Source organism: Pseudomonas sp. GW821-FHT07E12, assembly GCF_058986605.1.
In genome coordinates this window covers 55732-110633 of the sequence record NZ_JBYSVX010000006.1, presented here as the reverse complement: position 1 = coordinate 110633, position 54902 = coordinate 55732, and the positions used below count along the sequence as shown (strand labels likewise).

60 protein-coding genes, 1 pseudogene and 1 riboswitch (2 of these 62 only partly in view) are annotated in these 54902 nt (G+C 64.1%); of the genes and pseudogenes, 27 read left to right on the top strand and 34 right to left on the bottom strand.

The features are described from left to right. Together AC3WJE_RS06120 and AC3WJE_RS06115 are read left to right on the top strand one after the other, a co-directional pair. Positions 1–1655, top strand: the 3' portion of a protein-coding gene (locus tag AC3WJE_RS06120) for a bifunctional acetate--CoA ligase family protein/GNAT family N-acetyltransferase (protein WP_493729892.1). The gene continues 1036 nt to the left of window position 1, outside the view; only the last 1655 of its 2691 coding nucleotides appear in the window; its start codon lies beyond the left edge, outside the window; the stop codon is at positions 1653–1655. Between the two features lie 74 nt (positions 1656–1729). Further along, positions 1730–2098: a hypothetical protein gene (locus AC3WJE_RS06115; RefSeq protein ID WP_493729891.1), complete on the top strand. Its 369-nt coding sequence runs from the start codon at positions 1730–1732 to the stop codon at positions 2096–2098. 48 nt (positions 2099–2146) lie between these two features. Here AC3WJE_RS06115 and AC3WJE_RS06110 read toward each other — a convergent pair whose 3' ends face one another. After that, entirely contained in the window at positions 2147–2896 is a 750-nt protein-coding gene (locus AC3WJE_RS06110) for a DOPA 4,5-dioxygenase family protein (RefSeq protein ID WP_493729890.1), read from the bottom strand. 190 nt (positions 2897–3086) lie between these two features. On the opposite strand from AC3WJE_RS06110, the gene AC3WJE_RS06105 reads away from it, so the two are divergent. The 6 genes from AC3WJE_RS06105 to AC3WJE_RS06080 all read left to right on the top strand — a co-directional run bounded on the left by AC3WJE_RS06105 (position 3087) and on the right by AC3WJE_RS06080 (position 9412). Continuing rightward, positions 3087–3731 carry a hypothetical protein gene (locus tag AC3WJE_RS06105; RefSeq protein WP_493729889.1) on the top strand — a complete coding sequence of 215 codons (645 nt, stop codon included), beginning with the start codon at positions 3087–3089 and terminating at the stop codon, positions 3729–3731. Between the two features lie 183 nt (positions 3732–3914). Next, a riboswitch (cobalamin riboswitch) is annotated at positions 3915–4139 on the top strand. 322 nt (positions 4140–4461) lie between these two features. Then, the gene (locus tag AC3WJE_RS06100; protein WP_493729888.1) at positions 4462–6810 is read left to right on the top strand and encodes a ribonucleoside-diphosphate reductase subunit alpha; all 2349 of its coding nucleotides are present in this window, start codon (positions 4462–4464) and stop codon (positions 6808–6810) included. 153 nt (positions 6811–6963) lie between these two features. Then, positions 6964–8004, top strand: a complete 1041-nt coding sequence (locus tag AC3WJE_RS06095) for a ribonucleotide-diphosphate reductase subunit beta (RefSeq protein ID WP_493729887.1) — start codon at positions 6964–6966, stop codon at positions 8002–8004. Between the two features lie 115 nt (positions 8005–8119). Further along, positions 8120–8614, top strand: coding sequence for a flavodoxin (locus AC3WJE_RS06090; RefSeq protein WP_493729886.1), 495 nt, complete (start codon positions 8120–8122; stop codon positions 8612–8614). Continuing rightward, on the top strand, positions 8586–8912 hold the full coding sequence (locus AC3WJE_RS06085; RefSeq protein ID WP_493729885.1) for a thioredoxin family protein: 327 nt from the start codon (positions 8586–8588) through the stop codon (positions 8910–8912). Before AC3WJE_RS06090 ends, AC3WJE_RS06085 begins: the two co-directional genes overlap by 29 nt. 101 nt (positions 8913–9013) lie before the next feature. Then, positions 9014–9412, top strand: a complete 399-nt coding sequence (locus AC3WJE_RS06080; protein ID WP_493729884.1) for an acyl-CoA thioesterase — start codon at positions 9014–9016, stop codon at positions 9410–9412. Between the two features lie 94 nt (positions 9413–9506). On the opposite strand, the gene panE is transcribed toward AC3WJE_RS06080, so the two are convergent. Genes panE through AC3WJE_RS06065 form a run of 3 tightly spaced genes read right to left on the bottom strand, consistent with a single transcriptional unit; the run spans position 9507 to position 12206 of the window. Beyond that, positions 9507–10439 (bottom strand): 2-dehydropantoate 2-reductase, encoded by a 933-nt coding sequence (panE, locus tag AC3WJE_RS06075; protein ID WP_493729883.1) that lies wholly within the window; start codon positions 10437–10439, stop codon positions 9507–9509. Positions 10440–10458: 19 nt separating this feature from the next. Next, positions 10459–11259, bottom strand: coding sequence for an ABC transporter permease (locus tag AC3WJE_RS06070; RefSeq protein ID WP_493729882.1), 801 nt, complete (start codon positions 11257–11259; stop codon positions 10459–10461). After that, entirely contained in the window at positions 11256–12206 is a 951-nt protein-coding gene (locus tag AC3WJE_RS06065; RefSeq protein WP_493729881.1) for an ABC transporter ATP-binding protein, read from the bottom strand. The genes AC3WJE_RS06070 and AC3WJE_RS06065 overlap by 4 nt, the downstream gene beginning before the upstream one ends. A 103-nt stretch (positions 12207–12309) precedes the next feature. Between AC3WJE_RS06065 and AC3WJE_RS06060 the strand changes: the two genes are divergently transcribed. The 7 genes from AC3WJE_RS06060 to AC3WJE_RS06030 all read left to right on the top strand — a co-directional run bounded on the left by AC3WJE_RS06060 (position 12310) and on the right by AC3WJE_RS06030 (position 17781). Then, positions 12310–13059: a ferredoxin--NADP reductase gene (locus AC3WJE_RS06060; RefSeq protein ID WP_493729880.1), complete on the top strand. Its 750-nt coding sequence runs from the start codon at positions 12310–12312 to the stop codon at positions 13057–13059. 176 nt (positions 13060–13235) lie between these two features. Beyond that, complete coding sequence (locus AC3WJE_RS06055; RefSeq protein WP_493729879.1) at positions 13236–13397, top strand: hypothetical protein; 162 nt, start codon at positions 13236–13238, stop codon at positions 13395–13397. Further along, positions 13394–13975: a hypothetical protein gene (locus tag AC3WJE_RS06050; RefSeq protein ID WP_493729878.1), complete on the top strand. Its 582-nt coding sequence runs from the start codon at positions 13394–13396 to the stop codon at positions 13973–13975. The genes AC3WJE_RS06055 and AC3WJE_RS06050 overlap by 4 nt, the downstream gene beginning before the upstream one ends. Continuing rightward, a complete protein-coding gene (locus AC3WJE_RS06045; protein ID WP_493729877.1) occupies positions 13972–14172 on the top strand; it encodes a helix-turn-helix transcriptional regulator in 201 nt (66 codons plus the stop codon). The genes AC3WJE_RS06050 and AC3WJE_RS06045 overlap by 4 nt, the downstream gene beginning before the upstream one ends. A gap of 84 nt (positions 14173–14256) precedes the next feature. Further along, positions 14257–15816, top strand: coding sequence for an alpha/beta hydrolase (locus tag AC3WJE_RS06040; RefSeq protein WP_493729876.1), 1560 nt, complete (start codon positions 14257–14259; stop codon positions 15814–15816). 40 nt (positions 15817–15856) lie between these two features. Continuing rightward, positions 15857–16603, top strand: coding sequence for an ABC transporter ATP-binding protein (locus AC3WJE_RS06035; protein WP_493729875.1), 747 nt, complete (start codon positions 15857–15859; stop codon positions 16601–16603). Further along, positions 16600–17781: an ABC transporter permease gene (locus tag AC3WJE_RS06030; protein WP_493729874.1), complete on the top strand. Its 1182-nt coding sequence runs from the start codon at positions 16600–16602 to the stop codon at positions 17779–17781. Before AC3WJE_RS06035 ends, AC3WJE_RS06030 begins: the two co-directional genes overlap by 4 nt. Positions 17782–18013: 232 nt before the next feature. Here AC3WJE_RS06030 and AC3WJE_RS06025 read toward each other — a convergent pair whose 3' ends face one another. The 3 genes from AC3WJE_RS06025 to AC3WJE_RS06015 form a co-directional block, all read right to left on the bottom strand. Beyond that, a complete protein-coding gene (locus tag AC3WJE_RS06025; protein WP_493729873.1) occupies positions 18014–18418 on the bottom strand; it encodes a GFA family protein in 405 nt (134 codons plus the stop codon). 120 nt (positions 18419–18538) lie between these two features. Further along, positions 18539–18871, bottom strand: a complete 333-nt coding sequence (locus AC3WJE_RS06020; RefSeq protein WP_493729872.1) for a hypothetical protein — start codon at positions 18869–18871, stop codon at positions 18539–18541. A 56-nt stretch (positions 18872–18927) separates the two neighbouring features. Continuing rightward, complete coding sequence (locus AC3WJE_RS06015) at positions 18928–19428, bottom strand: hypothetical protein (RefSeq protein ID WP_493729871.1); 501 nt, start codon at positions 19426–19428, stop codon at positions 18928–18930. An 88-nt stretch (positions 19429–19516) separates the two neighbouring features. Between AC3WJE_RS06015 and AC3WJE_RS06010 the strand changes: the two genes are divergently transcribed. Further along, positions 19517–20083, top strand: a complete 567-nt coding sequence (locus AC3WJE_RS06010) for a DUF2058 domain-containing protein (RefSeq protein ID WP_493729870.1) — start codon at positions 19517–19519, stop codon at positions 20081–20083. 33 nt (positions 20084–20116) lie between these two features. On the opposite strand, the gene AC3WJE_RS06005 is transcribed toward AC3WJE_RS06010, so the two are convergent. The 16 genes from AC3WJE_RS06005 to AC3WJE_RS05930 form a co-directional block, all read right to left on the bottom strand. After that, complete coding sequence (locus tag AC3WJE_RS06005) at positions 20117–20809, bottom strand: serine aminopeptidase domain-containing protein (protein WP_493729869.1); 693 nt, start codon at positions 20807–20809, stop codon at positions 20117–20119. Next, positions 20806–21420, bottom strand: a complete 615-nt coding sequence (locus AC3WJE_RS06000; RefSeq protein WP_493729868.1) for a DUF7010 family protein — start codon at positions 21418–21420, stop codon at positions 20806–20808. Before AC3WJE_RS06000 ends, AC3WJE_RS06005 begins: the two co-directional genes overlap by 4 nt. A gap of 155 nt (positions 21421–21575) precedes the next feature. Next, positions 21576–21965 (bottom strand): hypothetical protein, encoded by a 390-nt coding sequence (locus AC3WJE_RS05995; RefSeq protein ID WP_493729867.1) that lies wholly within the window; start codon positions 21963–21965, stop codon positions 21576–21578. An 83-nt stretch (positions 21966–22048) separates the two neighbouring features. Beyond that, positions 22049–22366, bottom strand: coding sequence for a hypothetical protein (locus AC3WJE_RS05990; protein ID WP_493729866.1), 318 nt, complete (start codon positions 22364–22366; stop codon positions 22049–22051). 97 nt (positions 22367–22463) lie between these two features. Continuing rightward, positions 22464–22838 (bottom strand): VOC family protein, encoded by a 375-nt coding sequence (locus tag AC3WJE_RS05985; RefSeq protein ID WP_493729865.1) that lies wholly within the window; start codon positions 22836–22838, stop codon positions 22464–22466. Between the two features lie 72 nt (positions 22839–22910). After that, positions 22911–23258 carry a glyoxalase superfamily protein gene (locus tag AC3WJE_RS05980; protein ID WP_493729943.1) on the bottom strand — a complete coding sequence of 116 codons (348 nt, stop codon included), beginning with the start codon at positions 23256–23258 and terminating at the stop codon, positions 22911–22913. A gap of 498 nt (positions 23259–23756) precedes the next feature. Further along, entirely contained in the window at positions 23757–24167 is a 411-nt protein-coding gene (locus AC3WJE_RS05975; protein ID WP_493729864.1) for a DUF4259 domain-containing protein, read from the bottom strand. Positions 24168–24408: 241 nt separating this feature from the next. Further along, the gene (locus AC3WJE_RS05970) at positions 24409–24753 is read right to left on the bottom strand and encodes a YybH family protein (protein WP_493729863.1); all 345 of its coding nucleotides are present in this window, start codon (positions 24751–24753) and stop codon (positions 24409–24411) included. An 82-nt stretch (positions 24754–24835) separates the two neighbouring features. Beyond that, the gene (locus AC3WJE_RS05965; protein ID WP_493729862.1) at positions 24836–25255 is read right to left on the bottom strand and encodes a hypothetical protein; all 420 of its coding nucleotides are present in this window, start codon (positions 25253–25255) and stop codon (positions 24836–24838) included. A 68-nt stretch (positions 25256–25323) separates the two neighbouring features. Continuing rightward, complete coding sequence (locus AC3WJE_RS05960) at positions 25324–25671, bottom strand: hypothetical protein (protein ID WP_493729861.1); 348 nt, start codon at positions 25669–25671, stop codon at positions 25324–25326. A gap of 405 nt (positions 25672–26076) precedes the next feature. Continuing rightward, entirely contained in the window at positions 26077–26388 is a 312-nt protein-coding gene (locus AC3WJE_RS05955) for a hypothetical protein (RefSeq protein ID WP_493729860.1), read from the bottom strand. Positions 26389–26469: 81 nt separating this feature from the next. Beyond that, complete coding sequence (locus AC3WJE_RS05950) at positions 26470–26694, bottom strand: hypothetical protein (protein WP_493729859.1); 225 nt, start codon at positions 26692–26694, stop codon at positions 26470–26472. 64 nt (positions 26695–26758) lie between these two features. Beyond that, positions 26759–27220: a hypothetical protein gene (locus AC3WJE_RS05945; protein WP_493729858.1), complete on the bottom strand. Its 462-nt coding sequence runs from the start codon at positions 27218–27220 to the stop codon at positions 26759–26761. Between the two features lie 497 nt (positions 27221–27717). Further along, complete coding sequence (locus AC3WJE_RS05940; RefSeq protein ID WP_493729857.1) at positions 27718–28266, bottom strand: hypothetical protein; 549 nt, start codon at positions 28264–28266, stop codon at positions 27718–27720. A 78-nt stretch (positions 28267–28344) separates the two neighbouring features. Next, a complete protein-coding gene (locus AC3WJE_RS05935; RefSeq protein WP_493729856.1) occupies positions 28345–28638 on the bottom strand; it encodes a hypothetical protein in 294 nt (97 codons plus the stop codon). A gap of 474 nt (positions 28639–29112) precedes the next feature. Beyond that, on the bottom strand, positions 29113–29580 hold the full coding sequence (locus tag AC3WJE_RS05930; protein ID WP_493729855.1) for a YybH family protein: 468 nt from the start codon (positions 29578–29580) through the stop codon (positions 29113–29115). 334 nt (positions 29581–29914) lie between these two features. On the opposite strand from AC3WJE_RS05930, the pseudogene AC3WJE_RS05925 reads away from it, so the two are divergent. Then, positions 29915–30834: pseudogene (locus AC3WJE_RS05925) on the top strand (integron integrase). A 24-nt stretch (positions 30835–30858) separates the two neighbouring features. On the opposite strand, the gene ilvD reads toward AC3WJE_RS05925, so the two are convergent. After that, the gene (gene ilvD / locus AC3WJE_RS05920; RefSeq protein ID WP_493729854.1) at positions 30859–32697 is read right to left on the bottom strand and encodes a dihydroxy-acid dehydratase; all 1839 of its coding nucleotides are present in this window, start codon (positions 32695–32697) and stop codon (positions 30859–30861) included. A 178-nt stretch (positions 32698–32875) separates the two neighbouring features. On the opposite strand from ilvD, the gene AC3WJE_RS05915 reads away from it, so the two are divergent. From AC3WJE_RS05915 to AC3WJE_RS05905, 3 genes are all read left to right on the top strand, one after another. Next, a complete protein-coding gene (locus AC3WJE_RS05915) occupies positions 32876–33436 on the top strand; it encodes a DUF1190 domain-containing protein (protein ID WP_493729853.1) in 561 nt (186 codons plus the stop codon). Between the two features lie 35 nt (positions 33437–33471). After that, complete coding sequence (locus tag AC3WJE_RS05910) at positions 33472–34653, top strand: glutathionylspermidine synthase family protein (protein ID WP_493729852.1); 1182 nt, start codon at positions 33472–33474, stop codon at positions 34651–34653. A gap of 104 nt (positions 34654–34757) precedes the next feature. Then, complete coding sequence (locus tag AC3WJE_RS05905) at positions 34758–35015, top strand: YkgJ family cysteine cluster protein (RefSeq protein WP_493729942.1); 258 nt, start codon at positions 34758–34760, stop codon at positions 35013–35015. 158 nt (positions 35016–35173) lie between these two features. Here AC3WJE_RS05905 and AC3WJE_RS05900 read toward each other — a convergent pair whose 3' ends face one another. The 5 genes from AC3WJE_RS05900 to AC3WJE_RS05880 all read right to left on the bottom strand — a co-directional run bounded on the left by AC3WJE_RS05900 (position 35174) and on the right by AC3WJE_RS05880 (position 40307). After that, complete coding sequence (locus AC3WJE_RS05900) at positions 35174–36424, bottom strand: serine hydrolase domain-containing protein (RefSeq protein ID WP_493729851.1); 1251 nt, start codon at positions 36422–36424, stop codon at positions 35174–35176. 313 nt (positions 36425–36737) lie between these two features. Further along, entirely contained in the window at positions 36738–37649 is a 912-nt protein-coding gene (locus AC3WJE_RS05895; protein WP_493729850.1) for a DUF2167 domain-containing protein, read from the bottom strand. 75 nt (positions 37650–37724) lie between these two features. After that, a complete protein-coding gene (locus AC3WJE_RS05890; RefSeq protein WP_493729849.1) occupies positions 37725–38903 on the bottom strand; it encodes a vWA domain-containing protein in 1179 nt (392 codons plus the stop codon). A 10-nt stretch (positions 38904–38913) separates the two neighbouring features. Continuing rightward, positions 38914–39759: an AAA family ATPase gene (locus AC3WJE_RS05885; protein ID WP_493729848.1), complete on the bottom strand. Its 846-nt coding sequence runs from the start codon at positions 39757–39759 to the stop codon at positions 38914–38916. After that, positions 39756–40307, bottom strand: coding sequence for a gamma carbonic anhydrase family protein (locus tag AC3WJE_RS05880; protein ID WP_493729847.1), 552 nt, complete (start codon positions 40305–40307; stop codon positions 39756–39758). The genes AC3WJE_RS05885 and AC3WJE_RS05880 overlap by 4 nt, the downstream gene beginning before the upstream one ends. Positions 40308–40622: 315 nt before the next feature. Between AC3WJE_RS05880 and AC3WJE_RS05875 the strand changes: the two genes are divergently transcribed. The 4 genes from AC3WJE_RS05875 (at position 40623) to AC3WJE_RS05860 (ending at position 45762) form a co-directional block, all read left to right on the top strand. Beyond that, the gene (locus tag AC3WJE_RS05875) at positions 40623–42128 is read left to right on the top strand and encodes a right-handed parallel beta-helix repeat-containing protein (protein ID WP_493729846.1); all 1506 of its coding nucleotides are present in this window, start codon (positions 40623–40625) and stop codon (positions 42126–42128) included. A gap of 91 nt (positions 42129–42219) precedes the next feature. Next, positions 42220–43464: a carbohydrate porin gene (locus AC3WJE_RS05870; protein WP_493729845.1), complete on the top strand. Its 1245-nt coding sequence runs from the start codon at positions 42220–42222 to the stop codon at positions 43462–43464. Between the two features lie 62 nt (positions 43465–43526). Continuing rightward, positions 43527–44417, top strand: coding sequence for a type I 3-dehydroquinate dehydratase (gene aroD / locus AC3WJE_RS05865; protein ID WP_493729844.1), 891 nt, complete (start codon positions 43527–43529; stop codon positions 44415–44417). A 31-nt stretch (positions 44418–44448) separates the two neighbouring features. Beyond that, complete coding sequence (locus AC3WJE_RS05860; RefSeq protein WP_493729843.1) at positions 44449–45762, top strand: MFS transporter; 1314 nt, start codon at positions 44449–44451, stop codon at positions 45760–45762. 54 nt (positions 45763–45816) lie between these two features. On the opposite strand, the gene AC3WJE_RS05855 is transcribed toward AC3WJE_RS05860, so the two are convergent. After that, entirely contained in the window at positions 45817–46743 is a 927-nt protein-coding gene (locus AC3WJE_RS05855) for a helix-turn-helix domain-containing protein (protein WP_493729842.1), read from the bottom strand. A gap of 99 nt (positions 46744–46842) precedes the next feature. On the opposite strand from AC3WJE_RS05855, the gene pobA reads away from it, so the two are divergent. Then, positions 46843–48036 (top strand): 4-hydroxybenzoate 3-monooxygenase, encoded by a 1194-nt coding sequence (gene pobA, locus AC3WJE_RS05850; RefSeq protein WP_493729841.1) that lies wholly within the window; start codon positions 46843–46845, stop codon positions 48034–48036. A gap of 238 nt (positions 48037–48274) precedes the next feature. Here the strand turns inward: pobA and glpK are convergent, their stop codons facing one another. The 4 genes from glpK to AC3WJE_RS05830 form a co-directional block, all read right to left on the bottom strand. Continuing rightward, complete coding sequence (gene glpK / locus AC3WJE_RS05845) at positions 48275–49774, bottom strand: glycerol kinase GlpK (protein ID WP_493729840.1); 1500 nt, start codon at positions 49772–49774, stop codon at positions 48275–48277. 83 nt (positions 49775–49857) lie between these two features. Next, positions 49858–50679 (bottom strand): MIP/aquaporin family protein, encoded by an 822-nt coding sequence (locus AC3WJE_RS05840; protein WP_493729839.1) that lies wholly within the window; start codon positions 50677–50679, stop codon positions 49858–49860. Positions 50680–50845: 166 nt separating this feature from the next. After that, complete coding sequence (gene glpD, locus AC3WJE_RS05835; protein WP_493729838.1) at positions 50846–52363, bottom strand: glycerol-3-phosphate dehydrogenase; 1518 nt, start codon at positions 52361–52363, stop codon at positions 50846–50848. 417 nt (positions 52364–52780) lie between these two features. After that, positions 52781–53584, bottom strand: coding sequence for a DeoR family transcriptional regulator (locus tag AC3WJE_RS05830; RefSeq protein ID WP_493729837.1), 804 nt, complete (start codon positions 53582–53584; stop codon positions 52781–52783). Between the two features lie 430 nt (positions 53585–54014). Between AC3WJE_RS05830 and AC3WJE_RS05825 the strand changes: the two genes are divergently transcribed. Further along, positions 54015–54686, top strand: coding sequence for a 3-oxoacid CoA-transferase subunit A (locus AC3WJE_RS05825; RefSeq protein WP_493729836.1), 672 nt, complete (start codon positions 54015–54017; stop codon positions 54684–54686). Continuing rightward, positions 54683–54902, top strand: partial view of a 3-oxoacid CoA-transferase subunit B gene (locus AC3WJE_RS05820; RefSeq protein WP_493729835.1) — the 5' end (the start) only. It continues 422 nt past the right edge of the window; 220 of the gene's 642 nt are visible here — the first part of the coding sequence; its start codon is at positions 54683–54685; the stop codon falls past the right edge of the window. The genes AC3WJE_RS05825 and AC3WJE_RS05820 overlap by 4 nt, the downstream gene beginning before the upstream one ends.

Here is a 54902-nt window from a genome sequence, read left to right as displayed (position 1 = left end):
AGAACCCGGTCGACATCGTGGTCGATGCCGACGGCGAACGTTATGCCGCCGCGATCGAAGCGCTGCTGGCCGATCCCGACAATGACGCATTGCTGGTGGTCAACGTGCCGACCGCGTTCACCTCCTCGGCCGACGCCGCCAAGGCGTTGACCCGCTCGCTCGGCCAGCGCGGTCGCCACCCACGCGACAAGCCGGTGTTCGCGGTATGGCTGGGCCAGGACGATGCCGCGATCGCCACGCTCAACGCCGCGCGGGTGCCAACCTATGCGACCGAGTCGGATGCGGTGCGCGGTTTCACCCACATGGTCCGCTACCGCGAGGCGCAGGCGGCGCTGATGGAAACCCCACCCAGCCTGCCGGAGGATTTCGTGGTCGATGCCGTCGCCGCGCGCGCACTGGTCGAGCAGGCATTGGCGGCCGGGCAGCGCTGGCTGGATCCGCTGGCGACTTATCGCCTGCTGGAGGCCTACGGCATCCCGTGCGTGCCGCTGCAGGTGGCCGCCACCGCCAACGAGGCCGCGCTGCTGGCCGATCCGGTGCTGGCGGCCGGCGGTCTGGTGACGGTCAAGATCGTCTCGCCCGACATCGACTTCAAGTCCGACGTCGACGGCGTGCGCCTGAACCTGCCGAGCGTGGCGGCAGTACGCCTGGCCGCCGAAGGCATCCTCGAACGCGCACGCAAGGCCCGCCCCGACGCGCGCATCGACGGCGTGCTGGTGCAGGCGACGGTGTTGCGGCCGAAGGCACGCGAGCTGATCGCCGGTATCGCCGACGATCCGACCTTCGGCCCGGTGATCGTGTTCGGCCGCGGCGGCACCGCGGTGGAAGTCATCAACGACCGCGAACTGGCGCTGCCGCCGCTGGACCTGCGCCTGGCCCACGAACTGATCGGCCGCACCCGCGTCTCGCGCATCCTCAAGGGCTACCGCGACGTGCCGGCGGCCGACGAGCGTGCGGTCGCGCTGGTGCTGGTCAAGCTCGCGCAACTGGCCGCCGACATTCCCGAGATCCGCGCGCTGGACATCAACCCGTTGCTGGCCGACCGCGATGGCGTGCTGGCATTGGACGCGCGCGTGGCGGTGGCGCGCTCGCGGATGTTGCACAAGGGCCGCGGCCATCCGCGCTTTGCGATCTTTCCGTATCCGAAGGAATGGGAACGCACGTTCGCACTCGGCGATGGCTCCAAGGCGCTGGTGCGCCCGGTACGGCCCGAGGACGACGCGCTGTTCCGCGCGTTCTTCGCCCGTGTCAGCGACGAGGATCTGCGGCTGCGCTTCTTCCAGTCGGTCAAGCATTTCAGCCACGAGTTCATCGCGCGCCTGACCCAGCTCGACTACGCTCGCTCGATCGCGCTGGTGGCGATCGATCCCAGAAGCGGCGACATGCTCGGCGCAGTACGCCTGCACGCCGACGCCGATTACGAGCGCGGCGAGTACGGCATCCTGATCCGCTCGGACCTCAAGGGCCACGGCATCGGCTGGCAGCTGATGCGGATCATGATCGAGTACGCCCGCTGGCTCGGCCTGAAGGCGGTGGAAGGCCAGGTGCTACGCGAGAACCGCACGATGCTGGCGATGTGCGAGAGCCTGGGCTTCGAGCTCAAACCGGATCCGGAGGACGCCTCGCTGATGAACGTGCTGCTGCCGGTGAATTAGGGGTGATAGGCACGTTCTGAGAGCCATGCAGAGGTGCGCTAGCAGTGCCTGAGAAGAACAGAGGAGTGCGGCAAATGAAGGTTGTGCTGTTGCCCCTTTTCCTGGGGACATGGTTGGCTGCCGGATGCACTACTTTCGGCGGCGACATGATCGTTCGGGTATCCGGATCGGTGCCTGTGTCGAAATTGGCAGAGAAACCCGATCAACAATGCAGGCTCGGCCTGGTCTCTGTAGAGACTGGCGTGCAGTCGTCGATGCGGGATGTCCCTGCTGAGTTTTCTACAGCGATGATGGTGGTTGCAGGCCCGGGACCAACGCCTTACTACTTCGTTGCCAGATGCGGCAGCGAGCGCGAGTTTCGATCGCATGAAGTCATCATCAGTAGCCGTAGTTCGCACAGTAGGAACTTCGATGTGGGAACGCTTGTCGAGAGCGTCCCCTGACTCACACGAGCAATGAGGTCAGTCGGAGAGGGGCGACCTTGGCCATACTCAGGTCTCCAGCGGCACCGTCGGCACCACGTTCGGATTGATCTGCTCCACATCACCGCCGCCGCCGTCCACGAAACGGCGCCACGCGTAGGCATTGACCGGCTGCGAGCGATTCACCCACAGCGCGTAATACAGATGATCCGAGCGCGGGTCACCGGTATTGGGATGCAGCAGGATGGTCAGGCCGAGGCTGTTGAGTTGCAGCCACGGCACCAGGATCGGCAGCAGTTCGTTGGTGAAGCCGAAATAGAACGAGGGCGTGACGTGCGGGCCGCGCGGCTCCAGGTTCCAGTCGCCCAGTTCGACCGGGAAGCGTTCGGCCGCCCAGCGCCGGATCTGCGCGGCCTTCTCGTAGTTGTCGTCGTCGAAATAGATATGCGCGTGGTAACTCTTGACGTCGGTGTAGGCGCGTGGCCTCGTCGGCAGCGTGTTCTCGTCCGGGCGCACGCTGGGTGGACGGGTGGTCGGTTGCGACGCGGTCTGTAGACCCCACGGGCTCTGTCCGGGGCCTTTGATCGGTAGCAGCAGTCCACTCCGATCGGTCGCCAATCCGGCAGGCAATGCGTGTTGCGTGGCAGGCGTCGCGACGGTGGCCAAGGCTGGCGTGGCCACCGTTGCCAAGCCGGCTCCGACCAGTCCGGCGTCGAGCAGCAGCCTGCGCCGGGAGGGCGAAAGCAGATCGGCCCAGTGCCGGTCTTCCTGATCGGCGTCGAGAGGCGGATGTCCGGGGGGATCGGGCAGCTGGGTCATGCGTGGCGGTCTATATGAAGAGGGGGAAGGGAGACAGTCCTCCATTCATCCTCGTTGCCGCGCCCAGACCGTCGCCAATGGCGCACGGGCATGAGCATATGCCCACACTTTCTGTTGCCGCATTTTCGTGGAGCGGCGTTCACCTTGGCGGGAGCAGCATGAGCGGCGCCGAACGACCGAGCCCGCCAGCATGCCGAACCGCCTGATACTGCCTGCCTTCTGTGTTCTTGTCGGGCTGATGTTGGGTGGCTGCGAGCAGACGGCTGCGCCGGTCACCAGCAGCGCCGCCGTCGCGTCGGTACCGCCGCCGCGTCAGCCTGCCGGGCCGACCCCGGTGTTCGCCGACGAGGCGATCGGCCTGCAGCTGATGCCGGTGCCCGACACCGAGCTCAAACACGACTTCGACCGCAAATACCTCGACACCGACGGCTGGAAGGCCTTCGCCCCCGGTGACAGCGAGGGCAAGGCGCTGGCGGCGCTGGTGCTGGACGGCTCCAACGATCTCACCGCCGCCGAGTTGCGGATCGGCAGCAGCGGCAGCATGCGCGAGGTCGAGCGCTGCCTGGAAGCACCGCCGCAAGCGCAGGGCCTGCCCGATCAGGTCGAAATCGGCGGCGTGGCCTTCGCCCACTTCCGGGCCGGCGATGCGGCGATGAGCCATTTCCTGCAGGTCGAGGGCTACCGCAGCGTGCGCAACGGCCGCTGCGTGGCGATGGACCTGATGGTCAGCGGCACCCGCCCGGAGGTCTACGACCCGCCGCGCAAGCCGCCGTTCGGCGCGGGCGCGGCGATGACGCGCTTGCACCAGGCGCTGACCGCGGTGCATTGGGAGTAGCGATCGCGCGGGCACGCCAACGGACTGTGAATTTCCGGTCCGCGCCACGTCATTTCCAACTTGACTGCGCAACCGTTTTGGACGTCCCTCGAAGCGTGTGAAGAAGGCGTCGAGACTTTTTCATTGCCCAGCAAGGCTTTCCGAAATTGCCCATCATTTTGTGTTGACCACCGTCTATGACCCCACTATCTTGGGTCCGTCGGTCGCCCTACCCCCAACCAGGGGTGGAGGCGAAGAGGGAAGCCGGTGACGCCTGTTCGGGCCACTCCGGTACTGCCCCGCAGCGGTGATTGGGAACGACGTCGTCAATGCACTGGGACAGGGTCCTGGGAAGCGACGGCCAAGGTGGTCGGCCCCGTGCCGACCGTACCCATCAGTCCGAAGACCTGCCGACAGCCGCGCGCATGCACCTCGCGCGGTGCCGGCCGTGGCGTCCCCGGAGGGGGATGGCCGGTGAAGCGGGAGCTGCCCGTGGGCCTGTGGCCTGCGCGCGCTGCGGCCCTCGCGACACCGCCGTCGTACTCCGGCGTCATGGCCCGCCTCGCCTGCGAAGAGCGAGGTTGGTGCACCCACAGGAGGACGCATGAGCACGAATGACACCCTTGCCGCCGCGGCGGCTACCCCTTCGCAGTCCGCCCCCGTTACCCCGGCCAGCGTCGTCATCCCCGCCGTTGCCGATACCACCCCCGATCCCGCGGACGTAGTTCCTCCGCCTCCTCAAGCTGCCGTAATGCCCGTTCAGACTCTCGACGAATCCAGCGTCTCCACCTGGATCACCAAGGAAGCCGGCAACCGCCGTATTCCGTTTGACCTCGCGCGCCTGGAGCGCGCGATCGATTCCATCCACGCCGAGTTCCCGCATCTGGATGCGGCCGATTACAAGCGCGTGGTGTTCGGCTTCATCGACCGCAAGGACAGCGTCAACGCCGACGACCTGGTCGACATGCTGATCCGCGAGGCCGAAGCGCGCGTGGACCTGACCGCGCCGGACTGGGAATTCTTCGCCGCGCGTCTGTACCTGCGCCGCCTGTACAAGCGCGCCAGCCGCAACCGCTTCTACGACGCCAGCCAGAAGTACGGCTCGTTCGTCGGCCTGCAGGAAAGCCTGGCCGACCGCAACGTCTATTCCAACGACATCCTGCGCAGCTATTCCAAGGAAGAGCTGCAGGAAGCCGGCCGCATGATCGAGCCGGAGCGCGACAAGCTGTTCGCCTACAACGGCCTGTACCTGCTGGCCACGCGTTACCTGGCCACCGACACCTCGCGCGGCGTGTTCGAGCTGCCGCAGGAGCGTTGGCTGACCATCGCGCTGTACCTGATGCAGAACGAGGGCGGCACCGGCAAGGGTGGGCGCGAGCGCCGCATGCAGCTGGTCGGCGAGGCCTACTGGGCGCTGTCCAACCTGTACATGACCGTGGCCACGCCGACGCTGCAGAACGCCGGCAAGGTCGGCGGCCAGCTGTCGAGCTGCTTCATCGACACCGTCGATGACAGCCTGCAGGGCATCTACGACTCCAACACCGACATCGCCCGCGTCTCCAAGGGTGGCGGCGGCGTCGGCGCGTACATGGGTTACGTGCGTTCGTCCGGTTCGGCGATCCGCGGCGTGGCCAATTCGTCCGGCGGCGTGGTGCCGTGGATCAAGCAGCTCAACAACACCGCCGTGTCGGTGGACCAGCTCGGCCAGCGCAAGGGCGCGGTCGCGGTCTACCTGGACGTCTGGCACCGCGACATCGAAGCGTTCCTGGACCTGCGCCTGAACAACGGCGACCAGCGCCTGCGCGCGCACGACGTGTTCACCTCGGTGTGCATCCCCGACCTGTTCATGGAAGCGGTCGAGCGTCGCGGCGACTGGTACCTGTTCGACCCGCACGAAGTGAAGCGCGTGAAGGGCTGGTACCTGCAGGACTTCTTCGACGAGAAGAAGGGCGACCCGAACGGCAGCTTCCGCAAGCACTACGAGGAAGTGGTCGCCGACGAGCGCATCGGCCGCAAGACGATCAAGGCGATCGACATCTTCAAGCGGCTGATGGTCAGCCAGCTGGAGACCGGCAACCCGTTCATGTTCTACCGCGACGAAGTCAACCGGAAGAACCCGAACAAGCACGCCGGCATGGTGTATTCGTCGAACCTGTGCACCGAGATCCTGCAGAACATGAGCCCCACGCGCATGATGCAGGAGATCATTTCGGGCAATCAGATCGTCACCACCAAGCAGGCCGGCGACTTTGTGGTCTGCAACCTGTCCTCGATCAACCTCGGCCGCGCGGTGCTGCCGCAGGAGGACCAGGGCGACCTGATCACCGACGTGCTCGAGCGCCTGATCCCGATCCAGGTGCGCATGCTCGACAACGTGATCGATCTCAACGATCTGCCGGTGCCGCAGGCCACGATCACCAACCGCAAGTACCGCGCCATCGGCCTGGGTACCTTCGGCTGGCACCACCTGCTGGCGCAGAAGGCGATCCACTGGGGTTCGAAGGACGCCGAGGACTACAGCGACTCGCTGTATGAGCGGATCAACTACCTGACCATCCAGGCCAGCATGGAGCTGGCGCGGGAGAAGGGCACCTACAGCGCCTTCCCGGGCAGCGACTGGCACAACGGCGCCTACTTCCGCGATCGCGAGTACAACAGCCCGCAGTGGTTGAACCTCGCCGCGCAGGTCAGCGTGAACGGCGTGCGCAACGGTTGGCTGATGGCGGTCGCGCCGAACATGAGCACCGCACAGATCGCCGGCTCCACCGCCTCGATCGACCCGATCTACTCGGCGTTCTACTACGAGGAGAAGAAGGACTTCCGTCGTCCGGTCGCCGCGCCGGGCCTGTCGCTGGAAACCTGGCCGTACTACGAGAAGGGCGCCTACAAGGTCGACCAGTTCGCCTCGGTGCGCCAGAACGCGCGCCGCCAGCGCCACGTCGACCAGTCGATCAGCTTCAACTTCTACGTGCCCAGCACCATCCGCGCCAGCACCTTGCTGGACCTGCACATGACCGCCTGGCGCGAAGGCCTGAAGACCACGTACTACGTGCGCTCCAACGACATCGACATCGCCGAGTGCGAGTGGTGCAGCAGCTAAAGCGCATTCGCGCTTTCGCTTCCACGGTTCGCGTTGCGAACCGTGGACCCTGCATCACGTTGCTTCCATACCCCCGCGCCTTCGGCGCGCCCCCCTGACTCAGGGGGGCTTTCCTCCAGTCGCCGCGCGCAACCTGAAACACGAGAAGTACACATGGCAACCCCGCTCGACCGCATCAAGATCCTTGAGCCGCGCAACCCGAACCGTTCGACCGGCATCATCAACGGGCAGACTTCCGGCATCCTGAACTGGAACGACATCCCGTACCCGTCGTTCTACCGGGCCTACAAGGAGCTATCGACCAACTTCTGGATCCCGGACGAGGTCGACATGAAGATCGACGCGCGCCAGTACGGCGAGCTGTCGGCACGCGAGAAGAACGCGTATGACTCGATCATCGGCCTGCTCGCCACGCTGGATTCGCCGCAGACGCGCTTCATCTACAACGTCGCCGAATACATCACCGACCCGGCCGCGCATGCCAATGCCGCGATCATCGGCCAGCAGGAAGTGATCCACAACGAGAGCTACAGCTACGTGCTGGCCTCGATCACTGACCTGGCCAACCAGAACCGCGTGTTCGAGATCGCGCGCACCCACCCGACGATCCTCAAGCGCAACGCGCCGATCATGGAGTCCTACAACGACTTCATGCGCGACAAGACCGCCGAGACCTTGCTGCGCTCGCTGATCCAGTCCTCGATCCTGGAAGGCATCAACTTCTATTCCGGCTTCGCCTACTTCTACAATCTGGTGCGCCAGAACCGGATGACCGGCACCGGCAAGATCATCAGCTTCATCAACCGCGACGAACTGGCCCACACCAAGTTCATCAGCGAGGTGATCCGCGCCATCGTCGGCGAGAACCCGGAGCTGCAGACCAACGAGCTGACCGACTACGTGCACAAGGCGTTCACGCACGCGATCGAGCTGGAAACGCAGTGGACCGGCGAAGTGCTCGACGGCATCGACGGCATCGATGTGGACGAGATGATCCGCTACGTGAAGTACCGCGCCAACAAGATGTCCGGCATGCTCGGCATCGAGAAGCTGTACTCGGACACCACCGACAACGTGATGCCGTGGATCAAGGCCTACGCTGACAACTTCACCGAGACCAAGACCGACTTCTTCGAGATGCGCAACGCCAGCTACAAGAAGACCAATTCCGACAACGGATTCGACGATCTGTGAGGAGCCGGGATTGGGGATTGGGGATTCGGGATTGGCAAAAGCAGTGCATCACGCCTCCCGGAATCCGCTTTCACGAATCCCCAATCCCCAATCCCGAATCCCCAATCTCTGCCTTATGCGTATCCTGCTGGCCCTTACCTCGCTCAGCGGCAACACGCGCGACGTAGCGCGGCAGGTACGCGCGCGCTGCGAGGCGGCAGGTCATGTGCTGGATTGGATCGAGACCGATGTGCAGTCGCTGGCTGACGCGCCGTTGCCGCCATCGGATTACGAGCTGTTCCTGCTCGGCTCGTGGACCGACAATGCCGGTCGCACGCCTTCGGAGATGAAGCGTTTCATCGCCGAACTGGTGGAGGCGGTCGGCAAGCCGACGCGGGTGGCGGTGTTCGGTACCGGCGAGACGCAGTGGGGCGAGGAGTATTTCTGCGGGGCGGTGCATCGCATCGCCGGTTTCTTCGCCAGCCCGTTCCCGCGCCTTTTGATCGAACAGATGCCGCATGGCGAGCGCGACGCCGCCGCCATCGACGGCTGGATTTCGCAGGTGCTCGCCACCTGCCCCGACAATGACGACACACATGAACATGCAGACCATTACCGCCACGTCGCCTGACGACTACACCGCCGCACTCGCGGCCCACTCGCGCCTGCTGGTGGACTTCAACAAGGACAACTGCCCGGGCTGCCGCATGCTGGATGTGTCGCTGAACAAGTTCGCCACCAGTGAAGCCGCCAACGGCGTGATCCTGTTGAAGGTGAAGATGGAAGACATCGGCGAGGATTTCTTCCGCGACCTGGGCCTGCGCCAGACGCCGACGCTGGCCCTGTTCAAGGACGGCGCCGAAGTCGCGCGCCTGCCGGGCTTCCAGTCGCCGGCGCAGGTCGAGGCGGCGGTACGCGGGAGCTTGTGAGAAGCCGGGATTGAGGATTCGGGATCAGGGATTGGCAAGAGCAGAATCCTCCTCTCCGGCTCCACGATCAGTTCATCCACTCCACCGTCAAGGCGAACTCCATGGACACTCCAGAACAGACGCCCCCCACCGAAGTGCGGATGGCGGCCATCGTCTTTCCCAACGACACCAATCACATGGGCACGTTGTTCGGCGGCCAGGCGCTGGCGTGGATGGACAAAGCCGCCTTCCTGGCAGCAGCGCGCTACTCGCGTCGCACCGTGGTGACTGCGCGTTCGGATCAGGTCGATTTCAAACTGCCGATCCGGCTCGGCCAGATGGTGGAGACGATCGGGCGCGTGGTCGAGGTCGGCCGTAGCTCGATGCGTGTGGAAGTGGAGTTGATCGCCGAGGACCTGCTCAGCGGCAAGCGTGAGCTGTGCACGCGCGGGCACTTCGTGATGATCGCGCTCGGTCCGGACGGCAAGCCGACGCCGGTGACGCCGCTGGCCAAGCCCTGATGGCTGCCGTGGTAGGAGCGACTTTAGTCGCGATGAGGCTTTCCTGGTAAAGCTTCATCGCGACTAAAGTCGCTCCTACAAAGAAGCCGCTTTCCTAGCGCGCCAGCTGATACGCCTGCAGATGCACATTGGCGGCCATCAGCCACGGTGCATTGCGCCCGGTCTCGCGCACCCGCGCCAGCATGTCGCCGATGATCTGCACGGCTTCCACCGGCTGGCCGGCTTCCAGGTCGCGCAGCATCGATGCCTTCAGATCCGAACCCGGCTGCAGCAGCGTCAGCAGCGCCTTCTCGCGCGCGGCCAGCGGTACCGGCACACCGGCAGCATCGGCGGCGATCAGGCATTCGTTGTACAGACCGTTGATGAAGGCGCGGCCGTCCTCGGTAGCAACGATGCGACCGATTGGCGAGCGCGTCAGACAGGTAGCGGCGGCCAGCGCACACAGGAAGGTGTACTTGATCCACTGCTCCTGCGCGATCTGCGGCGAAGCCGTGTGGTCGATACCGGCCTGCGTGCAGGCGGTAGCGAACGCACGCACGCGGGCGCTGTCGGTCGCGCCCTCGCGTTCGCCGAAGGTGATCGCGGCCGGCTTGCCCAGATGCAGGATCTCGCCAGCCTCGCCCTTGAGCGCGCTGATGAAGCACAGCCCGCCGAGCACACGTGCGCTGCCGAAGCGAGCATCGAGTGCGTCGTAGTGACTCAGGCCGTTGAGGATTGGCAGCACGGCGGTGTCGGCGCCGACCGCGGGGGCGATCGCCTCGATCGAAGCATCCAGGTCATACGCCTTGCAGCTGAGGATCACCAGGTCGAACGGACGCTCGGCGGCCAGTGCCGGCAGCGCGTCGGCGGTGACGTACTGCACCGGGACGTCGGCATCGCCGCGCGGACTGCGGATCTGCAGCCCGCTCGCCTGCAACTGCGCGGCGCGGCCGGGCCGCACCAGGAAGGTCACATCGACACCGGCCTGGGCCAGGCGTCCACCGAAATAACCGCCGGTGCCGCCGGCACCGAGAATCAGGATACGCATCGAAAAACCTCGGGAGTGATCAGCTGCGCAGGCCCACGCCACGCTTGAGCAACCACAGCGCCAGTGCACTGAGTGCCGCGACGAAGCCGAGCATCAACGCATACGCCACCCACAGCGGCACGTCGGAGCTGCCGAGCAGGCCGTAGCGGAATGCGTTGACCATGTAGAAGATCGGGTTGGCGTGGGTCGCAGCCTCTGCCCAGCTCGGCAGCAGCTTGACCGAATAGAACACGCCGCCGAGATAGGTCAGCGGAGTCAGGATGAAGGTCGGCACGATCGCCACGTCGTCGAACTTCTTGGCGTAGACCGCGTTGATGAAACCGGCCAGCGAGAAGATCGTCGCGCCCAGCAGCACCGTGGTCAGCGTCACCAGCGGATGCGGGACGCGCACCGGGGTGAAGAACATCGCGATGACCAGCACGATCACGCCGACCATCAAGCCGCGCACCACCGCGCCGGAGACGTAGCCCCACAGGATCACCCAGTTCGGCATCGGGCTGACCAGCAGTTCCTCGACATGGCGGCCGAACTTGGCGCCGAAGAACGATGATGAGATGTTGCCGTAGCTGTTCTGGATCACGCTCATCATCACCAGGCCGGGGACGATGAACTGCATGTACGAGTAGCCGCCCATCTCGCCGACGCGAGAGCCGATCAGCCCGCCGAAGATCAGGAAGTACAGCGTCATCGTGATCGCCGGCGGCACGATGGTCTGGCCCCAGATGCGCAGGATGCGCTGCACCTCGCGGCGCACGATGGTGCCCAGCGCGGTCCAGTTGCGCTGCGAGACGGAAGGCGTGGAGACGGTTGGCGTGCTCATGCGGCGTTCTCCAGGTTGCCGGTAAGCCGCACGAACAGCTCCTCCAGCCGATTGCTCTTGGTGCGCATCGAGCGCACCCGGATGCCGGCCTCGCCGAGTGCGGCGAACACGCGGTTGAGGTCCATCGCGCGTGGCATGTCCAGATCCAGTGTGTGCGCATCGACGGCGACCAGCGTGGTGCCTTCGATCGCCGGCAGCTGCGCCGGCAGCTCGCCATCGATATCGAACAGAAAACCTTCCACGTCCAGCTTGGCCAGCAGCTCACGCATCGGGCCCTGCTCGACGATGCGGCCGTGGTTGATGATCGCCAGGTTGCGGCACAGGCTCTCGGCTTCTTCGAGGTAGTGCGTGGTCAGGATGATGGTGGTGCCGGCGGCGTTGATCTCCTTCAGCACCCGCCACATGTCGCGGCGGATCTCGATGTCCACGCCGGCGGTGGGTTCATCGAGGATCAGCAGTCTGGGTTGGGTCATCATCGCGCGGGCGATCATCAGCCGGCGCTTCATGCCGCCAGACAGCGTGCGGCTCATCACCTGCGCCTTTTCCCACAGATGCGCGCGCTTGAGTTCGACTTCGGCCAGCCGGCCGGCTTCCTCGCGCGGCATCCCGTAGAAGCCGGCGTAGTTGACCAGGATGTCGAACGGCTTTTCGAACAGGTTGAAGTTGATTTCCTGCGGCACCAGCCCGATCAGGCGCATCGCATCGCTGCGCTGCGTCTGGAGGTCGGTGCCGAACACCTGCACCGCGCCTTCACTGAGGTTGACCAGCGAGGAAATGATGCCGATCAGCGTGGATTTGCCGGCACCGTTCGGGCCGAGCAGGGCGAAGAAATCGCCAGGTACGACATCGAGCGAGACGCCCTTGAGTGCCTGGACGCCGTTGTCGTAAGTCTTGCGCAGGTCGCGCACGCGCAATGCAGGCGCGTTGGTTGCGATAGGGGAGTTCAATCTGTTGCCTTCGCGCCGGTTAGGCGGCGCCGCCGGAATGCAGCCGCTATTATAGAAGGCCACGTGGGCCCTGGCCCCGGAAACAGACTGTCCCAACCCGCACGTGCCCGTCCAATTCCCCATAAAACTCGTCGATCGCCGCATGTTGGCGCCCTCGGTCGGCCACTACCAGTTCGTCCGTGATGACGGCCAACCGCTGGATTTCCAGCCCGGTCAGTTCATTCAGGTGCATTTCGATCACGCTGACGGCAGCGCGGCCAAGCGCAGTTATTCGCTGGCAACGATCCACGACCACGCGCTCGGCCCGGGCGAGGCGGTGGATATCGCGGTCAGCTTCGTGCCCGGTGGCGCGGCCACGGCGCTGTTCGAAGGTTTGGAGATCGGCGGGCAGTTGTCGGCCAGTGGCCCGTACGGGCGCTTCTGCCTGATGCCGGGCGACTTCAACCGCCGCTACCTGCTGATCGCCACCGGCACCGGGGTGACGCCATATCGCTCGATGCTGCCACTGCTGGCGCGCGCGATCGCCGAGCGTGGCCTGGAAGTGGTGCTGCTGCAGGGCGCGCGTACGCCGGAGGAACTGCTGTATGGCGAGGATTTCCGCGCGTTTGCCGATGCGCATCCGCAGTTCCGCTACGTGCCGTGCTTCTCGCGCGAGTTGCCGGACCACGCGCATCCGGACGTGCGCCATGGCTACGTGCAGCAGTTCCTGCCGGAATTCGCGCCGGATCCGGAAGCCGACATCGCCTACCTGTGCGGCAACCCGAACATGGTCGATACCTGCTTCGAGACGCTGAAACAGGCGGGCCTGTCGAGCGCGCAGATCCGCCGCGAGAAGTACGTCAGCAACAAGTAACCGGCCGAGCCGACCGCCCTGGTAGAGCCGAGCTTGCTCGGCTGAAGCTTTTGTGGGAATGCCCCAGCCGAGCAAGCTCGCCTCCACGAGGCTGCCCGTGAAACTTGTAAAGGACACTTGACAGTCCGTATTCGTGGGCCCATTCTCCCTGTCAAGCAACCTTGACAGGCGATCCCATGAAGCATCGTTGGTTGTGCCCAAGCTCCACCCGGATGCCGTGGTTTGCCTGCGGCGTAGCCTTTTGCGCGCTCGGCCTGCATCAAACGGCGATGCTCGGCGTCGGCCTGGCCTTTATCGGCCTCGCTCTCGGCTCGGTGCTGAAGGCGCCGCGATCATGAGCGGCTGCCGTCGGGGTGCCGTCATTGCCTTGGTGTTGGGACTGGTCGCGCTGGCGCTCGGTCTGGCGGGCCGACGGCTGGGGTGGGGCAATTACGCGATCGGCCTGTTGGTCGGGACCGGGATTGGCGGGTTGTTTGCTGCTGCGATGATGTGGTGGACGCCAGCGTCGATGCGCGACAGTGCGCCCGCATCACTGACCCGGCAGTACTACCGCGATTTGCTGCCACCGATGGCGGCCTACGTAGTGGTGATGGTGCTCTGGAAACGCCTGCTCGACATGGTCGATATGAATGGGTTGCGGATCCTGATCGCATTGCTGCCGGCGCTACTGCTGGCGTTGATGATCCGCGCGATGGCGCGCTACGTACGCAACGCCGACGAGATGCAGCGCCGCATCGAACTGGAATCGGTGGCGATTGCCGCCGCACTCGTGGCGGCCGTCTACATGACGGCGGGATTCCTGCAATCGGCCGGACTGATCGCGATACCGGCCACGATGGCGATGCTGTGGGTGTATCCGCTGCTGTGCATGGGCTACGGTGTGGTCAAGGTCGTCATCGCAAGGCGTTACGCGTGAACAACCGCATGCGCGAGCTGCGCGAGGTCAGCGGCTGGTCACAGGGGGAACTGGCCGAACGGCTGGCAGTATCGCGCCAGACCATCAACGCGCTGGAAACCGGCAAGTACGACCCGAGCCTGCCGCTGGCATTCCGCATCGCGGCGCTGTTCGGTGAACCGATCGAACGGATATTCCTGTTCGAAGCGGAGGGTTGAGCGACACGGGGGGCGCGGGCCGTCACAAACAGGCGGCCGCGGCGTCATTGGCATACAGAGATCACCAGAAGGGAAACGCGGGAGATGTCGAAGAAGATCAGGATTGTTCTGGCGGTGCTGGTGGTGGTGGCCGCGCTCGGCTATCGCTACTGGAAATCGCATGCGCCGCCGTCGACCGGTTCGGTCGCAGCCAGCGCCACGCATGGGCCCGCCGAAAAGGTCGTGCGCAAGTACGGCACGCTGGAATTCCAGCCGTGCACACTCACCAACCCGCAGGCACCGGGTAACGTCGAGGCGCAGTGCGCGACGCTGCAGGTGGCCGAGAACCCGGCCGCGCCGGAGGGGCGCCGCATCGAATTGAAGATCGCCTGGCTTGAGGCCGACAGCGGCACCGTTGCAGAACCGGATCCGGTGTTCTTCATCGCTGGCGGTCCCGGTCAATCGGCCACCGAATCAGCCAGTCTGATCGCGCCGGCGCTGCAGGACGTGCGCAAGAAGCGCGACCTCTTCCTGGTCGATCAGCGGGGTACCGGTGGCTCGCATCCGCTGGCGTGCACCGGCGAGGATGGCAAGCCGTTGGCGCTGCCGGAAGACGAGGACACCACGACCAGCGCGCTCGCCGATTACGCGCGTCGCTGCGCGGCATCGTTGCAGGAGCGTGCCGATCCGCGCTTCTACACCACCACCGAGGCGATCGGCGATCTCGATGCGGTGCGCGCCGCGCTGGGTGCGGACAAGATCGATCTGATCGGCGTCTCCTACGGCACTCGCGTGGTCCAGCATTATGCCGGTACGTATCCGCAGCACACCCGCACGATCGTGATCGATGGCGTGGCGCCGAACGATCTGGTGGTCGGCGGCGAGTTCGCCACCACCTTCGAGGACGCGATCCGCCTGCAGGCCGAGCAGTGCCGGCGCACGCCCGCCTGCGCCGCGCGTTTCCCGACCGATACGCGCGAGCAGCTGCAAAGTGTGATGACGCGGCTGCGTCAGGCGCCAGTGGAGGTGGAGTACCGCAATCCCGGCACCGGCGAGATCGAGCACGGCAAGGTCACTGCCGATACGGTGACCGGGCTGGCGTTCGCGTTCTCGTATGCGCCGCAGACCGCCTCGCTGCTGCCGCTGATCCTCGATGAGGCGGCGAAGGGCCGCTACGCACCGCTGATGTCGCTGGCGGGGCTGGCCAACCGGCAGATCGGCGACTCGATGAACCGTCCGATGCAGTGGTCGGTGATCTGCGCCGAAGACGCCGACCGCTACCACGCGCCGGTGAGCACACAGCAGACGTTGTTCGGCCCGGATGTGGCGAAGATGTTCTTCGCTGCCTGTCCGGCCTGGCCGACCGGCACGCGTCCGGCCAACTTCACCGAACCGCTGCGCAGCGATGTACCGGCGCTGCTGCTGTCCGGCGAACTCGACCCGGTGACACCGCCGCGTTATGCCGAACAGGTGCTCAAGGGCCTGCCGAACGGCCGTCACCTGATCGCACCGGGGCAGGGACACAGCGTGATGGCGCTGGGCTGTGTTCCCAAGCTGATGGGCCAGTTCATCGAACACGGCGACGCCAAGTCGCTCGACGCTCACTGCGTGGACACGCTCAACAGCGTGCCTGCCTTCACCTCGTTCAACGGATGGGAACCATGACCGCCAGGATCGCTACGATCACCACGCAGGAGGCCGCCGCATGATCACGGCCGAGCACCTGTACAAATCGTTCAAGACCAAGACCGGGCTGGTGAAGGCGGTGGAAGACGTCGGCTTTCACGCGCCCGACGGCCAGATCACCGGCCTGCTCGGTCCCAACGGCGCCGGCAAGACCACCACGTTGCGCATGCTGTACACGCTGATGTCGCCCGACCAGGGCAAGGTCGCCGTCGATGGCATCGATGTGGCGGTCGATCCGATCGCCGTGCGCCGCCGGCTTGGCGTGCTGCCGGACGCGCGCGGCGTATACAAGCGCCTGACCGCGCGCGAGAACATCGCCTACTTCGGTGAGCTGCACGGCATGTCGCGGACGCAGATCGTCGAGCGCACCAAGGTGCTGTCGGCGGCACTGGACATGGACGACATCCTCGACCGCCAGACCGAAGGCTTCAGCCAGGGTCAGCGCACCAAGACCGCGATCGCACGCGCGCTGATACACGACCCGCGCAACGTGATTCTCGACGAACCCACCAACGGTCTGGACGTGATGACCACGCGCGCGCTGCGCGGCTTCCTGCGCCAGCTGCGCGAGGAAGGACGCTGCGTGATCTTCTCCAGCCACATCATGCAGGAGGTCGCGGCGCTGTGTGATCGCGTCGTCATCATCGCCAAGGGCACCGTGGTCGCCGCCGGCACCGCCGACGAACTGCGCGCGCAGACCGGCGAGGACAACCTGGAAGACGCCTTCGTCAAGGCGATCGGATCGGACGAGGGACTGCACGCATGAGCCTGTTTTCGACATTGTGGATCGTGATGCGCAAGGAACTGCGCGACATCTCGCGTGACCATCGCACGCTGCTGCTCTCGCTGTTGCTGGCGCCGCTGCTGTATCCGGTACTGATCCTCGGCCTGGGCAAGCTGGCGGAAAGCCGCGTTCAGACCCAGATCGACAAGCCGCTGGACATCCCGGTGTTGGGCAAGGCGAACGCGCCGAATCTGGTGCAGTTCCTCGCCTCGCAGGGATTGAACGCGGTCGATCCGCCGGCCGACCTCACCGCCGCGATCCGCAACCAGGACGTGGACGTGGCCCTGCGTATCAGCGATGACTACGCACAGGCCTGGCACGACGGCAGGCCCGCGCTGGTGGAGATCATCAAGGACAGTACCCGGCGCGACGCCGAGATCCCCAGCACGCGTCTGCAGAGCGCGCTGGCCGCCTACAGTCAGCAGGTCGGTGCACTGCGCCTTCTGGCGCGTGGCATCGACGCACAGATCGCGCGTCCGGTCGATATCGCAGCGCAGGATCTCGCCACCGCCGAAGCCAAACGCGGCGCACTGATGTCGATGCTGCTGCCGATGCTGCTGATCATCACCTCGTTCATCGGCGGTGCTTACCTGATCCTCGATGCGACCGCCGGCGAACGCGAACGCCAGTCGCTGGAACCGCTGCTGGCCACGCCGGCACCGCGCAGCGGCGTGGTCAGCGGCAAGATCGCCGCTGCCTGCGTGATCGGCATGGTGACGCTGTTGCTGACGCTGCTGGCGTTCAAGTTCAGCGCGCACTTCGCCACAGGTATCGGCCGCCAGCTCAATGTCGGTTACCTGGCGATGGTGCAGATGCTTTTCATCCTGCTGCCGATGGTGTTCATCGGCACCTCGCTGCTGACCTACCTGGCCGCGTCGGCAAAGAGCATGAAGGAGGCGCAGAGCCACATGACCTGGCTGATGCTGCTGCCGATGCTGCCCGGTTATGCATTGGCGGTGTACCCGCTGAAGACACAGCTGTGGCAGTTCGCAGTGCCGTTCCTGGCGCAGAACCAGATGCTGCTGAAGGTGACGCGCCACGAACCCATCGACGGGCAGATGTGGGCGGTCTACCTCGGCGCCGGCTTCGGTCTGGCCGCATTGCTGTGGTTCGCAGCGGTGCGCCGCTATCACCAGGAACGCCTGGCGATCTCGGGCTGAGTGGGGTGAGATCGTCCACCACCAATGGTCATGCGGTCGAGCGCATGGCCATCGGTACGCAAGAAAGTGGTGTGAGCGCTGAGAAACAAGTTTCGAAACACGTCCCTCTCCCGTTCATGGGGTGAAGGCGTGTTGCTTGCGAGCCACCGGCGCGCATACGGCCGAACACCCGGCGCGCTGGGCCAGGGCGCAGCGCGAGGTGACGCGAAGCGCCGGATGAGGGGGCCTAACCCTAGACCTCGCGTCGATCCGCAGGATGGTTCACACCATCACTGGTAGGCACATGCGGAATGTCGAACGGATTGACGCCCTCAAGGCATCCCACGTTGTAGCCGTACTGCTGGGGATTGGAGCGTCGCTGGTGGTGCGTGTAGATCCCGCAGTTGGAGCAGAAGTAGTGCTTCGCCGTGCCTGTGTTGAACTGATAGAGCTTGAGATGCTCGGCACCTTTGACGATACGGATGCCGCTCAGCGGAACGGATGCGACCACCGCGCCCTTGCGCCGACAGATGGAGCAATTGCAACGGCGTGGATCGACGATGCCATCCGGAAGGTCCAGCTCCAGTTCCACCGCGCCGCAGTGACAGGTGGCGCGATGCTTGGGTTGTATCAGGGTCCCGCCAACTTGCTTGAACAATGTGTGTCTCCGCTCAGGCTTGTATGAGTTGAATCGTGTCATGGCGCGGTACGGTCTGGATCGGCGTGAAACCATGCCTGACGACCGGTGGTCAACGGCCCAAGCAGACTGTCAGCAGGGCTAAGGCAACGGCACGTGCTCCACCCAGCGATCCGCGGTAAACCCTAGCACCAACCCGAGTACAAGCGCCAACAAAAACCCCTCGAGCGAAGCGTCGAACATGGCTGCAATGGCCAGCGCAAGCGTGACACCCAGAAGTGTCTGATCGAAGAGCGAAAGTGAGCGCTTTCTACCTGCAGTTCCGAAGATGACGATGGCGCAGTACGCACCAAACATGAAGGCCGCAATGACCACACGGACCGCTAACGAGTCCGTCGATTCGATGCGAAAGAAAGTGAACAGCGCGAAGATCGCACCGAAGAGTCCTGTTCCGAGCAATGACCAGCGATCCATGGCGAGATGATGTTCTGAGCTATATGGGCCGGTGAAGACAGTCTGGTTGTGGGTTGCTACGCACTGGCGGAATGAGCGGCTCTTCGCTGAAGGGTGGAGCCGAGTGAAGTGCCAGCGACGAGTGCACAGGCGAGTAGGAGGCAATCTGAGATAGTCAGGAGCAGTGGTGTGTCATCGGGGGAGCCGATAAGGGTCTGGGTCAACGCAAATGCCACGGCCTGCTGAAGCAGAAGTGCGGTCCAAGCGCCGATGTACGGTTTGATCGGATGCCGATAAGCGAACAGGACGAAGAGCGCTCCGCAGATGAAGAGGGAAGCGAGAGCGCTGGCGGCGAACCGCAAAACGGTCGCACTTGCATCTGCGGCGGCTACTCCGCCCTCAAAGAATCCGATTGCGACCTGAGCAAGAAGTAGCGAGGCTGCAAGCTTGGCAATGCTGCTCCAGTTCACGGTGCTTTTCCCGGGAGTCGTGATGTCGTGGGTGAGTGGATTGATGATGGTGAATACATTGCTTGGGCCATTATCAGGCAGGGCTCTGTTCGCCTGCGGTCTGTCCAAGGAGCCACCCAGTGTTCAGCCGGGCAAGTATCACCCGGCCGAGGGGAGCGGAGCTAAACTAATGCTTCGTGCCATCCGAGATCCCGCAATGCGTAATCCCCTGCAAGAACAACTGCTCAAGGCGGGCCTGGTGAAAAAGGGCCAGCTGGCCAAGGTCGTGCAGGAGCAGAACAAGCAGCGCAAGAGCAAGGGAGCACCGGCGGCGGACGGCGAGGAACGGGGCGACGCGGCACGGTTGCAAGCCGAGCGCGCCGAGCGTGACCGGGTGCTGGCGGCGGAGCGCAATGCGCAGGTGCGCAGGCAGGAGCTTCAGGCGCAGATCCGCCAGATCGTCGAGACCCACAAAGTCCGGCGTAGCGGCGAGATCGACTATCGCTTCGTGGACGGCAAGGCGATCCGTAGCGTGTTGGTCGATACGGCCCAGCGTTCGCAGCTGGTCAGCGGCGCGCTGGTGATCGTGCGCCATGGCGATGGAGTCGAACTGGTCCCGCGCGTGGCGGTCGAGAAGATCTACGACCGTGATCCGGCCGTGGTGCTGCTCGACAACGGCCGCAAGCCCGTAGCCGCCACAGACCAACCGGAAGCTGAGCCCGAGGCCGACAGCGACGAGGCTTACTACAGCCAGTTCAAGGTGCCGGACGATCTGGTCTGGTAGTTGCTAGGAGTACCCGTCGAGACCGATCGCGTCCTAGCCGAGACCCCTGGCAAACCTAGTCACTGCATGGGCGCAATCTTTGGGAACAGCTTGTAGCAGGAGATGAGGTCCGGCGATGTCCACCGCGGAGCATTGCGGAAGTGCAGAGAGAAGATGCCGGCCGGCGGCCGCAGAAAGCAGCCTGTCGTGAGTAGAATGCAAATAGAGAACAGGTAAGGAAACGGCGCTGAGACGAGCCGAAACATTCACCTGCATAGCCGCAGCTGCGCGAAACCTGAGCACTGCAGGACTTACGGCTAATAGAGCACTTTGCAGTGATGCTTCCAGTTGTGGTGTAGTCCAGCGACCAAGCAACAGCCACGACAGAAGGAACGGCGGTAGGGCGCGCACCGGCGCGAAGCGTGTGAGCGCTGTGAGAGGCGAAAGTACTGGAACCGGAGACTTGGCGAAGGTCGTGGAAAGGACGATCCCAATGAGGTTGGGCGGCGGGTTTGCGGCAATGGAGAGCGCGATAGGTCCAGAGAACGATTCGCCCAAAAGGACAAACGATCCCGTCGGAGGCAATTGTTCCCTGACAAGCGCCTCGAGTGCGATGTAACCCAAAGCCTTGTCGGGTGGATAGGGAACGACAGTGGCAGAGTCGAAGGCAGAAATTGTTGATGCCAAAAACTCTGCGTGGAGCGTCGCGGTACCGTCCAGGCCGGGAAGAACCACAAGCGCGGTCATGTTGATTCCGGAGTGCCTGCGCCTGAACCAAGCCGAGACAAGAGTGGGTTCGGCTTAAACGAATTGTCAGAGCGCACCCAGCGACGGTGCTGCACAAGACAGATGACCGCAAAGATCGCCTCAAATACAGCACCAGTGCCAGCGGCGATGTATACGAGGGCCACCAGATAGCCCAGCACGAAGCCCGCAGCGGCGAGCGCCAGACCCAGCACCCAATACAGGCGCATGCCGTAAAGCGTAGCGAACACCAGGTAGCGGCCGCCAATGACGAGCAGCATGGCGGGAAAGAACCAGCCCGGCTCTTGCAGGCTTAGCGCATAGGCCAGCGGCAAGCAGAAGATGAGCCAGAAAGTACTGGCCCCTGCCAGTTGGCCCAACGGATTGCCTTTGGTGTGAGTTCCACGAGCGCCGAGCAGCTTGCAGATGAGCACGCTGACTGGATGAATCAGCATGCCTCCGATGAGCAATGCCCAGACGGCCTTCTGAGCGGAGTTGGAGATTGCGATACAGGCCGCCACCGACCAAACGAGCGCTGAAGCCAGAATGCCGGCACCACCACTGCAATAACCATGTCGCATGTCCACTTGTGCTTCTGAAATCGACATATCCATGTTTTCAAATCTCCCTCGTTGAGATGCCAGGAAAGAAACAGGTCACCCAGTTCAATGCTATGTAATTCTCCCTACCGCCAGAGGTCTAACGTAAGGAAGGGATTGCGCGTAGGCACAAGACGCCCCCTTACCGGAGGATTAGGGGGGGACACGCTCTAGTCACCCTGGAAAATAAGAGTCTTGCCCAGCGATCGTGTTTCCTCAAGGAGTGCCTGAAACCTTGAGATCATGTCTATCAGATCGCCTCTTTTAACCGTCGCGTAGATCCCGCGCGGAATGGGCCCGAGTTGCGTCCCGATGTGTACCTGCCATTCGGGCGGCTGCTTCCTTGCTGCTTCCAAAGCCTCGGACATCGCGGCACGGAGCGCAGCCAAGCCATTGGATTCATGAAACCGAGCATGGCCGTAGAGATCTACGTACTTGCCAGTAGTCTTATCGACTTGAAGGAACCAGGCATGCAGGAACCAGTAGTAGCCATCATCGTGAAACTCAAACCGACACTCATGCTCACCGTTCTCTAGAAGATAGCCGACCGCGAGTGACATCGATGTGCCCCAATACCTGAATTAGGCCGTGCCGCGAAGCGGCATCGGCTTGAATGAAGTGTTAGGCGGAAGCCGCAACGGGGTCAATCGCTGCTTCCAGCTTCGCCACCATCGCCACCACAATCATAAATGTTTGCGCCTGCTGGCGCGTCCCATGCAATTCCACCCGAGTCAGCATTGTCTACAAAGGCGGTTCGATTGATGGATTGCGCAGTCCCGATAGTGTCTGTTGCCAAGAACGCAAGGCAAATAGTGGAACCAACAAAGGGCAGCAACCAGACGAGCAAGAGTTGAGGGATTTGCTGAGCTTTGGTCGCGGCCGGACTGCGGAACACCCGAACGGATGCGATGCCGTTGAACGCAAGCAATGCGACGAGAGTGGAAATCCACAGCCAACTCATGCGGCCTCCCTATTGTTCAACACCGCGGTTCGGTCGCGGCGCGCGTCCACAGGGCGTGCGACGTCGGTCTGGAGCCGTTTGTTGGGCATTGAGCCCACTATCGTTTCTCTTCCATGAGCCCCACCAAGTTGCCATCCGGATCACGAAGAAAGCCGATCCATAGTTCGTGATCAGGCATCTTTGCCGTTAGTTGTGGTGCGCGTTCGCTGCCGGCCCCTCTGCTCACCATGGCACTGTGCGTGCCCGAGATATCGCTGACCTTGAAGTAGAGGATTGAATTGGCGCCAGCGTTCCCAGCTCCCTGAGGCGTTGAAAGCATGACGCGTACTGAGCCAGCGGACAGGAACGTCAGATTGGGACCGGGGCTGAACAAGAACTCCAGACCAAGGATGTCGCGGTAGAACGGGAGCACCTTGGCCACATCGCTAACTGTGATAGCGATCTGGCCGATCTCAACGGGATTCGATTTCATGGCTGTCCTTCCTGAAATGCCCAACGCATTTATCAAATCGATCTGCAAAGCGGGTTCGGCTTGAGTGAATTGCTAGGCAGCCAGCTCAGTAGAAAATGTGAGCCTGTTGCCATCTGGATCAGTTACCAGGATATCCCGGGCTTTCCATGCAGTGTTATAGGGCGGGCGAGATTGGACAAGTCCTGTCGCTTGGAAAGCCTGATAGCACTCGTCTACGTCCGGAACAGAAAAATGGACGGCGCCACCGACCTGACAGTCGTCTGCGTGCTCTGTCAGGAAGATCGATTGCTCCCCCCGAGTAAGCTGCGCAAAGACTGGAAAATCCGGTTCGTGCCGATACTCCCAATCGACAGTGAATCCAAGGCCATGGACGTAGAATGGAAAACTGGTAGAAGCACTGGTTACACGAAGGACGGGCATCACGGTTTGAGTCACGATGATCTCTCCTTGCTGCCTAACGCCTGAGTTAAGCCGTGCCGCGAAGTGGCTTCGGCTTGAATGAATTGTCAGGCCTCAGTCGTAGCACAGCTTTTCCTGGCCTGCGCGGCGATCGCTGCCTAGATAGAACTGACAGCCGAACACGGTTGACTGCGTGGAGCAAACCCCACTCCTGGCGCGCTGGTCGGAAGCCACGCACTCCCCTTGACATTGATTGCTGTGTGTACAGGTTTTGCCTGCATCGGTTGTGGCAGCGTGACATATTTCGGGACATCCGTCGCCAGGAACGCCGCGACAGCCCCAACGGTGCCCCGAGGCTTCACATTCCGCTTTGTTGTCTGGGAGGACAGGCCGGCCGCTTGATGCGGTTGTGGCGCATCCGGAGAGAAGCAAGACCACCAACACATGCAGGATTTTCTTCATGAGGCCTAACGCCTGAATTAAGCCACGCCGCGAAGCGGCTTCGGCTTGAACGAATTGTTAGGCGCCAACCGCCGACTGCAGCGCCTTGACGGATGACTCCCAGCTGCCAAAGTCATCACTCTCCTCCCACAACTCCCTGAGCTCAGAGTCAGGGGCCATGATGCGAGTAAGCGCTCCATTAGCCTTGCAGAGTAGATCCTGGGAGGGTTTGGCAGCGATGGATTTAACCCAAGTATCTACCTCTTCAGTGTAGCTGTCGGTCTGGGTGCCGCGCCCAAGGGCTTTGGCGAGAACCTCCGCAGCGGCGATAGCCTCGCTGGCTAGATCCGAGTCAAGGTAGTCGGAACCATTGTCGAGAACGGCTTGGATAGCTTTGGCGACAAGGGAAAAGTCTCGCTGCTCATCAAGGCCATATGCCCAATCGCAAGCAGTGTCATTGCCGAATGGCTCGTGTGACCAAGCTCCCATGCTGGAACCTCCTTGAAGTTTGAATCGGCGTCTAACACCTGAATTAAGCCGACCCGCGAAGCGGGTTGGGCTTGAATGAATTGTTAGACCGCCCTCTAGTGTTCTGACACACGCTGACTTTTTGGCGACGTGTTCAGATTGTCCATGTCCGAGAAGATTAGCCACGGCTCACCGGGCGCACGATGCAGAGTGAGGGTGAACTTTCCTGTGTCGCCGGACGCATCGCCATAACCGTAGATACCTATGATGTAGCCGATCGTGTCTCCGGCGGAAAAGCGAGCGAGCGTAGCCGCAATTGGCCGCCGCCTTGGCCCTCATAGGCTGCCTGGATGGCCGAGCGTCCGCGGATTGGAGGACGATTGCTTTGCAGCACGAATCCATCCTCCACAAATAGCGAGGCGAGGGCCACCGCGTCGCCAGCGCGCCATGCGCGTTCATAGTCGCGAAGCACTCGATCCAGTTCAGGCGGTAACGCAACGCTGGAAAGCTCCGTGGTCTTAGTTGGATCTGGAACGTTCTGCCCAAGTAGCGGCCCCGTCACCAGCATGAGGCCGAGGACGACAAAAGCGAGGATGGAACGGCTCATATGTCTCAACCCTGTTGGAGTATCGGCGGTCGAACGCCTGAATTAAGCCGAGCCGCGAAGCGGCTTCGGCTTGAATGAATTGCTAGGCCCCCAGCTGTGCAAGTTTAGCCTTGGCCCAGCTCACAGCGCGGTCAGCCGGTATTGACTCGCCAGCCTGCGGATCTTCAAGGGAGCCACCAGAAACTGCAGCCAACACACTTGATGCTGCCAGAGCTGAAGTGAGCTCTAGGGGCCGAGAGCCAATGCAAAATTGGATTGAGAAGTCAGTGCCAGGCGCCAACTCAAGTTCTTGGACATCTTCCGTAGAGACTATCGAGGCGTAGTACTCGAAGCCAGAAATCTCGCCCTTGACTGGGCACGGGAGGAAACCTGTGAAGGAGTCAACGTCAAAGTCCGTGTCCAGCGCGACCGGAAAGCCAGCCGCAACAATGGAGGAATGCCATGCTGCGGGTGAAGGCATGTTGTCGCGTTGCAGATAGACAACTAAGTCATACGACGACATGGATTCTCCTAGAGGCCTAACGCCTGAATTAAGCCGACCCGCGAAGCGGGTTCGGCTTGGATGAATTGTTAGGTGGCCAGTCGGAACAGTGACTCGTCCTTTGGCCAGCTGCCCTCGTAGGTGTACGACTCAAGGCAGCTAATGTAGCCGCCCTTGACCCACAAGATGAGACCGACACCAGCTGGAACGTCTGGATGCGCAGCATCACCCTTTGGCATATCCTCAATTTTCCAGCGTGCCTCGTCCAGTTTTGGTGCAGCGGGATCTACTTGGAGTTCTGTGTAGAGGCCAACGCCTGTGTAGTCGCGAGAAGCACACCTGGTGAGGACGAGTTGAGCCAGCACAATCTCTCGCTGCGGGTCAGCAAGTGCGATTGAGGCTATTGCCCTGCGCTCAAATTCGCTGAGTTGCTCCATGGCCACCTAACGCCTGAATTAAGTCGAGCCGCGAAGCGGGTTCGGCTTGAATGAATTGTTAGCGCCCAAGCCGATGATACGGACGCTGCCAACATGGGTTGGCCCCTCCCAGATTGTCCAAGAGCCGAACGCAAAGAGGGAATCAATGTGATCAGGGTAAGCCAGAAGCCGAACATGGGCACGACCGATTGTGCCCGGATCAATGTGCCCGTCATGGAAGGTCACCTGACCAAGGAAGTACTCGCCGGTTAGAGGGTGCTTATGGTTTGGACGATAGTCCGAGCGCTTCTGTCGTGCGGACGGAAGCAGCGCGATCTCTACCTCTAACTCTGCGATGGACTCTGTCATGGGCGCTAACGCCTGAATTAAGCCGAGCCGCGAAGCGGCTTCGGCTTGAATGAACTGTTAGGCCTCATCCGACTTGACCACTAGGATGCGGACGGCTGCGATCGCACAGATGGCTATCAGCAAAATCATGAACTTGATACCAGACCAGCTGAGTTCACCGTCGCGCCAGAAGAACTCCCCGATCGCAAAGCCGCCGAAGCCAGAAAGAATGTAAGCGGCAGATAGGGCAATGCGAAGCGATCGCTTTGGTAGTGCTAGGGCTGTCAGAGCAAGCATAGGCAAAGTTGCCAAGGCCCAAAGCCTGTACGGAGGGATGGCCATGAAGGCGCCTATGCCAAGAAGAGCGCCAAGCCCAGCCTTGAATTGCATGTACGTTTTCGAGGGCGCTGTCATGAGGCCTAACGCCTGAGTTAAGCCGACCGGCGAAGCCGGTTCGGCTTGAATGAATTGTTAGGTGCCACTGCCGGCACCGAAGTAGTTGTAACAACCGACTGCAACCAGCGCGACCATCAGCGCGATGAGACCGGTGCCCTCAATGTCTAAGTCCGACCGAAGAAGCTTGCGACGCCAAGATGGGACGAGCAGGCAGGGCGACACTACGACCAGACCAGCGCCCAGGCTAACCAGGCCGAGCCAGAAGTTGAACTGCCATGATTCCCAAAGTTGGCTGAGCATCTGATATGGCACCTAACGCCTGAATTAAGCCGAACCGCGAAGTGGGTACGGCTTGAATGAATTGTTAGGCCGCGCCCTTGAGGACGACCGGCTCAATAGGTAGAGCTTGCCATAGCTGCACACGATAGTGGTCTTGACCGCTGAGACCGTCGTCGGACAGGGTGCCAAGGCCGGAGGCGGAGAGCCTTACCCGATACATGCCTGGCGCTAGATTGAAGCGCGGAGCATCTGGGAAATAGTCAGTGCAGCCAGCCACTACAAGTGACCCACTCTTGATAAGGAGTGAACCCTCAACGACATGGTCGAAGTGGATGAAATCCGACGGCGGCTCAGAGCCCAGAAGATCAAGTGTTATTTGCACATCCATGTTGCGGACGGTGCCAATGCCAACGACTCCAGTTGAAACGGCGAACATTCTTTGAACTGCTGCAGGATCCCAAGCATCGGACAAGTCACCGTCGGCTGCTTCATCCTGCAAGTAGAACTGGAAGTAATCGGCGAATAGTTGGAGGTCGTACGATGGCACGAGTGCGGCCTAACGCCTGAATTAAGCCGAGCCGCGAAGCGGCTTCGGCTTGAATGAATTGTTAGATTTCAGCTCGCGGAGTGCGAAGTGCTGGCCGTGCGAACACGAGAAAGAACAGGCCAAGGAACAACATTGCGCTCCTAAATGTCAGGTCAAACCTGGATTGAGTAATGACCCCGCCACGGAAAAAGACGGCAAGCCACATAGCCGCACCACTGGTCATCGCGACAACAGCCCACAAGATGACCACGATGTAGGCCCATGACTTGCGCAAGTAAACAGAGACAAGGACCGCGACTTGCAAAGACAGAGGAAGCAAAGCAAGTAACAACCCTGAGGCAACGGTTATAGCGTTTGTGAGCAGAAGTAGACCGACGACGAGGTAAAGGGCCGCGACGTAGTATTTTTTGAAATGCAAGGACACGGATGGACCTCTCTTTGAAATCTAACGCTTGAATTAATCCGTGCCGCGAAGCGGCATCGGCTTGAATGAATTGTTAGGCCGCACTCAATGCTCCAATAAGCGGAGTACGGTAGTCAGGATCTTTCTCGTTCCACGACACGAGCATATTTGGAATGTCGACATTGAAGAAGCTCTCGTAGTACTCATCTTGGCTGAACTCCTCGCCATCTCTGCCGAACAGCTTGAGCTTTACACCGTGCAACTCAAGGTCTGTGTCGGACTGTTGCAGGGCAATAGCTGTAAAAGTTTCCTCCGCTGTCATTCGCACAGCTCCGTGATCTACGCCATAGAGATTCGCTAACACGGTAATTAAGTGATCACTGATCTCGCCGAGAGAACGGAAACCGACACCACGGTGATACACATGGTCTTGTATCAGGTTCATCTCATCGTCAAAGCCAGGGCCGACGGTCTTGACCATTTTTACGGCGAATCCAACACGCCTTCCTTCATGAGAAGCGAAAAGATTGAAGTAGTAGTGGTCTTGATCAGACTTCAAACCGTCGACTTTGAAGATGCAGTCGATGAAGCCTTCCTCGCTGTATTGGCTGAGTATGGGGAGGCCATCCTTGTCAACGAGCACCGAAATCTCCCTGCGGTCTAACGCCTGAATTAAGCCGAGCCGCGAAGCGGCTTCGGCTTGAATGAATTGTTAGGCGGCTCACACACCCGAACAGCCTGGAAGTGTCATGGCGATGCTAACAAGCCACATAAGGCCACCTAGAAGCGCTACAAATAGAGCGCCACCCGCCGCTAAAAACGAGCGGCGCTGAAAGGCCCTGGCAACGAACATCAGAAACGCCAGCGCACAAAGCAGGAGGCTTACTGCGAAAGCAGTAGGACCATGCGCCTGACAGAGGAAAGCACGGGCCAGCCAGATGCCGATGGCGAATGCTGAAATGCTAATGCCGAGCGATACCCATCCGGCCTTTTGCGTCAGTTGCGATGAGGTCACGGTAGCCGCCTAACACCTGAATTAAGCAGACCCGCGAAGCGGGTTCGGCTTGAATGAATTGTTAGGCCTCGGGCCCAGAAGAGCGCCGCCGCGGAATCTCGATTCCATAGGCGCGCTCGCTGCCTTCTTGCACGGCCAAAAGGGTAATCAATGTGCCTGGCAGTCCGAAGATGAAAGCAAGGATGCGCCAACCTGAGCTAGGGCTGTTTTGTGCCCGCATGCCGGCGTAGCTGATGTTTGCGAGTACCCACAGACCAGATACTCCAAGGCGGACAGATCCCTGTGTCTGAGAGGTAGCGTCCGAGGCTGCAGCGCTGAGCGGAGAAAGAGCCACCAAACCTGCGGATAACTTCCGTACGAATTTCATGTCTCTCTACCTAGCGAATGACGTTCTGCCGAGGCCTAACGCCTAAGTTAAGCCGCGTTGCCGGCTTTTAGGCAACGTCGGCTTGAAGGAAGGGTTAGCCATGTTGCTCAATGTATAAGTGACTCGTGGGCCACGATAATGCGCCAGCCTTCAGGAAGCTTTTTCCAGACAGATGTAGCCACCACCTTGGCGCTACTCGCAACACCATCCGGCGTGGTGCTGGTTACTGTCATTGATTGCAGAGTGGCGACAACCGTGGCGCTTATTACGGTGACTTCAGGTGCGGCGCTCTGGCTATAGACCGCGTTTGATTTTCCGTTGTCCCACCACTGAAGCTGCTGATCTCGTACGACTTGCCAGCCGTGCATCGTCATATCGTCGAACGTCACGACGAGCTTCGGACTACGGGCGTACAACGCCATGAAGCGATCCGTGTCGTGGGCATTTGCCGCCAGCATCATCTCGTCCAGCAACGGCTGCAGCTGTTTCGGGGCTGATGCTGAAGGCGGTGCTGCAAAGACAGTCCCGCTGAACCACACACATGCGACTAGCGCCCTTCCAAATAGCATCTTCATGCCACCTCTCCTTTTTTAGGCTAACTACTATTCGAAGACAAAGTGAAAGGTAATCGCGGGGTGTAGTCCGGTAATTCCTACGTTGCTGTTGGATCTGATCTCATCCCCAGCAAGGCTTCCCCCGATCGTGGTGTGTAATACCAGTGCGTAAACATGCCGCATTCCCCTTGCGAATTTTGCCTGGATGGGACCCTATCATTCGGATCGGCCTTCCTCAATGTGCTTTCCGTATCGCCGGTATTCCGACGAGCCTTCTTCGGTGCCGGCCGTGGGTACGGAGGGGCCGGCCCCACGCTTGCTCGACCGCGTACGCGAGCGGGCGAGGCGCTTGGGCATGGCGAAGTGGACCGAGGAGGCCTATGCCGGTTGGATCCGCCGTTTCATCCTGGCAAATGGCAAGCGCCATCCGGGCACGATGGGCGGAATGGAGGTGGAGGCGTTTCTGACCAAGCTGGCGGTGCGCGATGACGTGTCGCCGTCCACGCAGAATCAGGCACTGGCCGCATTGCTGTTCCTGTATCGCGAGGTACTGGGACGGGAGTTGCCGTGGATGGACAACATCCAGCGCGCCAAGCGCCCTCGTCGCTTGCCTACTGTGTTGACCGAGGTGGAGGTGGCCGAGGTATTGGCGGGTATGGAGGGGCGCACTGGCTGATGGCGGCGCTGCTCTACGGCACCGGCATGCGCTTGATGGAGTGCGTGCGCCTGCGGATCAAGGACGTGGACTTCGGTCGCAACGAGATCGTGGTGCGTGACGGCAAAGGGGGCAAGGACCGTCGCACGATGCTCCCGCGCACGCTGCGTGAGCCATTACTGGCCCGGGTGGATGAATCACGTCGTGTGCATGCGCGTGATTGCGAGGCCGGATATGGCGAGGTGTGGTTGCCGGACGCGCTGGCGCGCAAGTTCCCGAATGCAGCACGTGAAATCGGCTGGCAGTACCTGTTCCCTGCGTTGCGCCGCGGCGAGGATCCCCGCAGTGGGAGAACGCGACGGCATCACGTGGACGAGAAGGGGTTGCAGCGTGCGATGAAGGCAGCCTGCCGGTCGGCAGGCCTCGACAAGCCCGCCAGTTGCCACACGCTGCGGCATTCGTTTGCCACGCACCTGCTCGAACGTGGCTACGACATCCGTACGGTTCAGGCATTGCTGGGCCACAAGGATGTGGCCACCACGCAGATCTACACTCATGTGCTGGGCCGCGGTGCGTCGGCTGTACGCAGTCCGCTCGATCGCGACGAGGCCCCCGCGTGATGGGGGCAGGGGCCTGTGGAACGATCAGCCGTCCAGCAACTCCCGATCGCGCACTGCACCCTTGTCGGCGCTGGTGGCCAGCAGCGCATACGCCTTCAATGCGGTGCTGACCTTGCGTGGGCGTGGCAGCACGGGCTTCCAGCCCTTTGCATCCTGTTCGGCGCGACGTGCTGCCAGGTCTTCGTCGGAGATCAGCAGGTTGATCGAGCGGTTCGGGATGTCGATCAGGATACGGTCGCCGTCGCGGACCAGGCCGATGGCGCCGCCGGCGGCGGCCTCCGGCGAGGCGTGACCGATCGACAGGCCGGAGGTGCCGCCGGAGAAACGACCGTCGGTGAGCAGGGCGCATTTCTTGCCCAGGCCCTTGGATTTCAGATACGAGGTCGGATACAGCATTTCCTGCATGCCGGGGCCGCCCTTGGGGCCTTCGTAGCGGATCACCACGAGATCGCCTGCTTTGACCTCGTCGCCGAGGATGCCCTTCACAGCGGCGTCCTGGCTTTCGTAGACGCGGGCGCTGCCTTCGAAGACGTGGATCGATTCGTCGACGCCGGCGGTCTTCACCACGCAGCCGTCCTTCGCGATGTTGCCGTAGAGCACGGCCAGGCCACCTTCCTGCGAGAAGGCGTGCTCGACGTTACGGATGCAGCCTTCGGCGCGGTCAGTGTCCAGGCTCGGCCAGCGCGTGGATTGGCTGAAGGCGATCTGGGTCGGGATGCCGGCCGGGCCGGCCTTGTAGAAGGTGTGCACGCGTTCGTCGTCGGTGCCGGTCACGTCCCACTGTGCGATCGCATCGCCCAGGGTCTTGGTGTGCACGGTGGACACGTCGGTGTGGAGCAGGCCGCCGCGCGCCAGTTCGCCGAGGATCGCCATGATGCCGCCGGCGCGGTGCACGTCTTCGATGTGGTACTTCTGGGTGTTCGGCGCGACCTTGCACAGCTGCGGTACGCGTCGCGACAGGCGGTCGATGTCGCGCATGCCGAACGGCACTTCGCCTTCCTGTGCGGCCGCGAGCAGGTGCAGGATGGTGTTGGTCGAGCCGCCCATCGCGATATCCAGCGTCATCGCGTTCTCGAACGCGGCGAAAGTGGCGATGCCGCGCGGCAATGCGGTGGCGTCCTCGGCGCCGTACCAGCGGTGGCACAGTTCGACCGCGGTGCGGCCAGCCCTGAGGAACAACTGCTCGCGATCGGCATGGGTGGCGACCACGGTGCCGTTGCCCGGCAGCGACAGGCCCAGCGCTTCGGTCAGGCAGTTCATCGAGTTGGCGGTGAACATGCCCGAGCACGAGCCGCAGGTCGGGCAGGCGCTGCGTTCGACCGCGGCGACCTGTTCGTCGGTGGCGTTGGGGTCGGCGGCCATCACCATTGCGTCGATCAGATCGAGCTTGTGGTCGGCGAGTTTGGTCTTGCCGGCTTCCATCGGGCCGCCGGAGACGAACACGGTCGGGATGTTGAGCCGCAGCGCGGCCATCAGCATGCCGGGGGTGATCTTGTCGCAGTTGGAGATGCACACCAGCGCGTCGGCGCAGTGCGCATTGACCATGTACTCGACCGAGTCGGCGATGATCTCGCGGCTCGGCAGCGAGTACAGCATGCCGTCGTGGCCCATCGCGATGCCGTCGTCCACGGCGATCGTGTCGAATTCCTTGGCGACACCGCCGACGCGCTCGATCTCGCGCGCGACCAGCTGGCCGAGGTCCTTCAGGTGCACGTGACCGGGCACGAACTGGGTGAACGAGTTGGCGATGGCGACGATCGGCTTGTGGAAGTCGTCGTCCTTCATGCCAGTGGCGCGCCACAGTGCGCGGGCGCCGGCCATGTTGCGGCCGGCAGTGGAGGACTTGGAACGATACTCGGGCATGGTGGTGCTGCGGTTTGGCGGGCCAGCGGCTGGCGGGAAATACCGGCTATTTATACGGGATTTCCTTGGTTGCGCCTGCAACGTTCACGGTGGGGATGGCGTGCCGGGCGGGGGCAAAAAGTGCGTCGGGAGGGGAGAGCGGGCATCATGTGAGGCTGGAATATGTCGAGATGGACGCATGAAGCGATCGAAAACCACCGCCCTGCTGTTGATGAGTGCCGCGCCGCTGCTGTTCACCGCCTGCCAGCGCGAGCAACCGGTCAAGGTAGAGGAAGGCCTGTACACCTCCGTGGACAAGTGCGTGGAGGCCACCGGCAACCCGTCGGCATGCCGTACCGCGTTCGAGCAGGCCCGGCAGCAGGCCGCCGATGCGGCGCCGAAGTACGCCAACCGCGCCCAGTGTGAACAGGACTACGCCGCCGACCAGTGCGTGGAACAGCGCACCTCGGCCGGTCACTCGTTCATCGGCCCGATGATGGCCGGCTTCTTCATGTCGCAGATGCTGAACAACCGCGCCGGCCTGGCGCAGCCTGTGGCCACGCCGGCCTATCAGGACCGCAATGCTGGCTGGGCGCGTCCAGCCACCGCGCCGGGCACCGGCGGGCTCAACACCGGCAGCACGATCGGCACCGGCAAGGCCGGGTTGACCCCGGTCACCAGCGCACCCAATCGCGCGGTCACCGTCAGCCGCGGCGGCTTTGGCGGGTCGAGCAGCGGCCGCAGCAGTCTCGGCGGCTGAGTCGTGTCGTCCCTTCCGAGGCAGGTAGCGCCCTGATGCGCCGCGTTCCGATCATCGAGCGCGGCGACTGGCGCTCACAGGCGGCCGAGTGCGGCTTCCGCTTCCACACCATCGACGGTGAGCGCTACTGGGACGAACGTGCCTACTACGCGTTCAGCCTGCACCAGATCGAGAACGATCTGGAAGATCCCAGCGCCGAGCTGCATGCGATGGCGATGGATCTGGTCGAAGAGATCGTCTCGCGTGAAGCGTTGATGGAACAGTTGGCGATCCCCGAGCCGTTCCGCGACTGGATCGCCGACAGCTGGCGGCGTCGCGAAGGGCATCTGTACGGTCGGCTCGACTTCGCCTACGACGGTCGTGGCCCGGCCAAGCTGTATGAACTGAATTACGACACGCCGACCTCGTTGTTCGAGGCCTCGTTCTTCCAGTGGCAGTGGCTGGAGGACCAGCGTGAAGCCGGGCGCCTGCCGGCCGATGCGGACCAGTTCAATTCGATCCACGAGACGCTGGTGGAGCGCTTCGACGCGTTGTCGCCGCAGTTGCCGCCGCCGCTGTGTTTCGCGGCGGTGCGCGGGTCGGAAGAGGACCAGGGCACCGTTGCCTACCTGCGCGATTGCGCGGCGCAGGCGGGGCTGCATGGTGCGGCGATCACGATGGAGGACATCGGGCTGTCGGAAGACGGGCGTTTCACCGATCTGGACGATGTCGTGATCGGCTCGCTGTTCAAGCTGTATCCGCTGGAAGATCTGTTTGTCGACGAGTTCGGCCAGGCGTTGCCGCGCTCCGGCCTGCGCCTGCTCGAACCGCCGTGGAAGGCGCTGCTGAGCAACAAGGGCGTGCTGCCGCTGCTGTGGGAGCGCCATCGCGGCCATCCCAACCTGCTCGAAGCGTATTTCGACGACGGTGGCGCGCTGCCGGCGGGCTGGGTGCGCAAGCCGCTGCATTCGCGCGAAGGTGCCAACGTCGCCATGCATCTGGCCGATGGTCGCTGGTTGCAGAGCGAGGGCCCGTATGCCGGCCCGTGCATCCGCCAGGCGGCGCATCCGCTGCCGGCGTTCGATGGCCGTTATCCGCTGGTCGGTAGCTGGATCGTCGGCGATGTCGCCTGCGGCATGGGTATCCGCGAGGACAACGGCCCGATCACCCGCGACAGTGCGTGCTTCGTGCCGCATGCGATTGTCGAGGACGGTGCGCCGGGTGTGTTTTACGCGTGATGGACATGCCTGTCGGCGCGACTTCAATCCCGATGGGGTTCGCCGGCAGAAGCGTCGGGGCTGAAGCCCCTCTCACAGTGCAGGCACGTGCCATGGATGCTTGCCTGACCTGTCGCGACGACTGTGGCGCCTGCTGCATCGCGCCGTCGATCACCTCGGCGTTGCCCGGCATGCCGCAGGGCAAACCGGCCGGCGTGGCGTGCGTGCAGCTCGATGCGCAGATGCGCTGCAAGGTGTTCGGCAGGCCGGAGCGGCCGGATTTCTGCGGGCGGTTGCGGCCGGCGGCGGATATGTGTGGTGCTTCGCGTGGGGAAGCGATGCAGCTGCTGGCGAGCTTGGAGCGGGCGACGCTGCCCGATTGAGCCGGGGAAGTGTAGGAGCGGCTTTAGCCGCGATGGGGCTTTCATGCAGGTCCCTCTGCAAAAGCCCGCATATCCATGTGCGGGGATTCAAAAAGGGCGAGCCCCATCCCGGCTGATGGCCCGAGGCCACCCAGAGCCGTTCCTACGAAGCTGGTTGCTCAGGCTTTGCCCAACTGCGCGTAGACCGCATCGCGCAGATCGTTGACGAAACGCCCGGACATGCCTTCGTACAACGTGTTGGTCAGTGCGACCACGCTCAGGCCGCGTGCAGGGTCGACGAACCAGTTGTGGCCGTACACGCCGCCCCAGCGCCAGGTGCCGGGTGATTCGGGCGACTTGGCCGCGGCCGGGTCGCGCAGCACCGAGAAACCCAGGCCGAAACCGGTGCCGGGTGAGGATTCCAGCGGCGCGATCTGGTCGCGCGCCATCTCGGCGGCCCAACGTGCCGGCAGCACGTTGCCGCCACCGCTGCGCAGGGTGTCCAGCAGTCGCAGCAGTTCATCGGCGCGGCCGACCATGCCGGCGCCACCGGATGGATACGCCGCTGGGTCGAGCGCACGCGCCGGATCGAACGACACGCCTTCGGCACCGGGCACCAGCGGCACGTGCTCCGGGCCGGTCATGCGATGCGGCTGCGGTTGGTCGTCGTTGACGTAGACGGTGGTGAGGCGTTTGGCGTCGGTGGCATGGAAGGTGGTGTCACGCCAGCCCAGCGGCTTGCCGACCAGTTGCTGCACCGCTTCGGCGAGCGTTGCGTCGTAGGCGCGCTCGATCACCGCGCCGATCACGTCGATGCCGAGCGAGTAGTTCCAGCGCGTGCCGGGCGCGAACAGCAGCGGTGCCTGCGCGAGCCGGCGCAGGTTCTCCTGCAGGTCGAAGCCGGCTTGATCCATGCCGTCGGAAACGCCGAGCCGGGTGTAGGGACGATCGCTGCCGGTTTCTTCGAAGCGGTAGTCCATGCCCGAGGTGTGGTCCAGCAACTGACGCAGGCTGATGTCGGGCCGGCTGCCGTCGGCGAGCGTGGGGCGGAAGTCCGGTAGCCAACGCGTCACCGGCGCGTCGAGTTCGAGTTTGCCGCTCGCCACCAGCGCCATGGCTGCGGTGGTCACGACGGGCTTGCTGACTGATGCGAAACGGAACAGCGCGTCGGCTCGCATCGGCGTCTTCGCCTCGCGGTCCGCGAAGCCGGCGATGCGTTGATGGAACGGCTTGCCGTTGTGCTGCACCAGCACCACCGCACCGATCAGGCGATGCTCGGCGAGGGCGCGGTCGATGGCCACATCGATCGGCGTCGAGCTGGCACGAGGCTTGGCCAGTGCATTCAGCGGCAGCGTGAGAGCAGCACCCGCGACGGCGGCACCCTGCAGAAAGCGACGGCGGCCGCCATCGAATGGAGTGGGCAAGGGCATTGGAGGTTCCTACATGACAGGACGGCGGTACCGTAGGCGCCCGATGCCGTCGCAGGCAAGCGCGACGCTGGAATGCTGCGATGTAGTGGTGTGGTGAGTCGAGTCGGTATCGACCTTGATCAGCCATTACCAGCCATTCGGCTGTTGTGAAGCACTTCGGCTGCTGTAGAGCGCTTCGCGGGGATGACGGTGATTGAGGATTCTCGCGAAACGAGTCCGCAACATCGTCGCCACACAGGCAGAAAAACCCCGCCGTCAGAACGTGAGATCAGGAAAGTCGCCGTCGTCTGAACGGCGACTCCCCAAGCCGGCGTCAGCGCACCGTACCCTGCTTGTCCTTGCGAATCCCAAGCAGCTTGCGGATGCCGCTGCCCAGCGCCACCAGACCGATCGCCAGCAACTTCCAGAACTTCGCCAACACCAGGCCGAGCTTGGCGAACAGGCCGGCCTTGGCTGCCAGGCCGCCGCCGATCAGCGTGGCCAGCCCGTAGCTGGCGATCTTGTCGGTGGACGGATTGTGGTCGGCATAACGTGCGCCTTCGTCGAAACCCGTCATCGGCAGCAGTTGCTGCATGCCTGCGCGGACCTGTTCCAGCTCGCCCATGCCGGCGACCGCGTTGAGGCTCAGGTAGCCGTGGCGGCCGAGCACGCGGATGTCGTAGTTGAGGGTGTTGCGCTTCTGGCCTTCGAAGCGCAGCTCCTTGGCCCAGTGCAGCTTCTTGCTGCCCACGTCGTAGCGCGGCGGTACCGCCCACCCGACCAGGTCGACGGTGCCGTAGCCCTGCTCGCGGCGCGCCTCGTTTTCCTCGACGGCACCTTTCTTCATGTCCGACAGCAGCTCGTCGTAGTCGATCTTGGCCGCGTCGGCGTCGGAGACGTAGCCTTCGTCGGCGTAGGTGACCACGACCACCCAGCTGCCGTCCTCATCGAGCGCCGGATGGCTTGGCACCACCATGCCCAGCACGCTGTCGTCCGGCGGGTTGTTCCAGTAGTCCTCCAGCACGCGGCGCGCATCGGCCTTGTCGAGGTAGCGGAACTCCGGGCCGAGGTCGAAATGCGCCTTGGCTTGCGGCACCTCGATATGCCCATCGCGGAAATGCAGCGACTGCACGAACTGGTCGGCGGTCATTCCTGTTTCGTCGGCCGGCTGCGCCGAGGCGAGCGGGATGGAAAGCGCGAGCACGCACGCGGCCAGCAGGCCACGACCCAACGTCAATGTCTTCATCGAATGATTCCTTTCGCTGGCGTCCCCACGCCAAGGCGCGCAGTGTCGCGCAAATGTTCTGTGCGGACAACGGGCTCAGCGGGCCAGCCGCGCCATCGCCTCGCCGATGCCATCCGGGGTGAGCGGGAACATGCGCTGTTCCAGCAGTTGCCGGACCATGCCGATCGATGGCGTCCAGTCCCAGCGCTCGCGTGGCAGCGGGTTGATCCAGGCCAGGTGCGGGAAGTGTGCGGCCAGGCGCTGGAACCAGACGGCGCCGGCGTCCTGGTTCCAGGACTCGCTGGCGCCGCCGGGATGGCTGATTTCATACGGGTGCATCGAGGCATCGCCGACCACGATCACGCGATGGTCGGCCGGATAGCGATGCAGCAGATCCCAGGTCGCGACGCGGTCGGATGACTGCCGGCGTGCATGCGTCCACAGGTGCTCGTAGAGAAAATTGTGGAAGTAGAAATGTTCCAGTCGTTTGAACTCGGCACGCGCGGCGCCGAACAGTGCTTCGGCCGCATGCACGTGGTCATCCATCGAGCCGCCGATATCCAGCAGCAGGATCACGCTGACCGCGTTGCGTCGCTCCGGGCGCATGCGCACGTCGAGCAGGCCGCCTTCGCGTGCGGTCGCCGCGACGGTGGCGTCGAGGTCGAATTCCTCGGCGGCACCGCTGCGCGCGAACTTGCGCAGTCGCCGCAACGCCAGTTTGAGGTTGCGCGGTGACAACTCGGCATCGCCATCCAGTTCGCGGAAGCTGCGTTGTTCCCAGACCTTGGCCGCCATGCGGCCGCGACTCTCGCCGCCGACGCGCAGGCCGCCGGGATGATGGCCCGCGTTGCCGAACGGACTGGTACCGCCGGTACCGATCCAGCGGTTGCCGCCTTCGTGGCGCTCATGTTGTTCGGCCAGACGCTCGGCGAAGCGTTGCATCAGTTCTTCCAGCGAGCCGAGTCGCTGCACCTTGGCCTTTTCTTCTTCGCTCAGCTCGCGGCCGAGCGCGGCGTGCAGCCAGTCCTGCGGAATCACGGCCTGCAAGGCTTCCGGCGGTGCCGCCGCGACGTCCTTCAGGTAGCGGCCGAAGGCGCGGTCGAAGCGGTCGTAATGGCGCTCGTCCTTGACCAATGTGGTGCGCGCCAATGTGTACAGCGCCTGCGGCTCGGGATCGGCCACGCCGGCATCGAGCGCGCCGAGCAGGTCCAGCCACTCGCGTGGCGTGACCGGTACGCGCTCGGCGCGCAGGGCGTGGAACAGGCGCAGGAACATGCGTGCGCGCTCAGCGGCCTTGTCGGCGGTGCAGGAACATCAGCCGCTCCAGCAGCTGTACGTCCTGCTCGCTCTTGATCAGCGCGCCGGCCAGCGGCGGCAGCGCCTTGGAGGGCTCGGCATCGGCCAGCTGGCGCGCGGCCAGTTCGTCGGCCATCAGCAGGCGCAGCCAGTCGATCAACTCGGAGGTCGAGGGCTTTTTCTTCAGGCCGGGCACTTCGCGCAGCTCGAAGAAGGCGCGTAGTGCGCGCGATACCAGCGTGCGGTCGATCGCCGGGAAGTGCACATCGACGATCCTGCGCAACGTTGCTTCGTCGGGAAAGGCGATGTAGTGGAAGAAGCAGCGGCGCAGGAACGCGTCCGGCAGCTCCTTCTCGTTGTTGGAGGTGATCAGGATGATCGGGCGATGCCGTGCGCTGACGGTCTGGCCGGTCTCGTAGACATCGAACGCCATCCGGTCCAGCTCGTGCAGCAGGTCGTTGGGGAATTCGATGTCGGCCTTGTCGATCTCGTCGATCAGCAGCACCGTGCGACGTTCGCTCTCGAAGGCTTCCCACAGCTTGCCCTTGCGCAGGTAGTGGGCGACGTCGTGCACGCGCGGGTCGCCGAGCTGCGAGTCGCGCAGGCGACTGACCGCGTCGTACTCGTACAGGCCCTGCTGCGCCTTGGTGGTGGACTTTATGTGCCAGGTCAGCAGTGGCGCGTCGAGCGCGGCGGCGATCTCCTCGGCGAGCAGGGTCTTGCCGGTGCCGGGCTCGCCCTTGATCAGCAGCGGGCGCTGCAGCGCGATCGCGGCGTTGACCGCCTGCATCAGCTCCGGCGTGGCGACGTAGCGTGAGGTGCCTTCGAACTTCATCGTGCGGTCTCCGCGTCCATGCCGAGATACTGGTCCTTCAGGCGCACGTAGTGATCGGCCGAGTAGTGCAGGCTCTCGATCTCCTTGTCGGACAGCAGCCGCGCCGGCCGCGCCGGATTGCCCAGCCACAGCTCGCCCTCGCGCACCACCTTGCCCGGCCCGACCACCGCGCCGGCGCCGACGAAACCGTGCTTCTCCACCACCGCGCCATCGAGGATGCACGCGCCCATGCCGATCAAGGTGTAATCGCCGATCGTGCAGGCGTGGATGATGCAGCCGTGGCCGACGGTGACGCCTTCGCCGATCAGGGTCGGGTAGCCGGCCTTGTTGTACGGGCTGTGGTGGCTGACATGGATGATGGTGCCGTCTTGGATGTTGCTGCGCGTGCCGACACGGACATGATTGACATCGCCGCGGATCACCGTGCCGGGCCATACCGATACGTCCTCGCCCAGCACCACGTCGCCGATCACGCTGGCGGCGATGTCGACGTAGACGCGCTCGCCCAGCTGTGGGGTCTTGTCGAGGAAGGGGCGGATCGGGGGCACGGGACTCTCCGGGGCATCACATGGAGGTGAGGATGATAACCGCCGCCCACCAGCCGCTTTCCCCGCCATGCAACGGGCCACAAGGAGGCTTTAGACGATGGTCTTAGACCCATTGTTCGATAAACGAACGCGAAGACGATATTCGCACTTGAATGCTGCAGTGCGATAAAACTAGCTTTCCTCCCCGTTCCAGCGATTCCATCCCTGACGATGGCGAGGGCGGCATCCCCGGGTGCCAGAGTCAGGTGCAGGGAAGGCCGCCACGAGCGTGCCGCGATGCGGCACCGTCATCCCCAACCCTGCGCGGAGAGTTCCATGCGTCGTTCCATCCCCTGTCCGGTGCTGCTGGCCGTGTTGTTCGCTCCGGCGCTGGCGCAGGCCTACCAGACCGAGCCCGCTGCGGCGCCGCGCGAAGTGCTCAGCGTCGACCGCTATGCCGACGACAACGCGCCTGGTTCGCTGCGCTGGGCGATCGATACCGCCAACCAGGCCCCGGGCCGCTACCGGATCGAGATCGCCGGCATCGGCGCCGCGCCCTACGTGATCCGCCCGCTGTCGCCGCTGCCCGACATCAAGGGCCCGGTGCAGATCATCGGCCTGCCGTGGGCGCGCGAGGGCCAGCACGTCGCCATCGACGGCTCGGCTTACGTGGCCGGCGAGGGCACCCACGCCTGTCCGGGTGCGGAAAAGGGCCAGTACGGCGCCAACGTGCGCACCACCACGCTGCCGGGCCTGGTGCTGCGCGACACCCAGGGCGTGGAGCTGGCCGGGCTGGAGATCCGCAACTTCTGCATCGGCGTGCTGCTCAACCGCGCCAGCGGCAGCGAGATCCATGACAACCGCATCGTCGCCAACAAGGGCGGCGCCGGGGTGATGCTGACCGGCGACGACGGCACCGGCCAATCCACCGCGACCACCACGGTGCACAACCGCATCGTGCGCAATGAGTTCGTCGACAACGGCGACGGCCTGGAGCTGACCCGGGGCGCGGCCTGGAACCTGGTCGCCGACAACGTGTTCCGCTCCACCAGCGCCAATCCGGAGCCTTCGCAGGGCATCGAGATCCTGTGGGGCAACGACAACACGGTGGTGCGCAACCACTTCGAGAACTACTCCGATGGCCTGCAGATCAACTGGGGCAACCGCAACTACATCGGCGCCAACGTGTTCACCGGCAACTCCAACGGCGTGAGCATCACCGGCCGTGGCAACGTGGTGGACGGCAACACGATCGTCGGCAATGGCATCGGCATCGCGGTGCGTCCGCAGCCGACCAGCGAGGCCAACCGCTTCAGCGGCAACCTGATCCATGGCAACGGCCTGAAGATCGAGCGTTGCGAGGCCGGCGGCGCCTGTGTGCCGGGCCAGAAGCGCGGCGCGATCGTGTTCGGCGTACCCGGGCTTGAGCACGCGATCTTCGTCGGCTCGCGCGGCGCGGGCGTGGACAACGACCCGGCCAAGCGCGCCAGGATCTGCTCGGACAGCGTGCGCGACAACTGCCAGCCGGCGCCGAACCACGGCCAGGCCGCGCCACGCCTGCTGGCGGTCTCGGGCAAGCGCGAGGCGCGCGAGATCAGTGGCGAAGTAGTGGGTCAGGCCGGTGAGAGCGTGCGGGTCGAGCTGTTCGGCAACCGCAACGCCGGCGATGACGAAGCCGAGGTCTATCTGGGCTTCGTGCAGGCCACGCTGGGCGCCGATGGCGTCGGCCGTTTCCGTTACACGCTCGATACCGCCGCGGCTGCACTGCGCAACGTCACCGCGACCGTCACCAGCGCCGATGGCGCCACCTCGCCGCTGAGCGCGCCGTTGGCGCTGCGCTGAGTTTTCGATCCACGCTGCCCTTACTTTCAGAGAACGCTTCATGCCCGTCATGCACAACCGTCCCCTTGCCTGCCTGATTGGCGCCCTCCTGATGTCGCCGCTGCTGGCACAGGCCCAGTCCAGCGACGCCTACACCGGCAAGACCCTGACCGGCGACTGGGGCGGTACCCGCAGTGACTGGGCCACGCGCGGCGTGAGCTTCCGTGGCGATTACGTCGGCGAGGCGCTGGGCGTGGTCGATGGCGGTTACGGCAAGACCGGCGCGCGTTATGCACAGCAGGTGCGCGCCGGCCTGGATTTCGACATGGGCAAGCTCGCAGGCTGGGATGGCGGCGCTTTCCATTTCACGCTCAATGACCGCCGCGGCCGCAGCACCTCGGTGGACCTGATCGGCAACCGTTTCCCGGTGCAGGAAGCCTACGGCGGCCAGTACACGCGCCTGACCGAGTTCAGCTACGACCAGAAGTTCAACCGCGGCACTTCGTATTTCAAGCTCGGCTACTACGCGATGGGCAACCAGTTCGGGTTGCTCACGGCCGGCACCAACTTCGTCAATGCCGCGTTCTGCGCGCATCCGCTGTCGATGTCCGGCAACAGCGGCTGGTACAACTACCCGGTCGCGCGCTGGGGCGGCGAGTTCGCGCAGCAGGTGAGCCCGGCCGTCAACGTGCGGGTCGGCTGGTTCCAGGTCAATCCGAATCTGGCCGGCAACAACGTGCACAACGCGTTCCGCCCGTTCGTCGAAGGCACCACCGGCTCGCTGTTCCCGGTCGAGGTGACCTGGACGCCGGGCAAGGGCACGCGCCATGCCGGTGTCTACAAGTTCGGCGGCTACTACGACACCTCCACGGTGGCGCGCAAAGGCCTGAACAACACCGACACCACCGGCCGCCATGGCGCTTATGTGCTGGCCGAGCAGAAGCTCTACAGCGAGGCCGGTGATGCTTCGCGCGGTTTCAGCGTGTTCGGCGAGTACATGCAGTCCGATCGCGCCACCGCGCAGATCCGCAGCTGGTACTCGGTGGGCGGCATCTACCAGGGCATCGGCTCGCGCAGCCAGGATCGCATCGCGCTCGGCTACGTCGGCGGCGACATCAATCGTTCGCTGGTGGACGCGCGCCGCGCCGCGCTGGAGGCCGCCGGCGTGTCGAGCAGTTCGTCGCTGTACTCGCTGAGCGGGGCCGAGGAACTGTACGAGCTGTCCTACAGCTTCCAGGTCAATCCGTGGCTGATGCTGCGCCCGGACGTGCAGTACGTGGTCAACCCGGGCACGTTCTCCTACGCGCAGACCGACAACGCCTGGGTGGTCGGCCTGCAGGCCAAGGTCACGTTCTGATCCATACCGATGCTGCCGCACGCACGTCGGTGCGTGCTCCGTCGCTTTCACGAGGTGTTCCGATGACCACGATCCTGTCCCGCGCTTCCGCCATCGCTCTGGCTGGGTTGCTGGTGTTGGCCGCCTCGCCTGCGTCGGCACAGTCCGCCAGCGCGACTGCCGGCACGTCGTTGCCGTCCACGAAAGTGCTTGATGTGCGCGGCGTTCGCATCGGCGAGGGCGCACCCAAGACCATCGTGCCGATCACCGCAGCGACTGCGGACGAAGTCCTCGTCCAGGCCGCGCGCATCGGCGCCAATGCCGATACCGACATCGCCGAGTGGCGCATCGACTATCTGGACATCGCCCTCGACGGCAAGGCGCTGGCGCGGCTCGGACCGCAGGTGGCCAAGGCGCTGAACGGCAAGCCGATGATCCTGACCTTCCGCACCCAGGCCGAGGGCGGCGCCAAGGCGATCAGCGACGCCGATTACGCCAGGCTCTACACGACGTTGCTGAAGGCGCGCTTCGCCGATCTGCTCGACGTGGAGATGTTCCGCGACGAGGCGGTGGTGAAAGCGCTGGTGACGCAGGCACATGCGGCGGGCGTGTACGTGGTGATGTCCAGCCACGACTTCAAGAAAACCCCGGATCGCGCCGAGATCGTCGCGCGCCTGCAACGCCAGCAGGCGCTGGGCGCGGACGTGCTGAAGATCGCAGTGATGCCGCACGATGCCGGCGACGTGCTGACCCTGCTCGACGCTACCTGGGAACTGCGCCGCAGCAGCGATCGTCCGTTGCTGACGATGTCGATGGGCGGCACCGGCGTGGTCTCGCGCCTGTCCGGCGAGACCTTTGGTCAGGCGATGACGTTTGGCATGATCGGCAAGGCCTCCGCGCCCGGCCAGGTCGAAGTCGGGCGGTTGCGCGAAGTGCTCGACACGATCCATCAGGCTGCCAGCACGACCCGCTGAGCCGCCATCACCACGCAGGAATCCCCGCACCATGAGCCAAGCCGCCGCCGCTCCTTCGTCCGTCGTGCTTGAACGCATGAGCGGGTTCCAGTGGACCGCGATTGCGATCTGCGTGCTGCTCAACATGCTCGACGGCTTCGACGTGATGGTGATGGCGTTCACCGCGCCGCACGTGTCCGCCGATTGGCAGCTGTCGGGCAAGGCGCTCGGATTGATGCTCAGTGCCGGGCTGGTCGGCATGGCGCTGGGTTCGCTGTTCCTGGCGCCGCTGGCCGACCGGATCGGCCGGCGCGCGGTGATCCTGTGGTGCCTGGGCATCCTGACCGTCGGCATGGCGCTGTCGGCGCTGGCGCAGACCGCATGGCAACTCGGCTTGCTGCGGGTGTTCACCGGCGTCGGCATCGGCGGCATGCTGGCCAGCGTCGGCGTGATCACCGCCGAGTACGCCAACGCCAAATGGCGCAGCACCGCAGTGGCACTACAGGCCACCGGTTATCCGGTCGGCGCCACGCTCGGCGGGCTGCTGGCCGCGGCGATGCTCGAACATTGGAGCTGGCATGCGGTGTTCCTGCTCGGCGCGGTGTCATCGCTGCTGTGCGTGCCGCTGGTGCTGCGCTGGTTGCCGGAGTCGCTGGACTTCCTGGTGACACGACGTCCACCCGGCGCGCTGACCCGGCTCAACGCACTGCTGGCGCGGATGCGGATGGCGCCGCTGACGGAACTGCCGGCAGCACGGCTGCGTATCGACGGCGAAAAGCAGGGCTATGCCGCGCTGTTCGTCGGCGAGCTGCGCAAGCCGGCGTTGTTGATCGCGCTGGCGTTCTTCCTGCACATGTTCGCGTTCTATTTCGTGCTGAGCTGGACGCCCAAGCTGCTGGTTGCCGCGGGCGTGTCGGCGCAGCAGGGCATCACCGGCGGCGTGTTGTTGAATCTCGGCGGCATCGTCGGCGGCAGCCTGTTCGGCTGGCTGGCCTCGCGCCTGCCGCTGACCCGCCTGACTGCGGTCAGCCTGTTGCTGGCCGGTCTGGGCATGGTGGCATTCGCCGGTTTCAACACGACGCTGGGCGTGGCGTTCCCGGTGGCGTTCCTGATCGGTGCGGCGCTGTTCGGTGCGATGGCGGGCCTGTATGCGGCGGCTCCGGTGGTATTCGCGCCGGAAGTACGCACGACCGGGCTGGGCTGGGCGATCGGTATCGGTCGATTGGGCGCGATCCTCTCGCCGCTGACGGTGGGCCTGCTGGTCGATGGTGGTTGGTCGCCGGCGACGCTGTACGTGGTGTTTGCGGTGCCACTGCTGCTGGCGACCGTGGTCTGTCTGGCATTGCGGCGTCCTTCCGCCGGCTGAGCTTTTTCTCCTGCTTGCGGGAGAAGCAGAAAGCCAGAGTGCGATGACTGAAGATCAGCGCAGGCGAGCGGCCGTGGTCGCACTGCCAAGCGACGCCTGCCTGCGCCGGAACGCATTCGGCGAACAGCCCGCGTTGCGGGTGAAATAACGGCTGAAATAGGCCGCGTCGGCAAAGCCCAGCCAGGTGGCGATCTGCTGCACGCTCATCGAGGTGTAGACCAGGCTGCGTTGTGCTTCCAGCATCACGCGACGTTGTACCAGTTGCAGTGGCGTGGCGCCGGCCAGTTGCCGGCACAACGCGCCGAGATGGCTGGAGCTCACCCCCAACTGCTCGGCGTAGCGCTGCAGCGGCCAGTGCTCGCGATAGTGCGTGTCCACCAGTGCCAGGAACGTGCGGACGTGTTCGGTGCTGCGTTCGTGGCCGATGCTCGTGTCGGGCGCGGCCTGATGCAGGGCCCGTCGCGCGGTCCATACCAGTACCTGGCCGACCAGCGCGTGCAGCATCGGCACGCGGCCGTCGCGGTGGTGCGCATGTTCGATGGCGATTTCGGCAAAGCAGGCGTCGAGCAGGGCGCGGTCGCGGCCGACGTCCAGGCAGGCCGGGCGCGCCAATGCCTGCGCCATCTGCGGCCATTGCGCGTGCCAGGCGTCCAGCAGCGGGGCGGATAGGGTGACGATGTGGCCACGGATGCGGCGGTGGAAATCGAAGCCGTGCACGTACAGCGGCGGCATCCAGACCAGCGTGGCGCGGTCCACGCGCTGGCTGCGGCCATCGATGTGGATGCCGGCCGGGCCGCTCTGCACGTACAGCAGCTGCGACAGGTCGTGGTGGCGATGCGGGCGGATCCGCCAGCCGTGCAGGCGGCTGCGGGCCGGGATCGACTCCCAGTGCAGCGCGTCCGCCGCGACGGCATCGCCGGTCTCGCCGTACAGGTGGAACGCGGGGACCGGGGAGACAAGCGGTTCGGTGATCGCAGCCATCGGCGAAAAGTGCAGGAAATCCTCCGGTTAGTCCATTGGAATGCGCGATTGGCGGGGCAAGACTGGCGAAAAGTACCGTCAATGCGTTCGGGAGGACACATGAAGACCACGGTCGCCATCATCGGCGCCGGCCCGGCGGGGCTGCTGCTCGGGCAACTGCTGCTGCGCCAGGGCATCGACAACATCGTCATCGAGCGGCGTTCGCCGCAGTACGTGCTCTCGCGCATCCGCGCCGGGGTGTTGGAGCAGGGCACCGTCGAACTGCTGCGCGCGGCCGGTGCCGATGCGCGGATGCAGCGCGAGGGCATCGTCCACCATGGTTTCGAGCTGGTGCTGGACGGTCGCCGCGAGCGCGTCGATCTGGGCGCCGGCACTGGCGGGCGTGCGGTCACGATCTATGGGCAGACCGAGGTCACCCGCGACCTGATGCAGGCGCGCGCGGACGCGGGTGGCGTCAGTCTCTACGAGGCCGAGGACGTGTCACTGCATGGACTCGACAGCGAACATCCATGGGTGGAGTACCTGCATGACGGCGAGCGCGTGCGGCTGGACTGCGACTACATCGCCGGTTGCGACGGCTTCTATGGCGTCAGCCGCAGTTCGATCCCGGACGGCGTGCTGCGCGAATACGAGCGCGTGTATCCGTTCGGCTGGCTCGGCGTGCTCGCCGATACCGCGCCGGTCAGCGAGGAACTGATCTACGCACGGCACCCGCGCGGTTTCGCGCTGTGCTCGATGCGTTCGCCTACGCGTACCCGTTACTACGTGCAGGTGCCGGCCGGCGAACGCGTGGAGGACTGGTCGGATGCGCGCTTCTGGGACGAGTTGCGTGCGCGTCTGCCGGCCGATGTGGCCGCGCGTCTGGTCACCGGCCCCACGATCGAGAAGAGCATCGCGCCGCTGCGCAGCTATGTGGTCGAACCGATGCAGTACGGCCGCCTGTTCCTGGCCGGTGATGCCGCGCATATCGTGCCGCCGACCGGTGCCAAGGGTCTGAACCTGGCGGCGGGTGATGTCGGTCTGCTTGCTTCGCTGTTCGTGCAGGCGCGGCAGGATGGGGACGACGCACCGCTGCGTCGCTATTCGGAGCTGGCACTGAAGCGGGTATGGAAGGCGGTGCGTTTCTCGTGGTGGATGACCACGATGCTGCACGTCTTCCCCGACGAAGATGCGTTCGAGCGGCGCCTGCACGAAGCCGAGTTGGACTATCTGCTGGGTAGCCCGGGTGGTCGCGCCACGATCGCCGAGAACTACGCAGGTTTGCCGCTGGAGATGGCGGCCGGTCGGCGTTAGGCGTTGGCGGGATGCGCTCAGCTCCGCAGCAGCTCTCACGCTATCTGGCCCGCAATCTCAACTGTCGCGATGGAAAAACGATCGTCGTCCCCGCCTGCGCGGGGACGACGTCTGGGGGCGGGAAGGGACTGGGAAGGCCTCAGCGGAGCCCCTAAAAAGGGATGCAAGCACAAGCTTCGCTCTACGGTAGGGCGTTTGTCGTTTCCGTGAGTACGCGACACCACCGATGTGCATGGCCTTACTTGACCCGAAACCCCAACGTCGCATCCACCGCCTGCTTCCAGCCTGCGTATAGCTGTTCGCGGTTTGCCGCGTCCATCTTCGGTTCGAAGCGACGGTCGACCGCCCACTGCTGTGCGATCTCCTCGCGGCTGGACCAGAAGCCGGTGGCGAGGCCGGCAAGATAGGCCGCGCCAAGCGCGGTGGTCTCGGCGACCTGCGGGCGCAATACCGGCACGTCGAGGATGTCGCTCTGGAACTGCGCCATGAAATCGTTGGCGATCGCGCCACCGTCGGCGCGTAGCTCCTTCAGTTCGATGCCGCTGTCGGCCTGCATCGCGCCGAGCACGTCGCGGGTCTGGTAGGCCATCGATTCGATCGCGGCGCGGATGAAATGCTCCTTGGTGGTGCCGCGGGTCAACCCGAACACCGCGCCGCGGATGTCGCTGCGCCAGTACGGCGCGCCCAGGCCGACGAACGCCGGTACGAAATACACGCCGCCATTGTCACCGGCGCGCTCGGCGTAGGCCTGCGAGTCGCTGGCCTTGCCGAGCATGCGCAGGCCGTCGCGCAGCCACTGCACCACCGAGCCGGCGACGAAGATCGAACCTTCCAGCGCGTACTCGACCTTGCCGTCCACGCCCCAGGCAATCGTGGTCAGCAGGCCGTTGTCGGAGGCGACCGCACGCTCGCCGGTGTTCATCAGCATGAAACAGCCGGTGCCGTAGGTGTTCTTGGCCATGCCCGGTTCGAAACAGGCCTGCCCGAACAGCGCCGCCTGCTGGTCGCCGGCGATGCCGGCGATCGGCACGTTCTCGCCGTAGAAATACTGCGGCTGGGTCTGGCCATAGATTTCGCTGGAGGAACGCACCTCCGGCAGCATCGAGGCCGGCACGTCGAGCATTGCGAGCAGGTCTTCGTCCCAGCGCAGCTTGTGGATGTCGTACATCAGCGTGCGCGAGGCGTTGCTGTAATCGGTGACGTGCACCTGCCCGCCGGTGAGGTTCCAGATCAACCAGCTGTCGATCGTGCCGAACGCCAGTTCGCCGCGCTGTGCGCGTTCGCGTGCACCTTCGACGTGATCGAGGATCCACTTGACCTTGGTGCCGGAGAAATAAGCGTCGATCAGCAGCCCGGTCTTGGCGCGCACCTGCTCGGCATGGCCGTCGGCCTCGAGCTGCTCGCAGATGTCCTTGGTCTGGCGCGATTGCCACACGATTGCGTTGTAGATCGGCTGGCCGGTGGCGCGGTCCCACACCACCGTGGTCTCGCGCTGGTTGGTGATGCCGATGCCGGAGATCGCACGCGCGTCGATCTGCGCGTTGTTGAGCAGCTCGGTGATCGTGGTGTAGACGCTGGTCATGATCTCGCGCGGGTTGTGCTCGACCCAGCCCGGCTGCGGGAATATCTGCGAGAACTCGCGCTGGGCGACGCCGGCGATGCGGCCATGCCGGTCGAACAGGATCGCGCGCGAGCTGGTGGTGCCCTGGTCGATCGCGAGGACGAACTGCTTCTCCATGAGGATGCTCCTGGAAGACGGTGCCGGCGGCATGGCGCGGCGGAAATCGGTGAGGAGCGCCGGCTGCGCGGCCGGCGCTGGGGTCAGCGCAGATCGCGGTGCGACGGATGCTGCTGCAGGTGGCGCAAGCGCGCCGGCAGGAACGGGTAGATCAACCACTGGTAGGCTGCCGCGCCGATCGGGCCGCCGATCAACGGACCGACGATCGGTATCCACCAGTAGTTGTCCTTGGCCGGCAATGCGGCTTCGTTCCAACCGGCCAGGAACGCGAACAGACGCGGTCCGAAGTCGCGCGCGGGGTTGATCGCCCACGCCTCCAGGTAACCCATCGAGGCACCGATCGTCGCTATCAGCAGGCCGATGATCAGCGCGCCGGAATTGGCGCTGGGTGCGGCCTCGTTGAACTGCTCGGTGATCGCGAAGATGCCGAATACCAGGAACGCGGTCAGGATCACCTGATCGCCGAGCGCATGCAGCGGTGTCACCGCCAGGCCCGGCGCGGTGAAGAACACGCCGGCGGCGCCACCGGCGGCGCGGGTCAGGCCCTGCACCTGGTTGTAGTGATCGATCACCGGGCCATACAGCTGGTAGACGATCGCCGCGCCGAGAAACGCACCGAGCACCTGCGCGGCCCAGTACGGCAGCACCTTGCGCCACGAGAAGCCGCGGAACAGCGCCAGTGCCAGCGTCACCGCCGGGTTGGCGTGGGTGCCGGAGACCGAGCCGGTGGCGTAGATCGCGATCGTCACCGCCATGCCCCAGGCGATGCACACGCCCCAGTAGGCGTGCTGGTACGGGCTGGGGTCGTAGAGGATGTACATCGCCGCCACCGAGTTGCCGAGGCCGATGATGATCACCATCGCGATCGCTTCGGAAATCAATTCGCCGAGCAGTTGCCGGTTCATGCAAGGCGCTCCCGGCCACGTGGCCGCGCCGGGCCGGCGCATTCGCCGGCGGTGTCCTGGTGCTTCATCTCAGCTGCCCTCCACGGTGACTGCGGTTGTCGATCCGGCATGGTGGCCGGGGGAACATCGGAGCGGTCGGCCCTCCCGGCCGCTCCGATGGTTCGGGTCAGGCGTGCACGCTCTCGCTTGCGGCGGGGGCGGTTGCGACCGTTCGTAGATAGTTTTCCAGTTGCGCATGTCCGTTTGCATCCATGCGCAGTCCGAGCTTGCTGCGTCGCCAGAGGATATCTTCGGCGGTGCGCGCCCATTCGTGTTCGTACAGGTAATCCACCTCGGCCTGGTACAGGTCGGCGCCGAAGTGGCGACCCAGCTCGTCCAGCGCCTTGGCGTCGCCGAGCACCGTCTCGCTGAGCGTGCCGTAGTTGCGCACCAGACGCTGCGCCATCGCCGCCGGCAGCCAGGGCCGGCGTGTGCGCAGCGATTCCAGCAGCGCGGCGATGTCGCGCTTTTCGCCGCCGGGCAGGGGTTTGCCGCGCGCGGTCCAGGCGCGTGCACGCGTGCCCAGCGCATGGCCGAGCCGGTCGACGGCTTCTTCGGCCAGCTTGCGGTAGGTGGTCAGCTTGCCGCCGAACACGTTGAGCAGCGGCGGCCCGTCGCGGACCAGGTCCAGGTGGTAGTCACGGGTGACCTCGGCCGCGTTGTCCTCGGCGTCATCGAGCAGCGGACGCACGCCGCTGTAGTTCCACACCACGTCCTGCGGCGTGATCTGCTGGCGGAAGTACAGGTTGACCGCATCGCACAGGTACACCACTTCGTCCGCGTCGATGCGCGGCGCGGACGGATCGGCTTCGTAATCGACGTCGGTGGTGCCGATCAAGGTGAAGTCGTTTTCGTAGGGGATCGCGAACACGATGCGCCGGTCCGGTTGCTGGAAGATGTAGGCATGGTCGTGATCGAACAGCCGTGGCACCACGATATGGCTGCCCTTGACCAGTCGCAGGCTGTGCTTGTGCGTCAACGACGGGATCAGTTCGAGGAAATGCGCCGCCCACGGGCCGGTGGCGTTGACCAGTGCCCGCGCCCGCACCGTGCGACGGCCACGCTCATCTTCCAGTTCCGCATGCCAGTGGTTGTCATCGCGCCAGGCACCGATGCAGCGCGTGCGCGTGAACACCCGCGCGCCGCGGCGTGCCGCGTCCATCGCGTTGAGCACCACCAGCCGCGCGTCCTGCACCCAGGCGTCGGAATACAGGAAGCCGGTGCGCAGTTCCTCCTGCAGCGGGCGTCCCACCGCGTGATCGTGCAGCGACACCCGGCGCGAGCGCGGCAGGCTGCGCCGGCCGCGGCCGAGATGGTCGTACAGGAACAGCCCGGCGCGGATCATCCACGCCGGCCGCAGGTGCGGCTGGTGCGGCAGCAGGAAGCGCAGCGGCCAGATGATGTGCGGTGCCAATCGCAGCAGTACCTCGCGCTCGGCCAGCGCCTTGCCGACCAGCGCGAATTCGTACTGCTCCAGGTAGCGCAGCCCGCCGTGGATCAGCTTGGTGCTGGCGCTGGAGGTATGTGAGGCCAGGTCGTCCTGCTCGCACAGGCACACCGACAGCCCGCGCCCGGCCGCGTCGCGCGCGATACCCGCGCCGTTGATGCCGCCGCCTATCACCAGCAGGTCGTAACTGTCGGTCATCGCATCACTCTCTACGGTCGAAACAGAACGAATTAATAACAATCAAATTCGAACAAATTCGAACATAACATGCGACCGTTTTCTGGGTGTGAAGGCCTGTTGGCTTCGTTGTTATGCCAAGCCCGAGCCCTTATTCGCCTGGATAGGGGGCTACGGGACGGTATTCCGGCTCCGGCCAGCCGCTCCGAACAAAATGTTCGAACGAACACGTGGCGCGGGAGGTCATTCCGCAGGAATGCCTGGCGTTCTCGCCAGGACGCGACCTCCTGTCAATTTTCCCGACGAAAGGTGCTGGATCGCCGTTTTTAAGCGACGTTTCCTTGGCGCCTTGTAGGAGCGACTTCAGTCGCGAAGGCGTTGTCCCGGTAAAGCCATCGCGACTGAAGTCGCTCCTACGGGATCCCGTGCGGCGCTCGGCTACGATTCTTCGGCGGCCACGTGCACGCGCGTCTCGGCGGCATCCACCACGGCGCGCAGCTCCGGCGGCGGTGCGCGATCGGTGAACCAGTCCTGCACCTGGGCCAGCGGACCCAGCCGCACCAGCGCGTTGCGGCCGATCTTGCTGTGATCGGCGGCCAGCAGCACGCGCCGCGAATGCTCGATGATCGCCTGCGCGACCCGCACTTCCTGGTAGTCGAAGTCGAGCAGGGCGCCATCCAGATCGATACCGGAAATGCCGATCACCCCGAAGTCGACCTTGAACTGGCGGATCAGCTCGATCGTCGCCTCGCCGGTCACACCCTGATCGCGGCCACGCACCACGCCGCCGGCAACGATCACCTCGAAGCTCGGATTGGCGCTCATCATCACCGCGACGTTGAGGTTGTTGGTGATCACCCGCAGCCCGCGATGGCGCATCAAGGCACGCGCCACCGCCTCGTTGGTGGTGCCGAGGTTGATGAACAGCGAGGCGTGGTCGGGGATGTGCCCGGCCAGCGTCGCGGCGATGCGCTGCTTCTCCGGTGCGTGCAGTGCCTGGCGCGCGGCGTAGGCGACGTTCTCCACGCTGGAAGGCAGGCTGACCCCGCCGTGGTAGCGGCGCAGCAGCCCGGCATCGCACAGCAGCGTCATGTCGCGACGGATGGTCTGCGGCGTCACCGCAAAGTGTGCCGCCAGCCCTTCGACCTCGGCGTAGCCCTGCTGGCGCACCAGCGCCACCATCTGCTCCTGCCGTGGATTCAGCGCCGGCGGCAGGCCGACCGTGTGTCCAGATGTCTCCATGCGACGATCATCGCCGAAGCGGGCAAGGATGCAAACGCATGCTCGCGCGCTTCATGCAGGAGCGGCGTCAGCCGCGACGGGTTTTCCTGGTGTCGCCATCGAATGCCGCGTCGAACGCGGAACATCGATTCCGGCTACATCCGGCGCCGCGACGCCGCGCTGCAGTGCAGCATATAAATTGTTCGATAATCGATTTTATTAGCCGATTATCGAATTGACCGCGCGGGACACTCGGCCTAACGTGTCGCCCTGCCCCCGCGAGGGAAGATGGCGGCATGGCCAGACGTCTTTCATTGCAACGGAGCTTCAACCAACCCGGCGAAACGGCGCCTGGCGCCGCGTCGCACCAGTGGGAGACATCTGACGTGTCAGTAAACAATGTGGCCGGCATGGATCCGGTTTCCGGGTATCGCCCTGCAGGAGCGGCGCCGTGATCGACAAGACCGTAGTGTCGTTCGAGGCTGCCGTGGCCGACATCCATGACGGTGCCACCGTGATGATCGGTGGCTTCGGCACGGCCGGCATGCCCGACCAACTGATCGACGCACTGATCGCGCAGGGCGCGCGCGGGCTGACCATCGTCAACAACAACGCCGGCAACGGCGAGACCGGGCTGGCCGCGCTGATCAAGCACAAGCGCGTGCGCAAGATCATCTGCTCGTTCCCGCGCCAGACCGACTCGCAGCATTTCGATGCGGCCTATCACGCCGGCGAGATCGAACTGGAGCTGGTGCCGCAGGGCAACCTGGCCGCGCGCATCCACGCGGCGGGTAATGGCCTGGGCGCGATCTTCACCCCGACCGGTTACGGCACCGAGCTGGCCAACGGCAAGGAGACGCGCGAGATCGATGGCCGCCACTACGTGCTCGAATATCCGATCCGTGCCGATTTCGCGTTGATCAAGGCCGACAAGGGCGACCGCTGGGGCAACCTGGTGTATCGCAAGACCGCGCGCAACTTCGGCCCGCTGATGGCGATGGCGGCTGGCTGCACGATCGCGCAGGTCGCGCAGGTCGTACCGCTCGGCGAACTGGACCCGGAGGTGGTGGTCACCCCGGGCATCTTCGTGCAACGCGTGGTCGCCGCCTGGGAGGTCGCATGAACCGTTTGAGCCGCGAACAGATCGCCCAGCGTGTGGCCCGCGATATTCCCGAGGGGGCCTACGTCAATCTCGGTATCGGCTTGCCGACCACGGTCGCCAACTTCCTGCCGGCCGACAAGGAAATCTTCCTGCACAGCGAGAACGGCGTGCTCGGCATGGGCCCGGCGCCGCCGCCCGGCCAGGAAGATCCGGACCTGATCAACGCCGGCAAGCAGC

Bases quoted from the DNA above. Each gene is read 5' to 3' on its own strand.
- AC3WJE_RS06115 (WP_493729891.1), top strand. From the start codon at position 1,730: ATGAAGGTTGTGCTGTTGCCCCTTTTCCTGGGGACATGGTTGGCTGCC.
- AC3WJE_RS06110 (WP_493729890.1), bottom strand. From the start codon at position 2,896: ATGACCCAGCTGCCCGATCCCCCCGGACATCCGCCTCTCGACGCCGAT.
- AC3WJE_RS06105 (WP_493729889.1), top strand. From the start codon at position 3,087: ATGCCGAACCGCCTGATACTGCCTGCCTTCTGTGTTCTTGTCGGGCTG.
- AC3WJE_RS06100 (WP_493729888.1), top strand. From the start codon at position 4,462: ATGCCCGTTCAGACTCTCGACGAATCCAGCGTCTCCACCTGGATCACC.
- AC3WJE_RS06095 (WP_493729887.1), top strand. From the start codon at position 6,964: ATGGCAACCCCGCTCGACCGCATCAAGATCCTTGAGCCGCGCAACCCG.
- AC3WJE_RS06090 (WP_493729886.1), top strand. From the start codon at position 8,120: ATGCGTATCCTGCTGGCCCTTACCTCGCTCAGCGGCAACACGCGCGAC.
- AC3WJE_RS06085 (WP_493729885.1), top strand. From the start codon at position 8,586: ATGCAGACCATTACCGCCACGTCGCCTGACGACTACACCGCCGCACTC.
- AC3WJE_RS06080 (WP_493729884.1), top strand. From the start codon at position 9,014: ATGGACACTCCAGAACAGACGCCCCCCACCGAAGTGCGGATGGCGGCC.
- panE (WP_493729883.1), bottom strand. From the start codon at position 10,439: ATGCGTATCCTGATTCTCGGTGCCGGCGGCACCGGCGGTTATTTCGGT.
- AC3WJE_RS06070 (WP_493729882.1), bottom strand. From the start codon at position 11,259: ATGAGCACGCCAACCGTCTCCACGCCTTCCGTCTCGCAGCGCAACTGG.
- AC3WJE_RS06055 (WP_493729879.1), top strand. From the start codon at position 13,236: ATGAAGCATCGTTGGTTGTGCCCAAGCTCCACCCGGATGCCGTGGTTT.
- AC3WJE_RS06050 (WP_493729878.1), top strand. From the start codon at position 13,394: ATGAGCGGCTGCCGTCGGGGTGCCGTCATTGCCTTGGTGTTGGGACTG.
- AC3WJE_RS06040 (WP_493729876.1), top strand. From the start codon at position 14,257: ATGTCGAAGAAGATCAGGATTGTTCTGGCGGTGCTGGTGGTGGTGGCC.
- AC3WJE_RS06035 (WP_493729875.1), top strand. From the start codon at position 15,857: ATGATCACGGCCGAGCACCTGTACAAATCGTTCAAGACCAAGACCGGG.
- AC3WJE_RS06030 (WP_493729874.1), top strand. From the start codon at position 16,600: ATGAGCCTGTTTTCGACATTGTGGATCGTGATGCGCAAGGAACTGCGC.
- AC3WJE_RS06020 (WP_493729872.1), bottom strand. From the start codon at position 18,871: ATGGATCGCTGGTCATTGCTCGGAACAGGACTCTTCGGTGCGATCTTC.
- AC3WJE_RS06010 (WP_493729870.1), top strand. From the start codon at position 19,517: ATGCGTAATCCCCTGCAAGAACAACTGCTCAAGGCGGGCCTGGTGAAA.
- AC3WJE_RS06005 (WP_493729869.1), bottom strand. From the start codon at position 20,809: ATGACCGCGCTTGTGGTTCTTCCCGGCCTGGACGGTACCGCGACGCTC.
- AC3WJE_RS06000 (WP_493729868.1), bottom strand. From the start codon at position 21,420: ATGGATATGTCGATTTCAGAAGCACAAGTGGACATGCGACATGGTTAT.
- AC3WJE_RS05995 (WP_493729867.1), bottom strand. From the start codon at position 21,965: ATGTCACTCGCGGTCGGCTATCTTCTAGAGAACGGTGAGCATGAGTGT.
- AC3WJE_RS05990 (WP_493729866.1), bottom strand. From the start codon at position 22,366: ATGAGTTGGCTGTGGATTTCCACTCTCGTCGCATTGCTTGCGTTCAAC.
- AC3WJE_RS05985 (WP_493729865.1), bottom strand. From the start codon at position 22,838: ATGAAATCGAATCCCGTTGAGATCGGCCAGATCGCTATCACAGTTAGC.
- AC3WJE_RS05980 (WP_493729943.1), bottom strand. From the start codon at position 23,258: ATGCCCGTCCTTCGTGTAACCAGTGCTTCTACCAGTTTTCCATTCTAC.
- AC3WJE_RS05975 (WP_493729864.1), bottom strand. From the start codon at position 24,167: ATGGGAGCTTGGTCACACGAGCCATTCGGCAATGACACTGCTTGCGAT.
- AC3WJE_RS05970 (WP_493729863.1), bottom strand. From the start codon at position 24,753: ATGAGCCGTTCCATCCTCGCTTTTGTCGTCCTCGGCCTCATGCTGGTG.
- AC3WJE_RS05965 (WP_493729862.1), bottom strand. From the start codon at position 25,255: ATGTCGTCGTATGACTTAGTTGTCTATCTGCAACGCGACAACATGCCT.
- AC3WJE_RS05960 (WP_493729861.1), bottom strand. From the start codon at position 25,671: ATGGAGCAACTCAGCGAATTTGAGCGCAGGGCAATAGCCTCAATCGCA.
- AC3WJE_RS05955 (WP_493729860.1), bottom strand. From the start codon at position 26,388: ATGCAATTCAAGGCTGGGCTTGGCGCTCTTCTTGGCATAGGCGCCTTC.
- AC3WJE_RS05950 (WP_493729859.1), bottom strand. From the start codon at position 26,694: ATGCTCAGCCAACTTTGGGAATCATGGCAGTTCAACTTCTGGCTCGGC.
- AC3WJE_RS05930 (WP_493729855.1), bottom strand. From the start codon at position 29,580: ATGAAGATGCTATTTGGAAGGGCGCTAGTCGCATGTGTGTGGTTCAGC.
- ilvD (WP_493729854.1), bottom strand. From the start codon at position 32,697: ATGCCCGAGTATCGTTCCAAGTCCTCCACTGCCGGCCGCAACATGGCC.
- AC3WJE_RS05915 (WP_493729853.1), top strand. From the start codon at position 32,876: ATGAAGCGATCGAAAACCACCGCCCTGCTGTTGATGAGTGCCGCGCCG.
- AC3WJE_RS05910 (WP_493729852.1), top strand. From the start codon at position 33,472: ATGCGCCGCGTTCCGATCATCGAGCGCGGCGACTGGCGCTCACAGGCG.
- AC3WJE_RS05900 (WP_493729851.1), bottom strand. From the start codon at position 36,424: ATGCCCTTGCCCACTCCATTCGATGGCGGCCGCCGTCGCTTTCTGCAG.
- AC3WJE_RS05895 (WP_493729850.1), bottom strand. From the start codon at position 37,649: ATGAAGACATTGACGTTGGGTCGTGGCCTGCTGGCCGCGTGCGTGCTC.
- AC3WJE_RS05890 (WP_493729849.1), bottom strand. From the start codon at position 38,903: ATGTTCCTGCGCCTGTTCCACGCCCTGCGCGCCGAGCGCGTACCGGTC.
- AC3WJE_RS05885 (WP_493729848.1), bottom strand. From the start codon at position 39,759: ATGAAGTTCGAAGGCACCTCACGCTACGTCGCCACGCCGGAGCTGATG.
- AC3WJE_RS05875 (WP_493729846.1), top strand. From the start codon at position 40,623: ATGCGTCGTTCCATCCCCTGTCCGGTGCTGCTGGCCGTGTTGTTCGCT.
- AC3WJE_RS05870 (WP_493729845.1), top strand. From the start codon at position 42,220: ATGTCGCCGCTGCTGGCACAGGCCCAGTCCAGCGACGCCTACACCGGC.
- aroD (WP_493729844.1), top strand. From the start codon at position 43,527: ATGACCACGATCCTGTCCCGCGCTTCCGCCATCGCTCTGGCTGGGTTG.
- AC3WJE_RS05860 (WP_493729843.1), top strand. From the start codon at position 44,449: ATGAGCCAAGCCGCCGCCGCTCCTTCGTCCGTCGTGCTTGAACGCATG.
- AC3WJE_RS05855 (WP_493729842.1), bottom strand. From the start codon at position 46,743: ATGGCTGCGATCACCGAACCGCTTGTCTCCCCGGTCCCCGCGTTCCAC.
- pobA (WP_493729841.1), top strand. From the start codon at position 46,843: ATGAAGACCACGGTCGCCATCATCGGCGCCGGCCCGGCGGGGCTGCTG.
- glpK (WP_493729840.1), bottom strand. From the start codon at position 49,774: ATGGAGAAGCAGTTCGTCCTCGCGATCGACCAGGGCACCACCAGCTCG.
- AC3WJE_RS05840 (WP_493729839.1), bottom strand. From the start codon at position 50,679: ATGAACCGGCAACTGCTCGGCGAATTGATTTCCGAAGCGATCGCGATG.
- glpD (WP_493729838.1), bottom strand. From the start codon at position 52,363: ATGACCGACAGTTACGACCTGCTGGTGATAGGCGGCGGCATCAACGGC.
- AC3WJE_RS05830 (WP_493729837.1), bottom strand. From the start codon at position 53,584: ATGGAGACATCTGGACACACGGTCGGCCTGCCGCCGGCGCTGAATCCA.